The organism is Pseudonocardia sp. GCM10023141, from assembly GCF_042653605.1.
The window spans coordinates 56,686-111,087 of the sequence record NZ_JBHSIR010000049.1; the positions used below are offsets into that span (position 1 = coordinate 56,686).

A 54,402-nucleotide genomic window follows, 5' to 3' on the forward strand; every position below is an offset into this window, starting at 1 on the left:
CTGCTCGCGGGCCACCCGCGCCAGGTCCGACGGGATCCCGGTGTCGGCCTCGGGGTCGTACACGAAGGCGCAGTCCTCGGGACCGGCGATCAGGTCCACCGAGGTGATGGCGGAGAACAGGGCCATCTCCGAGGCGCGGGCGACGTACAGCAGTGCCATGTCGGTGCCGCTGCGGGCAACAACGAACCGCGTCCGCCGGTAAGCCTCCCGGCCCAGGAAGTGCTCCTTGAGCGAGACCTCGTCGAGCCCGACCTCGGGCGGCAACGCCGCCACCGACACGCCCCGGTAGCGGTTGGGAACGAGGTTGGGACCTCTCATCCCGGACCCTGTCATCCCAGGCCTTCGCTCTCCCGCCGGTCGACGGCCGCCGTGTCCGAGCGCAGGCCCAGCCGCAGCGTCTCCACCGACAGGACGTCGGCGAGCGCCACGTTGCCCAGGTTGACCGCGGGCCCGAAGCGGCGGATGAACCACGCCTGCTGCGACGACTGCGGGGCCTCGAAGACGACCTTGTCGACGCCCACCGCGGCCACCACGGCCTCGACGACGTCGGGGCGGACGCGACCGGACGCGTCGAACGTGCCGACGGTGCCGCTCTGGCGGCCCTCGGTGACGACCAGGCTCGCCCCGGCCTCCAGGTCGGCCTTGCACTCGGCGGGCCACTGCCGGGCGGCGAACTGCTCCCCGGGAGCCTTGGCCCCGGTCTCGGCCAGCACGACGAAGTCGGCGGCCGCGCGCTCGATCAGCTCCCGCTTCTCGCGGCGGTCCATCGCGACGGTGCCGCGGGAGACCTCGACGTGGGAGAACCCGACGTCGCGCGCCCACGCCAGGCACTCGACGGCGCGGCCCTGCGCCCAGGCGATCTCCAGCAACGTGCCACCGAGGCAGGTGACGATGTCGTTGTTCGCGAGCAGCTCGAGCTTGGACGGCAGCGTCGAGTCGACGTACGCCGTGCCCCAGCCGACCTTCCAGATGTCGATGTGGGCCGCGGCGGAGTCGAGCAGATCGGCCGTGGCGAGTCGACCCGCACCGGGGTCGATCACGTGGGTCAACCCCGTCCGGCGCGGCTTGGACGGGCGGTCGGGAAGATCGAGGAACGCGGGCACGGTTCCACCTTGCTTGATGGCGTCTACTATCCGATACGTGGGCATCACCGGTCAGCGATCAGGAACGGACGAGCCGGATCACCGCGGCAGGCTCGGTTCGCTGTACCGGTTCCACGATCGTACGACCGACGATGTCGAGCGCGAGGCTGAACGCCCGCTGCGCCTTGTCCGGGTCGGACCAGGAGTGCGACTCGGCGAACATCTGCCAGCCGGCGGGGCCGACGACGTCGCAGTCGCTGTAGTCCAGCTCGTGCCAGGTCACGGCCATCTCGAGCAGGGCGAGCAGCTCGTCGGAGTCGACGTCGACGAGCAGCAGACGGTCATGATGTGCTGCGTGCGTGGCCGGAGCCGGGCAGTCGCGACAACAGAGGGTGCGGGCATGGGCGGCGGTCATCGCAACTCCCGACAGATCGGCGTGTGATGCATCGCACCGTCTCGCACCGCGGTTGCACAGCTGTTGCACCGACCGTACGGAGGAATGAACATGGGCAATGAGACCAGCGGCCATCCCCATCAGCGCAGCGTCCAGGCCCGCTGGGACGGCGGTCTGCGGGCCGTCGTCACCGCGGGCGAGTTCGAGATGATCGTCGACGAACCGGAGTCGGTGCCCGGCGGCACGGGCAAGGGACCCCAGCCCACCGAGGTGCTGCTGGCCTCGGTGGCCTCGTGCTTCACCATCGCGATGGCCTACAGCGCGAACAAGCGCGGCATCGAGCTGGGCGACCTCGACGTGGAGGCCACCGGCACCTACGACGGCCCGCGGTTCTCGAAGATCCGGGTCGAGGTGCGGGCGACCTCACCCGAAGGTGAGGAACTGGCCAAACTGATGAAGGTGGCCGAACGGGTCTGCTACGTGACCCGCACCCTCACGACGAACCCGGAAGTGGAGATCGTCGCGGTCTGAGCTGACGCACACCGTGCGGGGGTCACGCACATCGTTGACGGTGTGCGTGAACCCCTCACGGTGTGCGTGAGCCGGCTCGGCGGGCCTGGGCCGCCACCTCGCGCAGCGGGAGGTCCAGGGCTGCCGCTGCCGCGGCGACGTCGTCGTGCTCGGGTTTGACGCCGTGCGGGCCGTGCTTGAGGCGGATCTCGTGGCCGCCCACCGTCACGGTCGACGTCTCGCGGGGCAGCGCGTGGCGCTGCACCGGGGTGCGGCGGATCCCGAGCGTCCCGGTCTCGGCCAGCACGATCCGCTCGCAGGCCGCGGCGCCCGCGGCGTCGACCAGCACGTGCACGGTGTGGGCGGGGCGGCCCTTCTTCATGACGATCGGGGTGATCCAGGCGTCCGCGGCGCCCGCGGTCAACAGCAGGCCGAGCAGGTGGCCCAGCACCTCGCCGGTGACGTCATCGACGTTCGTCTCGAGCAGCAGCAGCTCCTGCAGCTGCCCGGACCGCTCCCCGAGCAGCGCCTGCAGCACGTTCGGCCGGTCCGGCACGTCACGACCGCCCGCGCCGTAGCCGGCGCCGGTGACCGTGACCGCCGGCAGCGGGCCGAAGCGCGCGTCCGCGGCGAGCAGCAGCGCGATGCCGGTGGGGGTGACGGTCTCCCCCGCGATGTCCGACGGCGCGACGGTCGCGCCGGCCCGCGCCAGCAGCGCCGCGGTCGCGGGCGCCGGGAGCGGCAGGACGCCGTGGCTCGTGCGGATCGTGCCCGACCCCATGGCCAGCGGGCCGCACACCACCTCGGTGACGCCCAGCAGGTGCAGCGCCGCGGCCACCCCGACGGTGTCGACGACCGTGTCGTGGCCGCCGATCTCGTGCAGGTGCACGCTCGCGACGGGGGCACCGTGCAGCGCTGCCTCCACCGTCGCGATCGCCGTGACGGCCCGCGCGGCCAGGGCGGCGACGGGAGCCGGGTGCGCCAGCGCGATCATCTCCAGCAGCTGCGACGCGTGGCGCTCGGTGGCGGTGTCGGTCACGGTCACCACCGCGCGCGTGGCGCGCAGGACGCCACGGGTGACCTGCTCGACGTCGAGGCCCCACCCGGTCAGCCCGGTGGCGGCGACGGCGGCGCGCACCCCGTCGAGCGGCGCGCCCAGGTCGAGCAGGGCCCCGAGCAGCATGTCGCCGGAGATCCCGGTGGCCGGGTTGAGCCAGAGCGTGCTCACGTGTGCGCCATCCGGAAGGCCGCCATCGCCGCGCTGAACCCGGAGTCGATGTTGACCACGACGATCCCGGTGGCGCACGAGCTCAACATCGCCAGCAGCGCCGTCACCCCCTCGAACGTGGCGCCGTAGCCCACCGACGTCGGCACCGCGATCACCGGGCAGCCCACCAGCCCGCCGACGACGCTGGGCAGCGCGCCCTCCATGCCCGCGATGCAGATCACGGCGTCGGCCGCGGCCAGCCGCTCCTGCTCGGCCAGCAGCCGGTGCACGCCCGCCACCCCGACGTCGCTGATGCGCGTGACGGTCAGCCCCACCGCGGTCGCGACGGCGGCGGCCTCCGCGGCCACCGCGCCGTCGGCCGTGCCGGCGGCGACCACGGCCAGCGCGAACCCGACCGCGGCGGCGCGACGCCACACCAGCAGCCGCGCCTCGGGATCGTGGACCCCGCCCGGCACCCTCGCGAGCACCGCGGCGGCGGCATCCGGCTCCACGCGCGTGACCAGCACCGGACCGGTGTTCTCGGCCAGCAGCGTGGCGACGATCCCGACGATCTGCTCGACCGACTTCCCCGGCCCGTACACGACCTCGGGCAGCCCGAGCCGGGCCTCCCGTGCGGTGTCCGGGCGGGCCCACCCGAGGTCGGTGAAACCCGGTTCGCTCACCTGCCGGCCACGCTCGGCACACCCAGCAGCACGTTCATCCGCCCGCTACGGAAGCCCTGCAGGTCGACCGCGCAGAACTCGAACCCCGCGCCCAGCACGGCGGCGTCCAGCTCGACCCGCAGGTCCAGTGCACGGTCCAGGTCGGCCGCGGGCAGCTCGATGCGGGCCACGGTGCCGCCGGCGTGCGCGCGGACCCGGCAGACCGGGAAGCCCAGCGCGTGCAGCGCGTCCTCGGCGGCCTCGATGCGCGCGAGCACCTCGCGCGTGACCGGATCGCCGTAGGCCACCCGCGACGACAGGCACGCCGCGGCAGGCTTGGCCGCGGTCGCGAGCCCCAGCGCTGCGCTGACCCGGCGCACCGCGTCCTTGCCCAACCCGGCGTCGACGAGCGGGGCGATGGCTCCCCGCGCCACCGCGGCGCGCTGGCCGGGACGGTGGTCACCGAGGTCGTCGACGTTGGTGCCGAGCGCGATCGCCGCGCCGGCCAGCTCCGCGAGCGGCACCAGGGCGTCGAGCAGCGCGGACTTGCAGTGGAAGCAGCGATCACCGCTGTTGGCGATGTACTCGGGCCGCTCCAGCTCGTCGGTGCAGACCTCGACGTGGCGGATGCCCGTGGACCGGGCGAACGCGGCGGCGGCGCGGCGCTCCGCGACCGGCAGGCTCGCCGACACGGCGGTGACGGCCACGGCGGCGCTGCCCAGCTCCTGCGCGGCGACGGCGGCGACCAGCGCGGAGTCGACACCGCCGGAGAACGCCACCAGCAGCCGCTGCTCCTGCCGGATCCGGGCCCGCAGCCGGTCGAGCTCGGTGGTGCCCTCCACGTGGCCCTCCTCCGTTCGACCCCGCTCCCAACCCTAGTTCACCGGGAGGAGCGGATGTCCGCGTAGATCTCCTGGTGCCGCTTCGCGCTCGCCTCCCAGGTGAACCGCGGCACCACAGCGGCACCGCCCGCCACCAGCCGTACCCGCAGGTCGGCGTCGGTGACGAGCCGGCGCATCGCCCCGGCCAGCGCCACGTCGTCGGCGACCGGCGGCAGCAGCGCGCTCTCCCCGTCCACCAGGTACTCGCCGAAGACGGGCAGGTCCGAGGCGATCACCGGCAGCCCGGCGCCCATCGCCTCCAGCACGACGAGCCCCCAGCCCTCCTTCACCGAAGGGAAGCAGAGCGCGTCGGCGGCGTGGTACCAGCCGGCCAGCTGATCCTCGGTGACGGTGCCGAGCAGGACGACGTCGTCCCCGAGCGTCAGACCCATCTGCGGCAGCGACGCGAGCGCAGCGTCGCGGTAGGCGGTGTAGTCCTGGTAGGAGTGCCCGCCGACCACGGCCAGCTTCGCGTCGATGCCGTCGCTGCGCAGGCGGGCCAGCGCGCGGAACGCGTGCACGCTGCCCTTGCGGGGCTCCACCCCGCCGACGGCGAGGAACACGAACGTGCCCGGCCCGGCGCCGATGCTGCGCCGCAGCTCCGCGACCACGCCCTCGGCGGGGGCGGGGAACCGGTCGACGTCGACGCCGTTGGGCACGATCTCGGTCTCGCGCCCGTACTCGTCGCGCAGGATCCCGCGCCACTGCTCGCTGACCACGAGCACCCGATCGGGCTCGACGATCGCCGCGCGCTGGCAGTTGACCAGCGCCTGCGTCGTGAAGTCGTCGACGTGGTGCACGGTGCGCACCACCTGCACCGGCGTGCCCGCGTCGCGCACCCGGGCCGCGGCGCGCGCGGCGATGCAGTCCTGGGTGTGCAGGATGTCGAACCGATCGGCCATGCCGGCGAGCCCGCCCGCGAGCGTGTCGATCGACTGGAAGACCTTCTCGTCGAGCGACATGCCCGCGCTGCTCGGTCCCGGCAGCACCGTGTGCGGCACGGCCGTGGGCCGGAACAGGCCGACGGCCGGGTCGCCCAGTGCCACCAGGTGCACGTCGGCACCCTGGCGGTGCAGCTCCTCCGCCAGGCTCAACGTGTGCACGAGCCCGCCGCGCGGCTTGGTGGAGTGCGAGATGAGGGCGACCCGTTCTGCCATCAGAGCGCCGTCGCCGCCAGCTCGGGCTTGCGGGTGGCGAGCGCGGCTGCGGCGAGCGACGCCCGGGCCGCGGTCTCGGTGACCAGGCAGCCGGCCTCGGTGAACACCCGCTTCTGCTTCTCGTAGCCCTGGGGGTCCTGCTCGGTGCCCAGCACGTAGATGATCACCTGCGGGCCGCCGCCCGCGATGATGTCGCGACAGATCGGAGCGAGCTCGGCGGCCGGGTCGGAGTGCGCGCCGTAGCCGAGCACGACGTCCATGATGATCGCTGCGACCGACGGGTCGGCACCCTGCTCGCGCAGCAGCTCGATGCGCGCCTCGGGGTCGATCATCGGGTGCGGGCGGCCCTTCGTGTACTCCTCCTCGCCCAGGTCCAGGCACGTGTGCGCGCCCTGCGGGGCCGGCAGCGCGAGGTCCTTGACGATGGGCGTGTTCGAGTACACCGGCCCGAGCACGTCGGCCAGGATCACCAGCGACTCGTAGCAGAGCGTGCCACCGGAGAACAGGCCGCGCACGAGCGTGCGCCCGGGCGGCAGCGCCGCGCTCAGCTCCTGCACGCGTGCGACGAGCCCGTCGCTGACGTCCGGGGCCTCGACGCCGACCGCGCGCACCGCGGCGACGGCACCAGCCTCGAGCGTGCGGGTGACGACCACGCCCTCGGGGGCGGAGAAGTCCTCCGGCACGCCGATCAGCGCGGCGATCAGGGTCTTGCCGGCAGCGGCCTCGACCACCGCGTGGGCCACCTCGACGGCAGGCGGCTTGGAGACGAGCAGGATCACGTCGGTGCCCTCGTCCGCGACGAGCGCCTTGACCGCAGCGAGCGCCATCCGCCCGCCGACCGCGGCCGACAGGTCGCGCCCGCCCAGCCCGATGACGTGCGAGACACCCACGCCCCAGCGGTCGACGAGGCTGGCCGCCTCCTGCGCGCCCGTGCCGGCGGCGGCGACGACCGCGATGCGGCCCTCCTTCACCACGTTGGCGAACCCGAGGCAGGTGTGGCCCAGCATCGCGGTGCCCGCGCCCGGCCCCATGACGAGGCGGCCCAGCCGGTTGGCGCGGTCCTTCAGCTCGATCTCGGCCTCGACGGACACGTTGTCGCTGAACAGCAGCACGTCCATGCCTGCCGAGAGCGCCTTGTGCGCCTCGAGCGCGGCGTAGTCGCCGGGCACCGAGATCACGGCGACGTTGGACTCGGGCTGGCGCGCCAGTGCCCCGCCCTGGGTGCGGGCCGGCTTCTCCGCGGCGGACTCGCCGCCGCCGGTGCCCCGCGCGTCGAACATCGCGCTGGTGCCGGCGTCGCGCGCCGTCGACACGGCGTCGTCGGACTCCGCGCGGATGGCGATGAACAGGTCGTTGGCGCCGGAGCCGTCGAACGCCGCGAGGTCGAAGCCCTGTGCCGCAAGGGATTCGAGGTTGGCCGGGGTGGCCATGGCCGCAGCCGCCCAGTCGACGCCCTCGGTGGCGAGCAGCGCTCGCGTGCCCGTGAGCTGGGTGATCGAGTCGACGTAGGTGTCGCGGTGGAGGGTGACATCGTGGATCACGTGAGGGCTCCCAGGGAATGGTCGGCCGGCGAGACGGCCGGCGGGTGCGCGGGGGCGGCGACGATGGTCGTGCCCGCTTCGGCGACACCACTGAGCGAGGCCACGGCGAGCGCGGCGTTGGTGATGACGGCCGTGCTGCCGCCTTCACGCAGGAACTGGATGGCGCCCCGCACCTTCGGGCCCATGCTCCCCTCGGGGAACTGGCCGTCGTCGGCGTGGGTCTGCGCCTCGTCGACGCTCATCGTGCCGATCGAGCGCGCCCGGTCGGTGCCGTAGTCGAGCATCACGCGCTCGATGTCGGTGACGAGCAGCAGCGCCTCGGCGCCGAGCGCACTGGCGAGCCGCTGCGCGGCGATGTCCTTGTCGATCACGGCGTCGACGCCGCGGTAGAGCGCGCCGTCGACGACCACGGGCACCCCGCCGCCACCGGCGGCGATCACGATCATCCCGAGGTCGACGAGCCCACGGACGGCTTCGATCTCGACGATCTGCGCGGGCTGCGGGGACGGCACGAGCCTGCGGTAGCCGCGGCCGGAGTCCTCGGCCACGGTCCAGCCGAGCTCGGTGGCGCGCTGCTGCGCCTCCTCGGGGCTCATGAACGGTCCGACGGGCTTGGTGGGCCGCGCGAACGCCGGGTCGGCTCCGTCGACGACCACGTGCGTGATCATCGAGACGACCCCGGGCAGTTCCGGCCCGCCGACCTCGTGCAGCGCCAGCGTCAGCAGGCTGCCCAGCTGGCCCTCGGTCATGGCATCGAGGATGAACATGGGCAGGCGCGGCACGCGGTGCGCGGCCTCGTCCTGCTGGATGGCCAGGTTGCCGACCTGCGGTCCGTTGCCGTGCACGATGACCACGCGCCAGCCCGCGGCACGCAACGCGCACACCGCGCCTGCCATGCCGAGCGCGTTCTCGAGCTGCTCCTCGTACGTGCCGGACTGGCCGTTGCGCGTGATCGCGTTCCCCCCGAGCGCGACGACGACCGTGCGGGGTGCTGTCTGCTCGCTCAACGCATGCCCAGTTCGATGTCCATGGGCAGGTGCGGGATGCCGACGTAGAGCTCGGGCTCGCCGATCTGCCGCCAGCCCAGCCGCCGGAAGAACGTGCGGTTGGCGGGCTGCACGTGGGCGATCATGCGGCTGCCACCGAGTACTGCCGCGGTCTGCACCGCGAAGCGCACCAGCGGGGCGCCGAGCATGCGGGCGCGGAACTCCGGCAGCACCGCGAGGCGGTCGCCCTGCCAGTCGCCGAGCGGATCGGCGGGGTCGAGCGGGAAGATCCGTACCGTGCCGGCGGGCTTGCCGTCGACGAGGCCGAGCACGTGCAACGTGGACGCGGCCTGGTCGTGGCTGTCGTGGTCGGAGTGCTCGAAGACGCGCTGCTCGCGGACGAAGACCGCGAGGCGGATGCCGTGGTGCAGTGCCAGGTCGGCGTCCCCGGAAGCGACGCGGCACTCGACGGAGTGGGTGTCGTTGCCGGTCACCAGCACTGGGGGGACCGTGGCCGTGCCGGGTTGGCTCAACTTCGACTCCGATGATCGTTTGTTGCGCGGGCACACCGGTGCGGGCCGACTCAGCAGAGCCGGCCCGCGCCCGTGGTGGTGGTGACGGGTCAGAGGGTCCAGGTCTGCATGACGAGCGCGCCCTCGCGGCGAGCCGTCAGCGTCGCGTCCAGCACGTCGAGCGGGTGCATGGGCTTGACGCCGTCGATCAGGTCGGACTCGCGCATGCCGTACAGGGCGGCCATCGCGAAGCGACAGGCGTAGACCTTGCCGCCCTCCTTCATGAACGTTCCGAGCTGGTTGTTGAAGTTCATGTGACCCGGGAAGGCCTCGGCACCCACCGTCGGGAAGCCACGGGTGGCCGACGCCATCAGCACGCCCGGCCCGTAGAGCACCAGGCTGGTGTCGAAGCCCTTGCGGTTGATCCGGGTGGCGGTGAGCATGTTGACGAAGCCGACCGAGCCCTCGAAGGGCACGGTGTGCATGAAGATGTAGGCCTTCTCGCCCTCGTTCGCCTGGACGTCATCGAACAGCTTCTCGTCGTAGTCGACGATGATGTCGCCAGTGTTCGGGCGCTCTCCGACAATCTGAGCCACAGCTTCTCTCCTTCAAGTGGATGACCATCGACGATCAGACCGTCGGCATCTCCGCAATTTCTACTATCGGATATGCTCGTCCATCATACTGAACGTCGAGAGTGTGTCAACGCACACCGGGAGCGGGTCGGTCAGCGGGCGGTTTTCGCCGTCGGCAGACCGGTGACCCGGAAGTCGGCGAGACGCAGCACCGTGGCGCGCTCGCCACCGGCCCGAACAGCGAGTTCACCGCTGTCGTCGAGCGTGCCGACGACCGCGGCGGTCAGCTCACGCTCGGCGAAGGCGGCCACGCAGGCGTCTTCCCGGCCCGGCGGAACGCACAGCAGGAACCCGAAGCTGGGGAAGCAGTTGAGCCAGCGCGTGAGCGGGACGCCCGGCGGGGCCGGCACCGCGTCCAGATCGACGGTGACGCCCAGCTCGTCGCACTCGAGCAGCATGGCGAGCGAGCCGAGCAGGCCGGCCATGCTGATGTCCTTGGCGGCCACCACGATCTCGTCGGCGGCGAGCTGCGCGAGCAGCCGGACGTCGCCTGCGCAGCGCTCGGCGCGCGAGCGGAAGGCCGGGAAGTAGGGGAAGTCGGGACGCATCTCGCCGTCCAGCGCCGCGGCCACGACCAGGGACTGGCCGGGCGCCGCGTTGGTGACCGAGAGCGGAACGGGTGCGTGCCCGACACCGAACGCCGACACCGCGGGCGCACCGTCGTGCACGGTGAGGTGGCCGCCGATGATCGGCACGTCGTAGAGCTGCGAGGCCTCGCGCATCCCGGCGAGCACGGCGCGCGCCACCTCGACCGAACCGACCACCGTGTCGACGATGCCGAGCGGGATCGCCCCCATCGCGGCCATGTCGTTGACGTTGGTGAGCACCGCGGCGAAGCCGGCGCCGTGCGGATCGGCGGCCACGAACGCCGGGAAGATCGCCTCGCCGCAGCCGACCACCTTCGTGCCGCCCGCGTCGACCACGGCGCCGTCGTCGCCGGGGCCACCGAGCCAGTCGGTGCCGCCGAGCACCTCCCCCACCAGCCCGATCTCGGCCTTGGACCGCAGGCCGGGGTTGGCCAGCACCGAGGCGACGATGTCGGCGAGGGACTCGGTGGCGGTGTGCGGGGACACGGTGGCGGTCATCCCGGAACCGTGAACCAGACGGCCCGGGCCGGCGTCGCGGTGTTGTTGCGCCACTCGTGCGGCCGATCTGTCGGATAGTGGAGGACGTCGCCCGCGGCGACCTCGTAGTGCTCACCGCTCACGTCCACGGTCAGCACACCTTCGAGCACGAGGAGCAGCTCCTCACCCGCGCGCAGCGACCGGACGCCGCCGCTCCCGCCGCCGGGCTCGACCACGGCCATGACGCCGCCGGCCCGCATCCGCTCGCTCGGGGTGGCCACGACCTCGGCCGCGGTGCCGCTCGCGGTGGGCGCCCAGTCACCCGGCGCGCCCTTGCGCGAGCCAGCCCTGACGTGGATCGCCACCGGCGCGGCCGGGGTGCCGTCGTCGACGAAGTGACCGATGGGACGGCCGAGAGCGCCTGCCAGCTTCAGCAGCGTGGTGATGGTGGGGACCATGTCGCCGCGCTCGACCTTGTGGATCGCCGCCGCGGACACGCCGGAGCGCGCAGCCAGCTGCTGCAGGGAAAGCCCCAGCGCGCTGCGCCCCTCGCGGACCTTCGGACCGATCGCATCGACGATCGGCTCCCACGGCTCGCTCGCGGGGGCTTCCATTGGCAGCATCATGACCACCTCACGTGCACCATCATAAACACTCTTCACCTATTGTGGACAGGTCTGCCGGTGAGCCGAACACCACAGGCAGCCTGTCACACAGGTTCTCCCTCCCGGGTTCCCCCGCAGAGGGGGTGTGGTGCTGGTCGAGGACAAGGAGCGTGGGCGCGATGACGGTGTCGCCATGACCGCTCTTCCCACGATCGCGACCGCTCTGACCATGCACGGCCGCGGCGTGCTCGCCGTGGACCAGCCGCTCGACGAGCTCGCGCTCGTGCTGCGGCGAGCCCGGGTCCCGGCGGGCGCGGACCGGTGCCGGGCGCTGCGACACCTGGCGCTGACCACGCCGGGGCTCGACCGGCTCGTCAACGGGGTGCTCGTGGATCCGGAGCTGCTGCGGGCCGCCGCCGCCCGGTTCGGGGCGCGCCCCCCGATCCCGGGACCGCCGCGGCTCGTCGGGGTCCGGTTGCGCGTGCGTGGAGCCGCCAGCACCGGTGAGCGCGCCGGCCGCGACGCCGAGCTGTCGCGACACGCCGCGGCGGGCGCCGCGTTCGCCGGCTGCCGGCTCGACGCCGCCGAGGGCCTGTCCACCACCGTGCTGCAGGTCCGCGCGCGGACCGTCGCCGAGCTCGCCGCCGCCTGCCAGCGCAACGGGCTCGTCCCGCTCGTCGACTGCGCCACGTTCGTGCCGGGCCGATCACCGCTGGTCGAGTCCGAGCAACGCCACACCGCCGTCCTCGCGGCGCTGGCCGCCGCCTTCGACCGGTGCGGGGTCGACCCGGCTGCCACCGTGCTGGGACTCGACCCAGTTGCCCCCGGCACCCGCTCCCACCAGGCCGACGACCCCGTCGACGGCGCGATGGCCACGCTGCGCAGCCTGCGCGCGTCCGGCATCGGCGCGGTGGCCGGCATCGTCTTCCGCCCGCCGGGTGGGCTGCGCAGCCTGGCCGCGCAGCTCGGGGCCCTGCAGCGGCTGTGCCCCGAGCAACGGATCGGCCTGCTGCTGGGCACCGGCGCGCTCACCGCCGCCGCGATGGCGTGGCGGGGTCGGCCCGAACGGGTCGGGGCCGCGCACCACGAGTTGCAGACGGGTCTGACCGGGGGCGTCGCCGTGCTGCGCGCCGGGCTTGCGGAGGCACGTTGACACCGATCCCCACAATGGGCTCCGAGCTCGATCATCGCGCTCCGGCACGGATCGCTGATCGACATATTGGAGGAGCCATGACGACGACACCGTCGGACGGGCCGCTGCGGGTGGTGCTCGTCGACGACCACGAGATGGTCGTCGCCGGGATCAAGGCCATGCTCGCGCCGTTCCTGGGCCGCATCCGGGTCGTCGGTGAGGCGATCGGGGCCGAACGGGCCGTCGAGGTGGTCGCCTCGCTCACCCCCGACATCGTGCTGTGCGACGTGCGAATGCACGGGGTCAGCGGCCTGGATCTGTGCCGCAAGCTGCGCGAGCGCGACCCGGAGTGCAAGGTCGTGCTGCTGAGCGTCTACGACGACGAGCAGTACCTGTTCCAGGCGCTGCGCGCGGGGGCGTCGGGGTACCTGCTCAAGCAGATCAAGAGCGACGAGCTGGTGCGCCAGCTCGAGCTCGCCCACACCGGGGCCACCGTCATCGACAGCACACTGGCGGGCCGCGCCGTCGACACCGCGGCGCGGATGCAGAGCGACGAGTTCTGGCCGGGCGCGCGCCACGGGCTCACCCACCGCGAGAGCGAGGTCCTCTCGCTCATCGTGGCCGGGCTCTCCAACCGGGGCGTCGCGACGCGGCTGGTCGTCAGCGACGAGACCGTCAAGAGCCACCTGCGCTCCATCTACCGGAAGCTGCAGGTCAACGACCGGAGCGGGGCCGTAGCCACCGCATTGCGCGAGGGGATCTTCCTGTGACCCGCGGGTTGGGTCCGTGACCACCAACGCCCGGCTGCGCGCGTTCGTCGCCATGGCCGACACCGGGTCCGTCCGCGCGGCGGCGCAGCAGCTCGTCGTCACGGAGTCGTCGATCTCGTCCGCCATCAGCGCCCTGGCCGCGGAGATCGGCGTCGCGCTGATGGACCGCGCCGGCCGCGGGGTGCAGCTGACACCCGCCGGCACCCGCTACGCCGACTACGCGCGCCGGATTCTCGGCCTGCACGAGGAGGCGGTGCTCTCCGCACGCGGGGAGGCCGATCCCGAGCACGGCACGATCCGGATCGGCGCTGTCACGACGGCGGGCGAGTACCTGGTGCCGACGCTGCTGGCGGCGTTCTGCGCCGAGCACCCCGGCGTCGCGATCGGGCTGGAGGTGCGCCCGCGCGGCACGGTGTGGCCGATGCTGACCCACCACGAGGTCGATCTCGTGGTCGCCGGCCGTCCGCCCGACGGGTTCGACGCGACGGTGCGGGCCGTCAGCCCCAACACGCTGGTGGTGGTGGGACGACCGGCCGCCGCGGCGGGCTTCGTCCCGCACACCGCCACCTGGCTGCTGCGCGAGCTGGAGTCGGGGATCCGGGCCACCTCGGTCGCGCTGCTCGACGCGATCGGTGCCTCGCCGCGACAGCTGACGCTCGGCTCGCACGGCGCCGTCGTCGCCGCAGCGGCGAGCGGGCTGGGCGTGACGCTGGTGTCGCGCCAGGCCGTGCGCCAGCAGCTCGAGACCGGCGCACTGGTGGAGCTCCCGGTGCCCGGCACCCCGCTGCAGCGGCCGTGGCACGCCGTCACCCACGTCGACACCACGGCGTCCACGGAGCTGCTCGTGTCCTACCTGCTGGCCCGCCCGCAGTTCGGTTGGGGTCGCAGCGAGTAACCCCCGACCCCGTCGAGAACGACGTTGTCATGATCCACAGGCCCTGTTGATCATCTTAACGTCGTTCTCGACGGGGTGGGGTTACGGAGAGTCAGACGCCGAGGGCCTGGCGGCGGCGATCCATGAGGCGCCAGATCATCGGCGTGAAGATCAGCTGCATGGCCAGGTCCATCTTCCCGCCGGGGCAGATGATGGTGTTGGGCCGCGACATCGACGAGTCGTGCAGCATCGACAGCAGGTACGGGAAGTCGATGCCCTTGGGGTCGGCGAACCGGATCACGAGGATCGACTCGTCGAGCGTCGGGATCGTCCGCGCGATGAACGGGTTGGACGTGTCCACGATCGGCACCCGCTGGAAGTTGACGTGGGTGCGCGAGAACTGCGGGCAGATGTGGTTCACGTAGTCGGGCATCCGCCGCAGGATCGTCTCGGTGACGGCCTCGGTGGAGTAGCCCCGCATCGACTTGTCCCGCTGGATCTTCTGGATCCACTCCAGGTTGATCACCGGGACCACGCCGATCAGCAGGTCGACGTGCCGTGCGACGTCGACGGTGCCGGTCGCGACCCCACCGTGCAGGCCCTCGTAGAACAGCGCGTCGGAGCCGCGGGGGAGCTCCTCCCACGGCGTGAACGTGCCGGGCGGCTGCCCGTAGGGCGCCGCCTCGACGTCGTCGTGGAGGTACTTGCGCACCTGCCCACCGCCGTCCTCGCCGTAGCGGCGGAACAGCTTCTCGAGGTCCTCGAAGAGGTTGGCCTCCGGCCCGAAGTGGCTCAGCGTGTGGTCGCCCTCGGCGAGCGCCACCTCCATCCGCTCCCGCATCTGGGCGCGGTCGTAGCGGTGGAAGCTGTCGCCCTCGACGAAGGCCGCCGCGATGTGCTCCCTGCGGAAGATCTGCTCGAAGGTGCGCATGACCGACGTGGTCCCCGCCCCCGAGGATCCGGTGATGGCAATGATCGGATGCCGTGCCGTCATCGGTGTGTCCCTTTCTCTAAGCCGTGGCGGTGCGGAACAGCCCACGGGTGCCGTAGAGCGGCGAGGCGAACGGGACGACGACGCCGTCGCGGTGGTAGCGCTCGATGCGCTCCACCTCGGCCGCGTTCCCGATGATCGTGGCGGCGGGGCGGTGCGCCACCCGTCCCCCGGCCTGCTCGACGAGGAACGCCACGGCGTCCTCCCCGACGTGGCGGCCGGCGACGGCGACCCCGCCGCGGGTGAGCACGCGGTGCGTCCGCGCGGCCGTCGAGCCCGACCAGCGCACGGTGGCGGTGGCGCCGGCCACGCGCTCGTCGACGTAGCGGCGCACCGCGGGCTCCCAGCTGCCGCGCCCGGCCGCGTCGATGGTGACCTCGCGGATCGCCTCGGGGATGCGCAGCCCGCGGTGGGTCAACACGAACTCGCCGCGCTGCGGGTCGAGCGTGAATCCGTGGACGCCGGCACCCAGCGACACGACGAGCACCGTCGCCGGGCCGTAGACGGCGTAACCGGCCCCGACGAGCTCCGTGCTCCGCAGGAGGGAGAACACGCTCCCGGCAGGACCCGTGCCGTCATCCGCGCCGGCACCGTCGAACGGCTCGAACAGCAACACGTGCCGGCCCTGTGCCCGGCGCTGCGGCCGCTCGGCGCTCAGCGCACGCGGTGCCCCGTCGATCGCGCCGTACGCGACGCGCTGGGCGATGGTGCGGCACTGCAGCGCGGCATCGATGACGAGCGTGCGCACGTCCTCGTCGCAGCGGTGGTCGGTGCAGCGCTCGTCGCTGAGGAACCGGGTCAACGTCAGGTGTTCGGCAGGCATACCGCTCTCCTCGCGAGGGTCGGACGGGGGTGCAGTTCAGGTGACGACATAGCCGCGCAGCCGCAGGAACCGCCTGCGGTGGCGGCGCCAGCGCCGGGCCGACCCGATCCGCTCCTTGGCGATCGTGTACTCGACGTAGTCGGCGTCATCCTGGTCCTGTTCGAAACGGTGCCGGGCAACCACCAGTTCGGCCGTGGTCATCTGCTTGTCCGCCGCCATCACGCCCTCACCGCCGTCGCCGCTGTCCGGGAGACCAGCATGCGATGCGCGGTTCCCGCCGCCATCCCCCGGCGAGGGGACCGGGCGGGGGCCCCACCGGTGCGCGGGTCAGCTCGTGCTGTCGCCCAGCGATTCGAGCAGTGTGCGCAGCGTCGTGACGAGGGCGCCCGCTCGCCGTCACCGAGCGCTGCGAGCAGCCGGTGCTCGGCGGCGAGGTGATCGGGCAGCACGCGGTCGATCAGGTCGCGGCCTGCGGGTGTGAGCGCGACCTCCACGACGCGGCCGTCGGACGCGCTGCGGTCGCGGGTGACGAGCGCGGCCTCCTGGAGCCGGTCGAGGCGCTGGGTGATCGCGCCGGAGGTGACCATTGCCGAGCGCATCAGCTGGGCGGGGGTGAGCCGATGCGGCGGTGCGCTGCGGCGCAGCGTGGCGAGCACGTCGAACGAGGCGGCGTCGAGGCCGTGGACGCTGAACGTGCGGCGCAGCTCGGCGTCGACGAGCTGGGCGAGGCGCTTGAGACGGCCGATGACCGCCATCGGCGAGACGTCCAGTTCGGGGCGCGCGGCGCCCCACTGCTGCAGGTCACCGCGCTGGCGCCGGCACTATGGGGCACCACGTACCTCGCCACCACCGAGCTGCTGCCGCCGGACCGGCCGCTGCTCGCCGCTACGGTGCGCGCGCTGCCGGCCGGGCTGGTCCTGCTGCTGGTGACCCGGCGCCTCCCCACCGGGGCGTGGTGGTGGCGCGCGTTCGTGCTCGGCGCGCTCAACATCGGCGCGTTCTTCGCGCTGCTGTTCGTCGCCGCCTACCGACTACCGGGCGGGGTGGCCGCCACCGTCGGCGCGCTGCAGCCGCTGCTCGTCGCCGTGCTGGCCGTCGGGCTACTGGGTGAGCGGCTGACGGTGCGCACGACGATCGCCGCGGCCGCGGGCGTCGCCGGGGTGAGTCTGCTCGTACTGCGGGCCGACGCGCGGCTCGATGGCCTCGGCATCGCCGCCGCGATCGGGGGTGCCGTGGTGATGGCGACCGGCGTGGTGCTCAGCAAGCGCTGGACGTCCACCGCCCCGGTGCTCGCCGTCACCGGGTGGCAGCTCGTCGCGGGCGGGGTGCTGCTGCTCCCCATCGCGCTGCTCGTCGAGGGCCCGCCGCCGGCGCACCTGACCGCCACGAACGTCACCGGCTACGCCTACCTCACGATCATCGGGTCCGCGCTGGCCTACACGCTGTGGTTCCGCGGCATCCAGCTGCTCTCCCCCACCCAGGTCACGTTCCTCGGCCTGCTCAGCCCGGTGGTCGCCACGACGCCCGGCCGGCTGCTGCTCGGCCAGGAGCTGAGCCCGTGGCAGGTCGTCGGCGGGCTCGTCGTGCTCGGCGCGCTGGTGGCGGTGCAGATCCGCAAGCGCCCCCGCCCCGCCCCCGTCGCCGGGCCGGACCAGTCCCGCCTCGTACGCGGCGACAACCGCCTGCACCCGGTCCCGGACGGCCAGCTTCGCGAGCACGTGGCTGACGTGCGTCTTCACCGTGCCCTCCGCCACGACGAGCCGGTCGGCGATCTCGCCGTTGGACCAGCCGCGGGCCATCGCGACCAGCACCTCCCGCTCGCGCTCGGTCAGCTCCCCGACGGCCCGCGCAGCCACCGGGTCGAACGCGGGCGCCAGGTGGTCGAGCAGCCGTCGGGTGGTGGACGCGGCCAGCACCGCATCACCGACGTGCACGGTGCGCACGGCGGCCAGCATGTCCGCGGCGGGTGCGTCCTTGAGCAGGAACCCGCTGGCGCCGGCCCGGATCGCGGCGAGCGCATGCTCGTCGAGGTCGAAGGTGGTGAGCATGATGACCCTGGGCGGCTCGGGAAGTGCCGTGACCAGGCGGGTGGCCTCGATGCCGTCGAGCACCGGCATCCGCACGTCCATCACCACCACGTCCGGACGCAGCCGCCGCGCCGCCGCCACCCCCGCGGCCCCGTCGCCCGCCTCGCCTACCACGGTCAGGTCCGGTTGCGAGTCGATCACCATGCGGAAGCCGGCCCGGACCATGACCTGGTCCTCCACCAGCAGCACCCGTACCGGATCCGTCACGACGGCATCGGGATGCGTGCGCGCAGCGCGCGGCCTCCACCCGGTCGGTGGTGCAGCGTGACGGTGCCGCCGTAGGTGCTCGCGCGCTCCTGCATGCCGAGCACGCCGTGCCCGCCTGCCCCGGTGCTCGCGGTGGTGGTCCCGTTGTCGAGCACGTCGATCTCCAACCGACGCGGCCCCCACCGCACCGTCACCTCCGCGCGGACCGCCGGTCCGGCGTGCTTGATCACGTTCGTCAGCCCTTCCTGGACGATGCGGTACACCACCAGTCCCAGTCCCGGCTCGACCACCGACGGCGGCGCCTGCAGCGTCAGCGCGACGTCGAGCCCACCGGCTCGCACCTGCTCCACCAGCAGCGCGACGTCGTCGATGCCGGGCTGCGGCGGCACCGGCGCGCCCGGTGCGGCCGGCCCGTCCCGGAGCACACCCAGGGCCCGCCGGGTCTCCCCCAGTGCGCGACGTGCGTAGTCGCCGATCGTCGCGAGCGCGGTGGTGGCGGCGTCGGGAGCGGCTGCCGCCGCGTACCGCCCGCCGTCGGCCTGCGCGATCAGCACGACGAGTGAGTGCGCCACGATGTCGTGCATCTCGCGCGCGATCCGCGTGCGCTCGGCCAGCACCGCGAGCCGGTCGCGCTGCTCCCGCTCGACCTCGAGCAGCCGGGCCCGCTCGGCCAGCGTCGCCACCTCGGCTCGCCGCGCGCGATGCAGGGCACCGAACGCCCATGCCGCCACGACCGTGCTGGCCAGGAACGCGGCCACCAGTACGTGGCTCGCCAGCGGGGCCGACACGATCGGCACCTTCACCCCGCCCAGCACCGCGCCGAGCCCGCCCGCGGCGAGCCCGAGCCGGCTCGCCCACAGCGGGCCGTAGCCCGCCACGGCGTAGATCGCCAGCGGTACGGCCAGGTCGGCCGGGATCGCGCCGTAGCCGTCGACGACCGTGAGCCACTGCAGGAACGCGACGCCCAGCACGACCGCCGCGCAGCCCACCGGACGGCGGCGCCGCCACGCCAGCGGGAGCAGCAGCGCGAGCGTCAGCAGCAGGTACGCGCCGTCGGTGCTGGTGATGAGCCCGAAGGCCGCCCAGCCCGCGGCGAGCACGACCGCGGCAACGGCGTCGACGAGGAACTCGTGCCCGCGCATCCAGGACACGATCCGCTCGCTGACCACGCCATCACCGTAGGTACGGGCGGGTGCGCCCACCTCCGTCTGCCGACGGAGCCGGCCGGCCGGAAGTACTACCGGCGCTGCCCCCGGCGGAACCCCACGATCACGACCAGGCCCACCACCAGGTGCAGGGCCGCCAGCCCCAGCTTCGCCCCGAGTGTCACCCCGTTGATCAACGGGTCGCCCGTGGACAGGACGCACACGCAGGCGGCGACGATCGTCCAGTACCGCAGCCCGCTCGCCGAGCGCCGCTCCAGCAGCGCGAGCAGCCCCCACCCGAGCAGCCCGACCACGGCCGTGGCCACCGCGACGGACACGGCGTCGACCTGCAGCAGCGCCGGCCCCTGCAGCGCCGCCAGTTCCAGCCCCGCCACCGGGACCAGCACGATCCACAGCACGAGCGCGGCCAGCACGGCGACGCCGATCGTGGCCGGCCGGATCCAGCGGCGGGTGGTCGTGGTGTCGAGGACGGTCATGGCGCGCCTCCCTTTCGTCGAAGGCCGCCAGGTTCGGTGACGACTCCCGGGCGCCGCATCCGCCGCGCGGCGCCCGGGCATCGACCTTGGTAGGGGCGCTCAGCGCGCGGTGAGGCAGTCCTCCTGCCAGCGACCCACCTGGGAGATCACGCCGACGGCGAACCACAGCGCCACGCCCGAGAGCGCCACCAGCACGGTGTTGACCACCGCCACCCCGAGTGCCGCCGAGGTGAACGCGGCGGCACCGTCGATCACCGCACCCGAGGCCCCGTAGGTGACGACAGGCCTCGGGATCGCGATGCTGCCGACGACGTACACGACGAAGAGCGCGACGAGCATGCCCCACCACGCCGTCACGCCGCTCACCGAGCGCGGCCCGACACCGGCCGGCAACGAGCGCGTCGCCGGGTCGCTGGCCAGCCAGATGTCCTCGATCACGATCTTGGGCAGCCAGATGTTCGCCACGGGCACGAACCACGACCCGACCGCCCAGCCGCGGGTCCGCCGGTGCGGCCGCGCGCTGATCAGCTCCGCGTTCCCGCGGGCCCGCGCCGTCCAGACCGGGAACGCGATGACGGCCGGGATCACCACGAGCAGCGTCAGTAGCAGGAAGACCGTCTGGCTGCGCAGCTCGCTCAGCTGCGACTGGCGCAGTGCGCCGATCCCGGACGCGACCAGCGTCCGGGCGCCGGCGTAGGTCGACCAGTCCCGCACGACGTCCACGGTGCGCAGCAGCACGACCGCGGCCATCGCGGCGATCGCGACCATCCCCCAGCCGCGCACGCTGCGCAGCCCGGCACCCGCGATCACCGGTGCCGCTCCCGCCGTGTCGACGCCGGCCCGTGCTGTCTCGTCGTTCATCGGTCCACCTCCCGCGCGCCCCGGTCGTGGCGCTCCGGTGTGGACGAGTCCGAACCGGACCACGGGGTTGGGGCTCGGTCGCGGAAGTGACCCAGATCACTCTCCGCCGAGCCGCGTCCCCTCTCAGCCGCGGGCGTCGTAGCCCGCGACGAGCTCGGTGTCGGCCGCCACCGGCCCCACCGCGGCGGCTCCGCCGGGCGAGCCGATCGCCTCCGCGCGGCCGGGCAGGGGCAGCGCGAAGAACCGCGCGTTGTCGTCGACGAAGGCGTCCTGGCCGTCCTCCACCGCGCGGTCCTGCGTGATGGCCTCGACCGGGCAGGCCGGTTCGCAGGCGCCACAGTCGATGCACTCCAGCGGGTTGATGTAGAGCTTGCGCGCGCCTTCGTAGATGCAGTCGACGGGACATTCGTCCATGCAGGACCTGTCCATGACGTCGATGCAAGCCTCGGCGATGACGTAGGGCACGGCGCCTCCTCGGATCCGGATGCGCGATACTCTACATTACACCTCCGTTGCGTCAAGGTGATGTAGAACGTTGTCCGTCACCTGCGGGTGCCGAACCGCAGCACACCCCGCCGGTGCCCAGCAGCACCGTCAGGTACGCCGGCTGCACGGCGGTGATGTTGACCGACTGCATGGCGGCGACGCCCTCGGCGGCGGGCAGCCGTTGCAGCGCCGGCATCACGAACGCCGAGAAGGCGTAGAAGGTGCCGGCCACCAGCGCGCTGCCCAGCAACCCCACCCGGGCCAGCACCGCCATCAGCGGGGACAGCCCCGGGGTCGTCACCTGCAGGGGAACTCGGGTATCGGTCATGTCCACCAGACAAGTGCACCCGCCCGCGTACGACCATCGCCGAGACGCGCAGCGTCATGCGCCATCGTCTCGGGCGCCGCGTGACGTCCGCCATGTCCGGCTAACGGCGCCGGGGGCGGGCGCCGACAAGGGTTCGTGACCGACACGCACCGGTGGCGGCCGTCCCCGCACGTCCGTCCGACCCCGTCCGCGAACCCGCCCACGCTGCGCGCGCTGGACCCGCCGACACTGCCCGCCCCATCCGCGCTGGTGGCACCCCCGACGCCGCAGCCGTTCCCGCCGGCCTTCCCGGCGCCGCAGCGCTCGGTGGGCCGGCGACGAGGGCCATGGCGGCGGTGGTTCCGCGGCTAGTCGTTACAGGGCCGCCCCGCTCACGGTCTCGGCCGTCGGCCACGTCTGACGGTGGTCGGCGCGGTCGAGGATGTGCTCCCCGTCGTCCACCGGCGGGTAGATCCACTGGGCGTTGATGGAGCGCTTGAGGTCCTTGGCCTCGTCGCGGGTCATCACCACCGACCGCTCGAACCCGCTGGTCAGCACGGCTCCCGCGGCGCCGAGGTCCAGGCACGTCACGTAGGGGTCCGGCACGAACGGCACGGCGGGCAGCCCGAGCAGGTCGGCGGCGACGTTGCGCCCCACGAACTTGCCCTGCGGCACGGCATGCTGGCAGCTCTGCGTGACGTGGTGGCCGTCCTCCGCCTGCGCCGCGGCCGTGTCGCCCGCGGCGTAGACGTCCGCGACGCCCTCGACGCGCAGGTGCTCGTCGACGTGCAGGCGGCCGAGCCGGTCGCGGCGGCCCGGCACCTGTGCGGTCAGCGGGCTCGCCAGCATGCCGGCCGTCCAGATGGTGGTGGCCGCGGCGATCGTGGTGCCGTCCGACAGCGTCACCCCGGTCGGGGTGACCGCCGTCAGGCTCACGCCGAGGCGCAGCTCGACACCGAGCTCGTCGAGCGCGGCGAGGATCTCCGGGCGCGGACCCGGACCCAGCTCCGGCCCGACGGCATCGGCTCGCTCCACGAGGACCACCCGCACCGGCGTGGTCGCTCCGGCGATGGCGCGCAGGCGCCCGACGAGCTCAGTGGCCACCTCGATGCCGGTGAACCCGGCGCCCACGACCACGGCGGTGAAGGTGTCCCCGCCTGTCGCACCCTCCGCGGCCCGGCGCGGGAGCCGGTCGAGGTGCCCGGCCAGCCCCGCGGCGCCCGTCATCGTGTCGACGTCGAAGAGGTGCTCCGCGCCCGGGAGCTCGGGACGTACCACCTGGCTGCCGGCCGCCAGCACCAGCCGGTCGTAGTGCAGCACCGACGGGAGCCCGTCGCGACCGATGGCCGTGACCTGCCGCGCGGCGGTGTCGATGCCCGTCACCGTCGCGGCGATGCGGCGCACCCCGATCGGGCCGAGGATCCGGTCGAGAGAGACGCGCATCTGCTCGGGCCCGGACTCGTAGAGCCGCGGGCGGATCACGATGTCGTCACCCGCCGCGACCAGCGTGACGCGCAGCTCGTCGGCACCCACGCCGGCCTCCCGCGCCGTCCGCTGCATCCCGGCCGCGGCCCACACACCCGCGAAACCCCCGCCAATAATCAGGACATCAGACATCCAGATTCACCTTTCCCTGCATCGTTGCCATGGACACCTCGAAAGACGGCTAGTCCCGGCCGAAGGAGCGGCGCAGCACCGGGCCCGCGCCGGGGGCATGCGCGTCGGCCTCGGCACGGACGTCGGCGATGGTCTGGCGGGCCAGCTCGCGGCGCCACGCGAGCTCGGCGCGCTGCATGGAGGACTGCACGGCGCAGGTCTCGCGGAACGCGCTCGCCGGCATGTCCGCACCCGCTCCCCGGCGCCGGATCTCCATGCACCGGAAGGCCTCGTCGGAACCCTCGATGGCGGCGACGACGTCCATCAGTGTGATCGACTCCGGCCGGCGGGCCAGCCGGAAGCCGCCCCGCGCCCCGGGCTCCGACAGCAGCAGCCCGGCCCGCACCAGCGCCTGGAGCTGCTTGTTCAGATACGCGGGCGGCAGGTCGTGACCCGCGGCCAGCTGCGCCGTGGACACCGGCTCGTCATCGTCGATCCAGGCGAGCGCGAGCAGGACGTGCAGCGCCCACTCGACACCCTTGCCCATCCGCATGAATCAGGACATTAGATAACCAGGATCCCCGGAGTCAATGTTCGAAGGTCGCGGCGGTGACCCCGCTCACACCCGCCCAACGCCCCGGCCCTGCCCATGATCTACATCGGGGCTGGGCAACATGCAGGGCGCGGGGGGAGCACACCGGATGGCAGCAGGCGTCGACCGCCGGACGATCATGGACGTCGCCCGTCGATCATGGGGGCGCACGGGTTCCCCGCCACCGGGGGTGTCGACCCAGCGCCGGCCGCGGTCAGCCACCGCCGTGCGCAGCGAGCGCTCGTCGGTGGCCGGCACCGCACGAGCGCTGGGCACCCGGACCCCACGGGACCGGCTCCGGCTGACGGGGCGGAGCCAGGACGTGGACGGGTACCGCGTCGAGTTCTACGGGCTGACATTGCGCGAGTGAGTGGGGCCGTTGCCGGCCGACCCACACTCAGCAGGCGAGCAGCAGTGCCGCCACCGCCTCCGGGGCCTCGTGCATGGCGTCGTGGCGGGTGGGGAGGTCGTGCACCCGCCACCGCGGATCGGCTCCCAGCCGGGCGCGGAGTTCGGCGAAGGGCGTCCGGTCCGCCCATCCGGAGCAGTAGACGAACTCCCGCCGGGGCACCTCGTCGACCGCGCCGGTGAGCCGGATCGCCTGCAGGAACGACGCGAGCGGATGGGGACGGCGGCGGGGATCGCCTCCCGCACCCGGCGGTCGGACGGCGAAGCCGGTGTCCGCGGCGCCGGTGGCGAACACGTCCCGGAAGTGGTCGTTGGTCGACGACCAGCACGACTCGCCATCGCGCGGGACGTAGGCGTCGAGATGCACCAGCCGGGCGATCCGGCCGCCTGCGCGGTCGGCGGCGGCGGCGATCACCATGCCGGCGTAGCTGTGGCCGACCAGCGTCGCGCCGGTGATGTGGTGGTGATCGAGGTGTCGCAGCACGTCGCCTGCGTGCGTGTCCAGGTTGGCGGCCGCGGCCGTGGCGTCGTCGTCCCCCGGCCGCAGGCCGGTCAGGGTCAGTGCGTGGACGGTGTGGCCGGCCCGCTCCAGCAGCGGAACCACCGCCTCGAACGCCCAGGCACCCTTCCAGGCGCCGGGCACCAGCACGAACGTCGTCATGCGTTCCTCCTCCTCGTGAGCCGATGCAGGCAGTGTCATCGGCTCACGCAGTGGCGTGCCACCGATAGGATGCCAACCGATGCCCGTTCGCCGCCAACCTCGCGCGGCCGCCGGTGTGACGTCACACCTGTGGCCCGCCGGTGGACGCCACCGGTGGCCCTCCGGCGAGGCGAGTGCCGTGCAGGCGCACGCGCGGGGACACCTGGTGTACGCGGCAGGCGGCGTGTTGGCCGTGCACACCGAGCGCGGCACGTCGATCGTTCCCGCCAACCGGGTCGCCTGGACCCCGGCCGGGTTCACCCACCACCACCGCGCCTACGGCGAGACCGACATGCGGATCGTCTTCCTCGCGCCCTCCCTCGCCCGGCTCGTCCCGGACCGTCCCGCCGTGTTCCTGGCCTCCGGCCTGGCCCGCGAGGTCCTGCTCACCCTGACCGGTGCCCACAACTACGACGGCACCGCACCCGGCTACAGCCGCCCCGCACGCACCCGCCTGCTGCGGGTGCTCGTCGACGAGCTCCGCGAGGCGCCGGAGCAGCCGCTGCACCTGCCCGAACCACGCGACGACCGGCTGCAGGCCGTCGCCCGCAGGCTGTACGCCGCGCCCGCGGACAACGCCACGCTGGCCGAGCTCGGGAGCACGATCGGCGCCAGCTCCCGCACGCTGAGCCGGCTCTTCCACGACGAGCTCGGGATGACCTTCTACGAGTGGCGCACCCAGCTGCGCGTCCACCACGCGCTCGTGCTCCTCGCCGAGGGCCACGACACCATCCGCACCGCCGCCGCCTGCGGATGGGCCAACCCCAGCAGCTTCATCGCGGCGTTCACCCAGATCATCGGTACGACCCCGGGTCGCTACCGGACGCAGCTGCCCGCGCCTTCCCCGCCACTCAGGTCGTGAACCGGGCCGCCTCCGCGATCACCGCGGTCAGCCGCTCGACGGCCCCCTCGAACAGCGCCTTGCCGTGCTCGGCCGTCGCACCGGTCGGGTCGCCGATGTGGCCGTCCGGGCCGAAGTCGTCCGACAGCCAGCCGAACGACACGGGCTTGCCGAAGCCGATCAGGTCGTGCGCGCGCAGTGCCTCGGGCACGCGGCGCACCGCCAGGTCCATGTGCACCAGTTCCGGGCGCAGGTGCAGCATCAGCGACGTCTCGCCGTGCCCGCCGTGGATGCCCATGCCGTGCTCGTCCGCGCCCGATCCGGTGCCGCCCTGGTCCACCGGCACCGACAGGTGGGCGAAGAAGGTGCGCAGGCCGAACTGCCTGCGGATCTCGCGGCACGCCACCTGCCCCAGTGCGGAGTTGCCGCCGTGGCCGTTGACGAACAGCAGCCGCGTGATCCCGGAGGTCTGCAGCGAGCGGCCGATGTCGACGAGCGTGCGCATGAGGGTGTCCCACGACAGCCAGATCGTGCCGGGGAAGCTGTGGTGCTCGTCGGACTTCGTGAACGCCAGCCCCGGTAACAGCACGGCCGACGCGGTGCCGGTCCGGTCGACGGCCGCCACGGCGGCGGTGGCCGCCTCCGTGGCGGTCACGAAGTCGGTGGAGACGGGCAGGTGCGGGCCGTGCTGCTCGATCGCCCCGAGCGGGAGCACGGCCACCGTGCCGGGCGGCAGCGCGGCGATCTGCGGCCAGGTCAGGTCCTCGAACCTCATGTCAGCGCACCCCGATGTCGACGCGGCTGTCGACCGGCGGCGTGGCCGTCAGCTTGCCCGGGTTGAGCAGGCCCTTCGGGTCGGTGCGCCGCGCCGTCGCGATGGCCAGCTCCACCGACCGGTCGACGTACCACTGGTGCGGTGAGTGCACGCCCATGCCGAGCGCCTCCATCCTCGGGATGCCGTCGAGCATCGCCTGCTCGCCCCGGTACTCGGCCACGACCATGGCACCGGGGCCGTGCGCGAAGACCTCCAGGTGCAGGTGCACCGGGCCCTCGTAGCAGGCGCGGACGGCGTCGGGGTCGTCCCAGATCGCCACGCCGCCGGTCTCCATGTGGAACCAGCTGCGGTCGGGATGGGCTCGCTGCAGGAACCAGATCGGGTGGTTGTAGGACATGCCCGAGAGCCGGTCGCTCTCCGCGTAGTCGCCCAGCTCGGCCACGACGTCGCCGCCCGCGGTGCGCACGCGCTCGCTCACCTGGTCCACAGTGGAGGAATCGGCGATCACGCGCAGGCTGAAGCGCTCCGGGTCCAGTGCCACCGGGGCGTTGAGCGTCGAGACGAGCGCGGGCTCGTCGCCGGAGCAGAGCCGGGGCAGCGGACGCACGTCCAGCAGGGACCGGTGGGCGGCCGCGAGCTCGGCGTAGGAGTCGAACGCTGCGTAGATCGACGTCCACTCCCGCGCGGGGTCGGTGCGCACCTCCAACTCCACGATCACGCCGGTGACACCGTAGGTGTGGATGTAGGGCGTCAGGTCCTCGCCGGTCACCGTGAACAGCTCGCCGCTGCCGTCCATCGGCGCGATCGTGGCCGCGACGACGAGCCCGTCGCTGGTGGTGCCGTGCTCGATCGAGCCGGTGCCCGCGCTGCCGCCGCCCACGAAGCCACCCAGCGTGGACGACTTCGTGGAGGGGTAAATCCAGAGGTCGCGCCCCGCCGCCCGCAGCACCCGGTCGATCGCCGTCATGCGGGCGCCGGCGCCGGTGGTGACGGTGTCGGCACCCACCCGCACGCCGGTGAGCGCCCGCAGGTCGAGCAGCAGCCCGCCGTCGAACGGCGTGGCCTGGCCGTAGTTGCCCGTGCCCGCGCCGCGCGGCGTCACCGGCACGTCGTGCTCGAACGCGACCTTCAGCACCGTCGCCACGTCCTCCCCCGTCGCCGGGCGCACCACGGCGTCGGCGAGGTAGCGCCCCGGCGGCACCTTCTCCTGCAGCACCGGCGACATGCGCGACCAGTCCGACGACACGGTGGTCAGCAGGCCCTTCTCGGTGGAGACCGCACCCGCCCCGAGCCGGGTGATCTCCGCGGCCGCCCGGGCCGTGCGCTGCGGGATGCCCGTCACGAGAGCTTCACCGACTTGTCGATGAAGTCGTTGGTGAACAGGCTCGTGGCTGCGGGAGCCGGTCCGGTCAGCGTGCCGGCCGCCTGCAGGATCGGCACGAAGCGAGCCACGGTGTCCTGCATCCGGGCCGGGTCGAACTGGCCGAACACACCCGAGGCCGGGTCGTTCTCCACGAACCCGCCGCTGAGCTGGGTCTTCGCCGAGAAGTCCGCGTCACCCGCGGTGTAGGACCACCCGGTCTGGTAGCTGTCCACCAGCTTGACGATCAGTGCGTTCGTCGGGCCCGGCGTCTTGAGGTAGTCGACCTGCGCGCGCTGCATGACCGGCACCAGCTTCTGCAGGCACGACCGGAGCCCGTCGAGCTTGTCGGCGCGCACCGCCAGCGGCTCCGGGTAGATCGAGTAGCCGTAGTTCGAGAACGTCTCCGACGCGATCGGCTTGTGCCACTGCGCGATCTCGTTCTCGTAGATGTACGGCTCGGCCGTGGCGAAGCCCTGCTGCATGATCTTCGGGTCGGACACGAACCGGGCCGGGGTGCCGTCGTAGCTCGTGTCGGACTGGGCCTTGGTGATGATCCCCTGCGACGCCAGCAGCGCCGGCAGCACCTCACCCGAGGTGACCACCGGGGCCCCGGTGGCGGCCACCTGCTTGAGCGTGGTCATCCCCGGGTAGGTCGCGGGGTCCCACATGAGGATCTGCGGGCTCACGGTGAGCTGCGACGTCACCGCGACCGTCACCTGCTGCGCGGCCGCCGACACGATGGCCTGGTCGGTGTTGACGGCGCCGAGCGTGATCGACGGGTCCACGTACATCAGCGCGGGCACCGGCTTGAACCCCGTGTTCGGCCCGCCGGCGCGCACCTCCACCTTCACCCCGGTATCGACGCCCTGGGCCACCAGCGGCCCGGTCACCGACTTCTTGTCGGAGTCGATCGTGTACCCCGGCCCGACCACCGAGTACATCGCGCCGTGCTCGGCCTCGGGCTGCCAGTCCTGCTGCAGCACCACGGTGGCCGGGCAGCCGGCCGCCTTGAGGTCGAGCGGCCCGCCCGCAGGCGCGGCCGGGGCTCCGGGAGCGGCCGGGGCGGTGGACCCGCCCGAACCGCACGCCGTGAGGACGAGTGCGGCCGCGAGCGTCGTCGCGACCAGGACGGACCTGCGGTTCATCGTTCTCCTCGGGGGTTCGAGCCGTACCAGCGGCCGACGACCGCGCGGTCGAGCGCGGCGAACGCGGTGAAGAACACGACGCCGAACAGCGCCGTGAGCGTGACGGCGGTGAGCAGCGGTTCCATGGAGAGCCGCTGCGTGTAGACGCGCAGGAGGCCGCCGATGCCGGGGGCGCCCTGTTGGAAGAAGTAGTCGCCGACGATCGCGCCGATCACCGAGAGCCCCGCGGCCGTGCGCAGCCCGGTGAAGATCGACGGGACGGCCGCGGGGAACTCGAGCTTGAACAGCCGCTGCGCGCGCGTGGCGCGGTTGAGCGTCATCAGGTCGTGCGCATCGGCACCCGCCGACTGCAGGCCGAAGAAGGTGTTGGAGATCATCGGGAAGACCGCGATGATCACGCAGACCGCGATCCGGGCCGGGAACCCGTAGCCCATCCAGATGCCGATGAGCGGCACCAGCGCGAGGATCGGGATCGTCTGCAGGATCACCGCGTACGGGTAGAGGATCTTCTCCGCCCAGCCGAACTGGGACATCACCACGGCCCAGCCGATGCCCAGCACCACGGCGATCACGAGCCCGATGATCGCGACGAGGATGCTGCGGCCCAGTCCCTCGAGCATCGGGCCCATGATCGAGGCGTTCGACACCGCCGTGCCGTAGGCCTGGTGCGGCGGCGGCAGCAGGAACCGCTGGTCGGGCGGCAGCACCAGGTAGCTGATGGCGTACCAGACCGCGGCGATGCCGGCGAGCGCCGCGACGACGGGCAGCCCGCGGGCCAGCGCGCCGGCCCTCACGCGCGCTCCCCTGCGAGGTGCTCGCCCAGCGCAGCCGAGACCCGCCCGGTGAGCGCCGCGAACTCGCCGGTGTGACGCAGCTCGGGTGGGCGCGGGTAGTCCCACGGCACCGGGAGATCGGCGACGATCCGGCCGGGCCGCCCGCTCATCACGAGCACGCGGGTGGACAGGTACACCGCCTCCGAGACGGAGTGGGTGATGAACAGCCCGGCGAACCCGCTGCTGCGGAACAGCCGCTGCAGCTCGGTCTGCATCTGCAGCCGGGTGATCTCGTCGAGTGCCCCGAACGGCTCGTCGAACAGCGCCAGCTCCGGATCGGCCACCAGCGCCCTGGCCAGCGAGACACGCATCCGCATGCCCCCCGAGAGCTGGCGCGGGTGCTGCTTCTCGAAGCCGGTGAGCCCGACGAGGTCGAGCACCTCCTGCGCGCGGGCCCGACGCTGCTCGCGCGGCACCCCACGCAGCTCCCCCACCAGCTCGACGTTGCGCGCCGCGCTGCGCCATTCCAGCAGCGTCGCGTCCTGGAAGACGTAGCTGGTGGCCGCCGCGGTGACCGCGACAGTGCCGCCGGTGGCCGCCTCCAGCCCGGACGCGAGTCGCAGCAGGGTCGACTTGCCGCAGCCCGACGGCCCGACGACCGAGACGAACTCGCCCGCGGCGATCGTCATGCTGACGTCGGCGAGCGCGACGGTGCCGGTCGGGAACTGCATCGTGACGTGGTCCAGCTGCAGGGTCGTGCTGGTCGATACGGGGGTCGAGGCGGGGGTCACGGGCACGGTCACACCTGCCGTTCCGGGATGTCGAGGGTGCGCCGGACGCGCGTGTCGGCGACCACGCGGCCGCCGGTCAGCACGATCCGGGCGTCTTCGGCGCCGGCGAGCACGTCGCCGAGGTCGCCGTCGGGCACGAGCATCAGGTCCGCCACGTCGCCCACATCGGTACCGGCCGCCGGCAGGCCGAGCACGGTGCGAGCCCCGGTGGTGATCGCGGCCAGTGCCTCCTCCCCGCGCAGGTGACCGGCCGTCATCAGCAGCGACGTGGTCTCGAACGGGTCGGCGCGACCGGCCGGGTTGAACGGGTCGCGCAGGTTGTCGGCGCCCGCGGCGAGCGGGATGCCGGCGTCGAGGATGCGGCGCACCGCGGCGAGCCCGCGCGGCACGAGGTGGGTGGTGTCGCGGCCCTGCAGGTACAGGTTGGTGATCGGCAGCGTGACGATGCCGATCCCGGCGCGCGCCACGAGCGCCAGCACGGGGTCGAGCCGCTCGGGCGGCAGCGCCCCCAGCCGCACGCAGTGGCTCGCGGTGATCCGCTGGGGCAGCCGGCGGCGCAACACCTGCTCGGCGAGGTCGGTGAGGTCGAGCGCATCGTCGGCCAGTGTCACGTCGGTCTGCTCGTCGGCGTGCAGGTCGACCGGCAGGCCGTGGCGCTGCGCGGCGTCGAGGGCCCTGGTGACCTCGTGGTGCGGGTCGGGTGCGAGGTGCGGGCACCCGCCGATGACGTCGGCGCCGCGACGGATCGCCTCCGCGATCTGCGCGTCGGGGACATCGGAGCCGGCGAGCACGCAGACCTGCAGCGTGACCCGCCCGCGCAGCCGCTCGCGCAGCGCCACGAGCGCGTCGATGCCGCGCATCGGGTCGCCCGTCTGCGGGATGTCGACGTGGGTGCGGATCGTGGTGATGCCGCGGGCGGTGTAGCGGCGGACCGCCATGAGCGCGCGGGCGGCGATGTCGGCCGCGTCGACGGCGGTGACGATCTCGCGCCACGACGTGATCGCGGACATCAGGTCGTTGCCGGTGCCGGGGTCCATGCGCGCGGCGGTGAGGGCCTTGTCGAGGTGTGCGTGGGGCTCGCAGGCAGCCGGCAGCACCCGCCAGCCGGTGGCATCGAGATCGACACCAGCGGTGTCGGGGACGCCGTCGACGACGTGCCCATCGGCGATGCCGATGTCGGCGAGGGTGCCGCCGATCAGCCGAACGCCCCGCAGGGCCCGCACGGTGACGCCGGTGAGCACCTCGGTGCCGTCCGGCGCCCCGATGGATTGATTCACGCGTCCTACCTGGGAAATATTGATGGAGGTAACATAGGCTCCGGCCGGGGCCCTGGGTTGCGTGCAGGTAACCGAATTCGCGCAGACGGGTTAATCATGCCGATCATGAGCGGGGCCGCAAGCCGGAAACCGACGCCGGAACGCGCCGCCGACGCCCGGCTCGGACGGGCGATCCGGACGCTTCGCCACGAACGCGGCATGACGCTGGCCCAGGTGGCCGGGGCCACCGAGCTGTCCCAGCCCTTCCTGTCCCAGCTGGAGCTCGGGCGCACCCGCCCGTCGATGCGCTCGCTCTTCCGGATCGCCACCGCGCTCGGCACCACGCAGCAGGCGCTGCTCGGGATGGCGGCAGGCGACCCGACCGCCGAGGCCACCCGCGGGCGCGACGCCGCCCTGCTCGCCGTCTCCTCCGGTGGCGCGCGGCTGCTGCTGCACGACCCGGCAGGCGCCGACGTCACGGAGTTCGTCGGGGTGCCGCAGGAGTTCGGCGAGTACTTCAGCCACGAGCGGCGCGAGCTGATCTACGTCGCGCACGGGGTGATCGAGGTGGAGCTGCGCGAGGAGGGCACCAGCCGGTTCACCACGCTGGAACCGCGCGACACCATCACCTACTCCGGGCTCGTCGAGCACCGGTTCCGGCAGGTCGGTGCGGCGCCGTGCGTCGTGCTGCTCGTCCATGTGGGGGCATCCGATGGCTGACCCGCTGCACGGCAACCCGCTCGACGTGCTCGCGCGCTGGGTCGCCGAGGCCACCGCCGCCGGGCTCCCGCTGCCGAGCACCACCACGCTGGCCACCGCCGACGGCGACGGCATGCCGCACGCGCGCACCGTGGACGTCACGGCGATCGACGCGACCGGGCTGCGGTTCCAGTCGTCCACGCCCACCGGCAAGTCCACCGACCTGGCCGCGAACCCGCGCGCGACAGCCGTGTTCCACTGGCCGGCGCTGGGCCGCCAGGCCGTCTTCTCCGGCGCCACCGTCGAGCTCGACGCCGCCACCTCGCGCACCGCGTTCCGCGCTCGGTCCCGGCAGCTGCAGCTCGTGGCGTGGGCGTACGAGGAGCTGCTGCCCCGGCTGTCGGCACCCGACTTCGCGGTGGCACCCGGCGCCGTGGAGCAGGCCTACGCGCGCGCCGCGGCCGACCCGGGCTCTGGGGAGCGGCCGCCGAGCTGGACCACGTTCCGGCTCGTGCCGACGCGGGCGGACCTCTGGCAGGTCGGCACCGAGACGACACCGCAGACCCGCACCCGCTTCGTGCTCGACGACACCGGCTGGCGCCACTTCCCCGTGCTGCCCTAACCCCGGCGCGTCAGGAGGGCGCGCAGCGCGCCCGCCACGTCACGCTCGGGGCGCGCCACCAGCTCGCCGTCGCGCACCACCACCCGCCCGGCCACCACGACGTGGCGGGGGCGGCGGCCCGGCGCCGCCCACAGCAGACCGGCCAGCGGGTCGGCGACACCCGCGTCGGCGACGCCGCTGACGTCCCAGCAGGCCAGGTCGGCGGCGCAGCCCGGGTCGAGCCGGCCCAGCTCGGGGCGGCCGAGTCCGTCGGCGGACCCGGCCGTCGCCCAGCGCAGCACCTCGCGGGCGGCCACCGGGCGCCCGACCAGCGGCGCGACCTGCAACGCGAGCCGCGCGTCGGCCAGCAGGTGGCCCGCGTCGTTGCTGCCGCCCCCGCTGGTGCCGAGCCCGACGGGGACACCGGCGTCGGCGAGTGCCGCCATCGGGGCGACACCCCAGCCCATCGGCAGGTCGCAGCCGGGAGCATGGGTCGCGGAGACCCCGGCGGCGGCCACCCGCGCGATCTCGGCATCGGTGACGCCGCACAGGTGCGCGAGCGTGACGTCGGGGGCGAGCCAGCCCCACTCGTCGAGCAGCTCCAGCGGCCGCCTGCCGTAGCGCTCTGCAGCGATCTCGACGTCGACCTGCTCATTGCTCTGCGTGCGCCGGCGCAGCCCGTGGCGGGCGGCCACCTCACCGAGCAGCGCGAACGTCTCCGGGGCGTCGCTGTGCACGCCGGCGGGCCCGACGGCGATCTGCACCATCCCGGTGGGGTCGCCGCCCAGCGCCGCGGCGATCGCATCGGCCGACGCGGCGGCGGTCTGCGGGTCGTCGCGGGCGCTGCCTCGGACGAACACGAGCCGTGCGCCAAGCTCGCCCGCCGCCGTGGCGACGGCGCGGACGATGCCGACCCCGTCACCGGTGGAGTCGGGCCAGGTCAGGTGGTGGTCGGCGACGGTGGTGACCCCGCAGAGCAGCGCCTCCGCGAGGCCCGCGGCGGCGGCGGCGTACGCCAGCTCGTCGTCGACACCGACGGCGGTGTAGGCCGCGGCCATCCGCGGCAGCCAGTCGCGCATCGGCACGCCCCGGGTGCCGGGCAGGGTGCGGAACGCCGTCTGGAGCAGGTGGTGGTGGGCGTTGACGAGGCCGGGCGTGACGACGCAGCCCGACGCGTCGAGCACCTCGCCCTCGACCGGGGCGGCCTGCACCCGACCGTCGGCGCCGCAGGACACGGTGCCGCCGGGCACCTCGGCCGAACCCGTCCACACCAGGTCGGCACCGCGCACGGTGAGCCCCGAGATCGTCACGGGTGCCGTTCTAGCAACCTGCTACGACAGGATGTGCACCGGGACGGCCTGCAGGGCCAGGTTCGCGAGCTGCTGGGCGTCGACGAGCTGCGTGTGCTCGATCTGCTCGTGCTCGACGGAGTCGCACTGCGGGCCGAGGTAGGCCGGGCAGGGGCTGGTGGGCGGGAGCGCGTCGCCCGGGTCTGCGGCGGTGACATCGGCGGCGGGGACCTCGGCGATGTCGGAGGTGTCGGCGACGTTCTGCAGGTCGGTTTCCAGTGCGGTGTCGGCGGGCGCCTGCGCGGTCGGGTGAACAGCGAGCAGCGCGGCGAGAACCAGCGGGGGTGCTACAGGGAGCTGCATACCGGCTGGCGTACCCCGGCCGGGCCCGGTTCACACATCGTGGCCCGAACTCGCTGCGGAGAGCGCCCCACGCAGGCGGAACGCCCACACCACCACGATGACGCCGAACACCACCGCGAACCATCCGACGAACAGCAGGATCGTGATCAGTCCGGCGCCGGGCTGCACGATGAGCAGGATCCCGAACAGCACGCTCAGCACGGCCCCGGCGAGCGCCCAGCCCCACGTCGAGGAGCCCTGGCGGCGCATCGCGAACGCCTGCATCACCCCGGCCAGCCCGCTGACGATGCTCCAGAACGCGATGACGAAGAGGACGGCCAGCGCGGTGACGCCCGGCAGCACGAGCGCGATGATGCCGGCGATCACCGAGACGGCGCCCTGCGCGACCTGCCAGCCCCAGTGCGACTCCACCGTGCGGTGCCGCACCCCGAGCACGATGGCCATGACGCCGTCGATGATCGCGTAGACGCCGAACAGGATCACCAGCGCCAGCAGCGCGGTACCCGGCGAGAACAGCGCGATCAGTCCGAAGAGGATCGCCAGCACCCCACGGACGAGCACGAGCCACCACACGGTCCGCACCGCGGCACCCAGCTCCGACGACGTCATGTCCGCTCCCTCCGGGGATGGTTGAAGATCGCACCGTACTCAGCACCGGGCGCACGCCTAGCCCCCGAACGGGCGGCGACGGATCGGGCGAAGGATCAGCCCCCGCGCTGGCGGCGGCCCAGCCGGATCCCGAGCCAGAGCCAGCCCGCGAGCATCGCGGTCAACCCCGCCACGAACAGCACGGTGTCGAGGAGCGAGAACGACAGCAGCAGGCAGACCGTGCCCGCGGCGACGAGCGCCACCGCGGGTGCGGCGCGGCGGCGACGGGATCGCGGCACCGCTGAGCGCTCCTCCGCGGCCAGGCGGTGGGTGATCTCGTCGAAGCTCGCCTGCTCGTCAGGGCTCAACATGGCGGCCTCCCCCGATCGGGGACAAGCATCGCACGACATCGCTCGACATCGCGCGATCCGCGGAAGGTCACCACCGCCGATGGGGTCGGCCGGGTGACCGTGCCCGCCCGGGAGATCCACGACAGCGGCGACCGCCCGGACCGGCCGTCGGTCGACCCGCTCGAGCGCCTGCCGCTGCGGCGCAGCGCCAAGTGGCGCCCCCACCCCGCCGACGTCCTCCCGATGACGATCGCCGAGACCGACGTCGCCCTCGCCGAACCCATCCGGGCGGTGCTGGCCGATGCGCTCGAACGCGCACCACCCCGACGAGCTCGCCGCCGTCGTCGAGCTCGCCACGCGCTACGGCGTCGCGATCGTCAGCGACGAGATCCACGCCCCGCTCACGCTGCCCGGTGCCACGTTCACGCCGCTGCTGACGGTGCCGGGCGCCGCCGAGATCGCCGTCGCCGTGCACTCCACGAGCAAGGCCTGGAACCTGGCCGGCCTCAGGTGCGCCGCGCTGGTGGCCGGGGCGCCGTCGATGCATGCCGTGCTCGACGGGCTGCCGCCCGACACCCGCGGGCGTGTCGGGCACCTCGGTGCGCTGGCCACGGTCGCCGCCTACACCGGCGGCGGCGGCTGGCTCGACGCGCTGCTCGTCGAGCTTCGACGCGCGCTCCTAGCTCGGGGCGACCCTGCGCGAGCGGCTGCTCGCGATCGGCTGGCACCCGCCGGAGGCCACGTACCGGCCTGGTTGGACTGCCGCGCCGTCGACACCCTCGGTGACGTGCAGGAGCGGTTCCTGCGCGACGGCCGGGTGGCGGTCGAGCCCGGCACCCGGTTCGGTGCCGACACCGGCGGCTGGGTCCGGCTCACCTTCGGCACCAGCTCGGAGATCCTCGACGAGGCACTGCGCCGGATGGCGGCCGCACTCGGGTCCTAGGCCGCACCCGGGTACTAGCTCTGTGGGCCGGGCGACGTTCGTCGGGTCCTGGCGGTCCGATTCCCGACGGGTGGTGGATGCCATCCCGCGACGCGCGGGCCATGATCGTTCCCATGACCTACGCCTTCGACCCGGAACTCGCGGCCGCCCTCTCGATGCTGCCCAACCTCGACACCGACGACGTGGTGCTCGCCCGGGCGCAGATGTCGGAGATGATCCGGTCGTTCGGGGAGCCCGACACCACCGGCGTGGACGTCCGCGACGAGCGCGTCCCCGGCCCCGACGGCGCCCCGGACGTCCTGCTGCGCGTCTACACCCCGCACGTGCGGCAGGCCCCGGCGGCGCTCTACGACATCCACGGTGGCGGCTTCATCGTCGGTGACATCGAGACCGACCACGCCTCCAACCTGGAGTTCGCCCGCGAGCTCGGGGTCGTCGTCGTCTCCGTCGACTACCGGCTGGCACCCGAGAACCCCTATCCCGCAGGGTTGGAGGACTGCTACGCCGGCCTCGTCTGGACCGCGAAGAACGCCGACGCGCTCGGCATCGACCCCGAACGCGTTGCCATCTACGGCGCCAGCGCCGGCGGTGGGCTGGCCGCCGCGCTGGCCCTGCTCGCCCGGGACCGCGGCGGCCCCGCGATCGCGTTCCAGTACCTCGGCATCCCCGAGCTCGACGACCGCCTCGAGACGCCGAGCATGCGGGCCTTCGTCGACACCCCGATCTGGAACCGGCCCAAGGCCGAGCACAGCTGGGACGCCTACCTGGGCGGGACGGGCCGCCGCGGCGGCGCCGACGTGCCGGTCCACGCTGCCCCGGCCCGGGCCACCGACCTGTCCGGACTGCCGCCCGCCTACGTCTCGGCGATGCAGTTCGACCCGCTTCGCGACGAGGACATCGCCTACGCCCAGGCCCTGCTGGCCACCGGGATCCCCGTGGAGCTGCACGTGTTCCCCGGCACCTTCCACGGCTCCGGGCTGATGGCGCACGCCGCCGTGACGCAGCGCGAGAACGCCGAGGCGCTGGCGGTGCTGCGCCGGGCCCTCGGGATCGCGTAACACCGCCGCCACGCCGACTTCGCATACGGTGGTGGGTCGTCGCACGGGTTGCACGGTGTGCGAGCACGGGTAACGGTGTGCGAAGTCGGGTGAAGTGGTGCGAGGTCGGGAAGGTGCTGCGGAGTCCTAGTCGAGCGTGAAGGGGTCGTAGCGGATCCGGTCCAGGGGTGTGCCGGCCACGAGCAGCCTGCCGACCGTGGCGCGCACCATCGCGGGCGATCCGCAGACGATCACGTCGTGGTCGCGCCACGCGCCGTAGCGGGAGACGACGTCGGCCAGCGTGCCGATCTCGGCTCCCGTCTCCAGCGTCCGGTGGTCGTCGAGGATGCCGTGCTCGTCGATCTTCTCGATCACCGGCACCACGTCGAGCCAGGCGTTGCGGCGCCCCAGCGTGCGCAGGTGCGGGAGGTCGTAGAGATCGGCGGTGGTGCGCCCCCCGGTGAACAGGGTGGTGGGGCGGGTGGCGCCCTGCTCCACCAGTCGCTCGACGATCGCCCGTACCGGGGCGACCCCCGTGCCGCCCGCGATCAGCAGCAGGCCGTCGCCGGACGCCGATTCGATGCTGAGCCGCCCCATCGGCGGCCCGATCCGCCACGTCTCGCCGGGGGTGGTGTGGGCCACCACCGCGCGGCTGACCCAGCCGCCCTCGACCGCGCGGACGTGGAACTCGAGCACGCCGTCCGGACGCGGCGGCCCCGCGGGTGAGAGGTACCGCCACAGCCGCGGCCGGTGCGGCGTCTCGACGCTGAGGTACTGCCCGGCGCGGTACGGGATCGGGGTGTCGGTCTGCACCCGGACGATCGCGAGGTCCCACCCGATCCGCCGGTGCTCGAGCACCACCCCGGTCCACGACGCCGGTCCGCGCTCCGCGGCCGCGGCGGTGCGCATGCGGTCGGCAGCGATCCGGTAGGCGTGGCGCCAGGCACCCTCGATCTGCGGTGTCCACGCCGCGCCCGAGAACCGCGCGACCGCATCCACCAGCGCGCCGCCGAGCACGTCGTAGTGGGCGTCGGCGACGTCGAACTTGCGGTGGTCGCGCCCGAGCTGGTCGAGGAACGGCTCGAGCTCGTCGGGCCGGTCGACCAGCTGCACCACGTGCACGAGCGCGCGCAGCAGCCGGCCGCGCTGCACCTGCATGTTCACCGGGAACAGCGAGCGGGTTTCCGGCATCCGCCCGAACAGCAGCCCGTAGAACAGCCGCGTCAGCTCCTCGGTCTGCGGCTCGACCAGCGCCCAGCTGCGCCGGACGAGATCGACGGTCGCCGACGGCGGGGTGCCGGGCCGGGCGGGCCCAGACGCATCGAGTCCGGATGCATCGAGCCGGGGTGCATCGGGTGTGGGACCGGTGGCGATCGGCGACGGCAGTCGGTCGATGCTCATCGCGCGCTCGTCTCGGCGGTGGCGACGATGTGGGCCACGCACAGGTCCGGTTCGACGAAGGGCTCCAGCCCCGCCGCGGTGGCCGAACCACCCAACTCTTCGAGTGCTCCGCGGATCAGCCCCAGGTGCAGGGAGCAGACGACCTCGGGATGGGCCGTGGCGACGGCGCGGAAGGGGCAGGCGTGGAGCCGGATCTGCAGGCCGGCCTCCACGGGGGCGACCTCGGGCTCGAATCCGAGCTCGGCGAACGTGTCGGCCACCTCCGCGACGGCGGCCTCCATGGACAGTACCGGGGCCGGAGCTGGGGCCGCGTGGGGCACGAGGGGCGCGAGGGGCTGCGTGGTGGCCGCGGCACGGCCCGCCCGCTCGGCGCGCTCGGCACGCTCGCTGGCGGTGTCGCCCCAGCTCTGGGCGAGCATCATCGCGAGCAGCTCGTACCCGGTGCCGGGGTCGGCCGCCGCGGCCGGGCTGTAGACCAGCCGCGGTCGTCCCCGCCCGCCGGTGGCCTCCGGGCGGCTGCGCACCAGGCCCGCACTGCCCAGTATCTCGAGGTGGAACCGCACGGTGGTGACGTGGAGCCCGCACTCCGCCGCCAGCTCGTGGGCGCTGCGCGGACCGTCGGCGGCACGCAGCGCGTCGACGAGCCGCACGCGGCTGGCCACGGCCAGTGCCTCGTGCGTGCGACGGCGCCGGGTCGCTTCACTGATCATCACGACATCACACCCTAATAAAGAGGATCTCGGTAGTGTAATTTTCGGCGCCGGCACGCCGACCCGGGGGAACGCAGAGCGTCCGGACGGCCCTACCCGAATAAACCGGATGCCGATAGCGTAAATCACCGGGTGCGTCACGAGGACGCGAAGGAGCACTGCGTGCACCGGGATCAGAACGCGTACGGCCGGAGCCGGCACGGAATCGGAGACGGAGACGGTCGAGGAGACGGCCAGCATCGGCGGCAGACGCTGCGGGCCTGGGAACGGTTCGTCTCCGGCGACGACGACGTGCAGGGGGTGTCCCCCGCGATCCTGCTGTCCTGGTACCGCTGCCGCGACGTCCACCGGCTCGATCCCGGGCTGCACCGCCCGCTGGCCGCGCCCCTCGCCGCCGCGGCGGGCAGCAGCGGCGTCCGGCAGGGCCGGGCCGGCGTCTACGCCCAGCTCGGGGGGATCGCCGCGGCCATCGCGCGGCGCAGCGAGCACTGCCTCACCACCGTCACCGACGGCGACGGCCGGATCCTCGCGTCCTGGGGTCCGCGCTGCCTGGTGCAGCAGGCGGCCGGCAGCCACCTCCCGTCGTCGGTCACGTGGTCGGAGTCCGCAGCGGGTACCAACGGCATGGGCACGGCCATCACGGGTCATCAACCGGTGGTCGTGCGCGGTCCGGAGCACTGGTGCCGGTCGTTGCACGAGTGGACGTGCGTCGGGATGGCCGTCTACGACGCGGTCACCGACGACGCGGTCGCCGCGGTGAACATCGCCACCTGCGGGCAGCACGACATCGCGGGGCTGGCCACGGGACTCGCCGCCGAGGTGCGCGCCGTGCAGTCCGGGCTCCACGACCAGGCCAGGGAGCACGGCCTGGAGGTTGCCAGGGCGTTCCTCGCGGTCGACCGGCGCACCACCCACAAGCTGCTGGCCGTCGACGTCGCCGGCAACGTCATCGCGGCCAACGACGAGACCCGCTCGGTGCTGACCGACCTGCCGAAGGGCTTCCTGCTCGAGCCGGGCAACCGGTGGAACCCCGGCGCGCCACAGCTGCGGCGCATGGTCGCCCGGTCGGGCGAGAGACTGCGCGCCGATCCCGCGTGGGTCGGCTCGGCCGACGTCGGCACCGCACTGCTCGGGCATCCCGAGATGTTCCGCTTCAGCGCCGTCACCTCGGCCGACGGCGTCATCGGCTGGGTGCTCTCGAGCGATCAGCACCACGACGACGACACCGTTGCCCTGCCCGCCGCCACGTCCCCGCCCGTTTCCCCGAAGCTCGGCCGCGTCCCTGCGGTCCAGGGCGACCAGGTGCTGCTGCTGGATCCGGCGGAGATCCGCTACGCCGAGGCCGCCCGGCACGTCGTCTGGTTCGTCACCGACCTCGGGAGGGTCCGCGCCGCCACCCCCGGAATGGACAACATCGACGCCGAGCTCGCCCCGTTCGGCTTCCTGCGCGTGCACCGCAGCTACCTGGTGAACGTCGATCGGATCCGCAGGATCGGGCACCCGAGCAGGGGGACCCTCACGCTGAGCACCGATCCCCACCTCGACGAGGAGATCCCGGTGGCGCGCCGCAACGTCGCACGGGTCAAGGTCGTTCTGGGCATCTGACCCGATCCGCGGCCCGCCGTTCGTGCGGGCATCGACACCGCTCGTGCGCCGCCGCCGTCATCCATGCCGGACGCCTTCCGGCCGGGCGGACGCTCCTCGATAGTGACGCCGGTGGACGGATCGCCACGGCGGTCCGATCGCGACGCCGTCAACAGGAGGAGCTCGGATGGCCATCGACTTCACCCTCAGCCCGGAGCAGAAGAAAGTCCAGCTGGATGCGCGGGACTTCGCCGAGAACGTGCTGGCACCGATCGTTCGGGACGCCGATCGGGAGCCCGATCCGCTGAAGGCGTTCCAGATGACGAAGCCGGCCTACGTGGAGTCCTACAAGCGTGGGATCGCCTTCTGCATGCTCCCGAAGGAGTACGGCGGTGGCGGCCTCACGAACGTCGAGCTGATCCTCGCCGCCGAGGAGATCTGCGCCGTCGACCCCGGCTTCGCGTGCACCGTGCTCGTCAACGGGCTGGGGCTGCTGCCGGTCTGGTACTGGGGCACCGAGGACCAGAAGAAGAAGATCTTCACGGCGGCCACCTCCGACCCGACGGGCGAGTGGATCGCCGGCTACGGCGCGAGCGAGCCCGCCGGCACCCCCGGTGGCACCGCGAACTTCGACACCCCGCTGCCCGCACCCGCCGGCATCGGTCTGCAGGCCATCCTCGAGGGTGACCACTACGTGCTCAACGGGCGCAAGTACTGGCCCTGCAACGTCGGCGGCTGGGACGGCCAGGGCGCCAACACCAGCCTCTACGTGGTGCGCACCGACCCGGACCTCGGTGGCACCGAGGGCCTGGCCGCGATCATGGTCGACCGCGGGACACCGGGTGTCACCTTCAACACGATCGACTCGTTCGGCCACCGGCTCACCCCGAACTCCGAGGTGATCTTCGACAACGCCATCGTGCCCAAGGAGAACATCGTCGAGGGCACCAAGGGCAACGGCGACCTGCTGATCAACCGCAACTTCGCATGGTCGGGCCCCGTGGCCGGGATCGCGGCGGTCGGCGTGGCCCGCGCCGCCTACGAGGCCGCGCTGGCCTGGGCGAAGACCTACACCGCAGGCGGCCCGTTCCCGATCATCCACCACCAGAACGTCGGCTACGTGCTCGGCGACGTCGCCGCGAAGATCGAGGCCGCCCGCTACTTCTGCTGGAAGGCAGCGCACTACATCGACGAGCACAACTACCACGGCGAGCTCATCGGCGCGATGAACAAGACCTACTGCACCGAGTCGCTGTTCGACGCCGTCTACAAGTGCCTGCAGGTGGTCGGCGTCAACAGCGCCGACAAGAAGCACAGCTTCGAGAAGTACCTGCGCGAGGCCGCGATCCTGCCGATCTACGACGGCGGCAACTTCGGCATGCAGCGCCGCCGCGTCCACGGCATCATCGCGAGCCCCGACTTCGACCCGCGGGCCCTGATGGACAACAACTACGTCGAGTTCACCAAGGAGATGGAGACGATCGACACCATCGCGAGTCCGACACGCGTCGGCTCGCACTGATCCCACGATGACCGTCGAGGGGCCCGCTGCGGTGGGCCCCTCGACGCCGTCACCGATCGATCACCAGCCACCCGCCGTGGTGGTCCGCCACCCGATAGCGGTGGCCGGTGCTCGCGCCGAGGCGGTGCAGCGCCGCCGCGTCGAACGTCCGGACGTGACCCCACGCCACGTCCGGCACGTCCTCGTAGGGCACGGCGACCACCACGCGGCGCCGCGCCAACCGCAGCATCTCCGCCAGCACCAGCACGTCCACACCCGCAGGCAGGTGCTCCAGCAGGTGCACCGCGAGCACGGTGTCGGCGCACCGGTCGGCGAGCGGCGCGGCCGTCGCGTCACCGGCGACGGCGTGCACCGGCAGTCCCAGCAGCGGCGCCATCGCCGCGAGCAGGCGCACCGTGCCCGGCGCGATGTCCACGGCCGTCACCCGGTGCCCGGCCGCGGCGAGCTGCAGCGCCAGGAAGCCGAAGCAGCAGCCCAGCTCGACCACATCCGGCCCGACGGCCAGCTCGGTGGCCCGCTGCTGCACCGGCGCCATGCCGGCGTTGGTGCCGCCGGGATCCCCACCGGCGGCGAGCGCGGTCAGGGTGTTGCGGTAGAACGACTCCCACGCCACCACCGGTCGCCACGCCGTCGAGAGCACCACCGAGACGAACGCCTGCTCGAAGGCGTTGGGGCGCAACAGGCCCGGCGCCACGAGATCGCGGGCGATCCAGCCGGCCAGGTCGTTGCTCAGCCGATCCGGCGGCACGCGGTGGCGCACCCGGCCGTCGGCGCCCAGCGTCAGTGTCGTGAGGCTCATCGCGTCAGCGGCTCCGCGGCCATCTCCAGCGCGGCGCTCTCCAGGCCGGTGAGGTCGCGCACCACCCGCACGCGGCTGCAGTACTCGGCGTACTCGGGCAGGTCACAGGCCCCGAGACCCCACGAGTAGCGCGGCTCCGGCGTCAGCCAGATCGTCTCGCGGGCGCGGCGGGTGATCTCGGCGAACGCCTCGACGTTGGGCGGGTTGCCGTTGCCCCGACCGTCGCCGAGCACGATGACCGTGGACCGCCGGTTCACCGCGGAGCCGAAGTCCTCGCCGAAGCGGCCGAACGCGGCGCCGTAGTCCGAGCTCGCGTCGACGTCGAGCACGTCACCGCCGAACACGAGCCCGAGTGCCTGCTCCACGGGGTGGTCCTCGAACAGGTCGGTGATCTCGACGAGGTCCGCGACGAACGCGAACGTCCGGACCTGGCCGAACAGGCTCTGCAGGCCGTGCACCATGTGCAGGGTGAAGCGGGCCGTCGCCCGCACCGACAGCGACACGTCGGCCAGCACCACCAGGCGCGGCTTGTCCTCGGCGCGGCGCACCGTGACCGGCGCGAACGGGATCCCGTCGAAGCGCATGTTGCGCCGCATCGTGCGACCCGAGTCGATGCGCCCGCGGCTGGCGACCTTGCGCTTGTGCGTCAGCCCGCCGTGCAACGAGCGCGCCAGCCGCCGCAGCGACTCCTCCAGCTCCATCCGCTCGTGCTCGCCGACCCGGTCGACCTCGGCGACCGCACGCTCCGGCGACTCGACGGACCGGTGCTCCAGTGCCAGCAGCGCCTCCAGGTGGGCCTTGAGCGCCTCGGGCAGCCCCGCCAGCACGCCGGTGAGGCGGCGGCGCAGTGCCGCGGCGTCGTCCTCGGTGCCGTCCTGGGGTTCCCCCTGCTCGTCGACAGCCTGGTCGAGCCAGCCGAACAGCGCCTCCTGCTGCGCGACGGACAGGTCGGCGTCGACGCTGATGCCCTGCTGCTGCGACAGCTGCCCGGGCGCGCCGGCGCCGTGGAGCCGGTCGGCCTGGATCTGGACCCGGTTGCCCTCCCCCGCCATGCCGGTGTTGTCCTTCGAGATCACGATCTCGTCGGTCAGCGCGGCCAGGTCGATCTTGTTGGCCTCCTGGTGCAGGTTGTAGGCCTGCGCGAGGTCGTCGGGGTCGAAGTACTGGCGGATGTCCACGGGCTTGCCGTGGTCGTGGCCCTCCTGCGGGGTGTCGCTGGGCGCCTCCGACAGCGTGAAGTCCTCCAGCAGACCCTCGTCGGACAGGTCGTCATGGCCGTGGCCATGACCGTGCCCGCCGTCGGACGGGCCCACCTTCACCAGCGCGAAGAACTGGTCGAAGATCTCGTCGAAGACCTCGTCGTCACGCCGGTCCTTGATCAGCGCGACGCGCAGGGCCGCGCGCAGCTGCTCGCGGTCGCCGAGCATGCCCGGTTGGGCGGCGCAGGCCATCGCGTCGAGCGCCTCCGGGATCGACACCCGCACCCCGCGCAGCCGCAGGAAGCGCACGAACCGGTGCAGCGAGGCCTCCACTACAGCGCTCGCTTGCGGCCCAGCCCGGCACCGAAGCTGCGCGCCCCGCGATCGGCGGTGACCTTCGGCTTCGGCGTCACCGGCACGGGCGGCTGCGCGGAGTCGCGGGTGCGGTAGTAGGCCTCGTCGTGGCGGCCCTCGGCGTCCTTCGCGGCGCGGACGGCGCGGCCGTCGACCTCGTCGGGTTCGTCGTGCTGGTGCTCGCCGTGGCCATGTCCGTGCCCATGGCCGTGACCGGCGACGTGACCCGGCTCGGGCACCGTCGCGTTCGGGTCGACGAGCCGGGGCATGGCGCCGATCGCCTTGCGCACGTCCTTGTCGTACTTGACCACCACCGATGCGGTGTCCGAGAGCACGGTCGCGGTCAGCTCCGTGACACCGAGGACCGCGAGCGTGCGGGCCCAGTCGATCGTCTCGGAGATCGAGGGCGCCTTGCGCAGCTCGAGCTCGCGCAGCCCGCGGACGATCTCGACGAGCTGCGCGGCGAGCGCGTCGGGCAGCCCGGTGTTCTTGCTCCGCACGATGGCGAGCTCGCGCTCGGCGGAGGGGTAGTCGAGGAACAGGTGCAGGCAGCGGCGCTTGAGGGCTGCCGAGAGGTCACGGGTGTTGTTGCTGGTCAGGACGACGTAGGGCGGGGTCTTGGTGGTGAACGTGCCCACCTCGGGCACCGACACCTGGAACTCGGCCAGCGTCTCGAGCAACACGGCCTCGAGCGCCTCGTCGGCGCGGTCGACCTCGTCGATGAGCAGGACGGTCGGGTCGGCGGAGCGGATCGACTCCAGCAGCGGGCGGGAGGCGAGGAAGCGCTCGGAGAAGAACACGCTCTCCTGGGCGCCGATGCGGTCGACGGCCGACTCGAGGTCGGGGGCGTCGGCCACGACCTGGCCGATCTTCTCGCGCAGGATCTGGGTGTAGAGCAGCTGCTTGCCGTAGTCCCACTCGTAGAGCGCCTTCGTCTCGTCCTGGCCCTCGTAGCACTGCAGGCGCAGCAGCCGCCGCCCGCTGATCAGCGCGAGTGCCTTCGCCAGCTCGGTCTTGCCCACCCCGGCCGGGCCCTCGATGAGCAGCGGCTTGTCCAACCTGGTCACCAGGAAGACGGTGGTGGCGAGCCGGGTGTCGGCGATGTAGCCGTGCGCGGCGAGCGCCTCGACCACCTCGTCGACGGAAGCGAACTGAGCGCCATCGGTCTGCGACATGCTGCTCCGAATCTCGTGGGTGATCGGCCCGGGCGGGGCCGCAGCCCCGCCCGGGCCGGATGTGGCCGCTCAGCCGAGCAGGTCGTCCAGGTCGCCGTTCATGCAGTGATCGACAACGGGGCGCACCGTCTCGAAGGTGCACTCCTTGGCATTGCCCGGGGTGCAGGCGTCACCGAGGACGTGGTTGGTGATGCGGTCGACGTCGGCGGCGTCACCCGTGATGACCTTCGCGTTCTCGTAGTACGCGGTCGGACCCGTGCCGAGGCGGTTCTTCGAGTAGCTGTCGGTCGTCACGTCGACGAAGCGCTCCGGGATGCCCACGTCGCGCAGCAGCCGGATCGCAGCAGCCAGCGCGGCCTCCGCGGCCTGCACCTTCGTCATGCCGTGGGTGTCGATGCCCATCGCCTCGGCGATGTCGGCGAAGCGCTTGTAGGCCACCGGCATGTTGAACGCCCAGACCCGCGGCAGCGCGATGGCGTTGTTGAGGCCGTGGTGGGTGTCGTAGAACGCCGAGATGGCGTGCGAGATCGAGTGGATGATCCCGAGACCACCGGAGTTGAACGCCTGCGCGGCGATGTACTGTGCGTACATCATGCCCTCGCGGCCGGGCAGGTCCTGCCCGTTCCACACGGCTTCCCGCAGGTTCTCGGCGGTCAGCTTGATCGCGTACAGGGCGTTGCCCAGCGACGGGGCGAAGTTCAGCCGCGAGACGTAGGGCTCCGACGCGTGCGCGAGCACGTCGAACCCGCACTGCGCGGTGTAGTCGATGGGGCAGCTGAAGTAGAGCACCGGGTCGTCGATCGCCAGCGTCGTGACCGACGCGTCGTCGAACGCCACGTACTTGTGCGGGTTGTCCGGGTCGGTCGTGGTGTCGGTGATGACGTAGGCCCACGACGTCTCCGAGCCGGTGCCCGCCGTCGTCGAGACCGCGATGTGCGGCGGGTTCTTCGGGTTCTCCGACTTGTTGAAGCCCTCGAACTCGTTGACGTTGCGGCCGTCGTGGGCCACCGAGATCCGCGCGCCCTTGCAGGCGTCGTGCGAGGAACCCCCGCCGATGGAGACGAAGCTGTCGCACTGGTTCTGCTGGTAGAGCGCCACGGCGTCCATGACGTTGTAGTCCTTGGGGTTGGACTCCACCTTGTCGTAGAGCACCACCTCCAGGCCGTGGTACTTCATCGACTCGGTGATCTTCTGCACGACGTCGGAGCCGCGCAGGCCCGACGTCATCACCAGCGTCTTCTTGAAGCCCAGCTTGAGGGCCTCCGGCCCGATCATCTCGTGCGCACCGGGGCCGAGCATGGCCCTCGGGAACGGGTGGAACTCCTTGATCGGGAATGGCTTCAGCAGTTCGTCGACCTGCATGGGAGCCCCTTCTGGCAGCGGTGGATGGCGGATGCGACGTTAGGGCGGACCGACCCAGAAATGGGCGTTGACCTGCGGAAACCCTTCGGCTGTCGGGGCCGGACTGCCCGGTCGTACAGGGTCGGTCCCAGACGGTTGGCTGCTCAGCTCTGGAGTGGGCGGCCGGTCGGCAGCGCCCGGCCCCCGAGCTCCTGGCCCATGCCGTCGTAGAACAGGTAGGCGCCGATCGCGCAGAACACGAACACCGCGATGCCGCCGAGGCTCAGCGCCGCCGTCGAGCCGACGAGCACGCCGATCAGCACCAGCGCCACCGCGACGTCCACGAACACGAACAGCGCGGTGAAGGCCAGTGGCAGCCGCAGCGTCGCGAGCGTGAGCACCACGAACACGATCAACCATGAGATCAGGAACGTCGCCTGGGTCGCCTGCACCTGGCTCGCCGCCAGCGTCGCGTCGGTGGCCGAGAGCCCGAGCAGGCCGTTGACCAGACCGAACACCAGCAGCCCGAAGCTGGTCCAGAAGCCGCCGAAGATCCCGAAGATGCCGGCGACGGCGCTCTGCCCGATCCGCGCCGCCCAGATCGCCGAGACCCACAACCCGGCCCCGTTGACGAACACCACGGCGGTGATCAGGCCGCCCGGCAGGTCCCGCGGGAGGAACCCGACGAGCCACAGCCCGAGCGAGATCCCCCCGACCAGGAACGTCGGCAGGGCGATGAGCGCCGGGTTGCCCGCGGGCGCGGCGGCGACGTCCTGGTCAACGGTGTCTCTGCTGTCCACACTCATGATCGGCTCCTCTTCGGGGCATCGGCGGTCGCGTGCACCGCAGAGTGTGTGCTGGTCAGACCGCTACCGGACCTGCCCGAACGCACAGAACCGGCCCCTACCGAAGGCCCCCACCCCGGGCGTCCGAGCCCGGGGTGGTGCGCGTTTCACCCCAACTCGCGGGCACATCCGTCGCAACTCGCGGGCACATCCGTCGCAACTCGCGCGGGTGCGTTGATCCCCCGCACCGCGAGTTGCGATGGAACGCCCCGCGAGTTGGGGTCGATGGACCCGCGAGTTGGGACGGAACGCCCCGCGAGTTGGGACGAAGTGCACCGCGAGTGGGGATGACGTGGCCGCGTCAGGCCGCGCCGTTCAGAGCAGGCCCTGCTTCGTGGCCGCGTACACCGCCTCGGCGCGGCGCGACACCATCAGCTTGCGCATGAGGTTGCCGACGTGGAACTTCACCGTGGTCTCGGAGATGAACAGCTCCGCCCCGATCGCGCGGTTCGACAGGCCCCTGGCCAGCAGCCGCAGCACGCCGAGCTCGCGCTCGGTGAGGCGCAGGCGATCGGGTACGCCGCCCGCGAGCGAGCGCACCATCGCCGACGCGCTGCGGGCGTCGAAGGCGCTCTCCCCGCGCGACACGGCGCGGATGGCGCGCACCAGCTCCGTGGTGTCCACGTCCTTGACGACGTAGCCGCGCGCGCCGGCCTGCACCGCCTCGACGACGAGCCGGTCCTCCGCGAACGTGGTGAGCACGAGCACCCCGATGCCCGGGTGCGCCGCGCAGAGCCTGCGACAGACGTCGAGGCCGTCGGTCTGGGTGCCCGCGGTGAGCTTGAGGTCGAGCAGCACGACGTTCGGACGGGTCGCCCCGACGGCGGCCACGGCGGTCTCGGGGGTGCCGGCCTCGCCGACGACGCGCAGGTCGTCCTCGCGCTCCAGCACGGCCCGCAGGCCCTGCCGCATGATCGAGTGGTCGTCCACCAGCACGATGCGGGTGGGCATCGGTCGGGGACGCGCGGCCGCCGGGCTGCTCATGAGCGGCCCTGCCCGGGAGCCGGGACGTCGACCTGTACCTGGAGCCCGCCGAGGCGGGCGCGCCGGAAGGTCAGCGACCCGCCCAGCTCCTTCGCCCGGGTCTGCATGTTGATCAGCCCCCTGTGTTCGCCGGACGGTGCCCCCATCGCCGCGGCCCGGAGGCTGCGGCGCACCTCCTCGGGATTTCCGAGGCCGTCGTCGGAGATCGTGAGCCGGACGGCATCGCTGCGGTAGGCGAGCCGCACCACGGCCCGGCTCGCCTCCGCGTGCACCGCCGTGTTGAACAGCGCCTCGCCGGTGATCCGGAACAGCGACTGCTCGCACTCCGCGGGCAGCGCCACCGGGTCACCGCCGATCCGCACCTCGACGCGCAGCTCGTCGGGCATGTGCACCCCCGAGAGGCGCCGCAGCATGGACGGCAGGTCGGAGTCACCGCCGCCGTCACCGTCGTGGAGCGCGTAGATGGCCGAACGCAGCTGCTCGACGGCGCGGCGGGTGAGGTCCTTCGCCGTGGCGAGCTGGGTGCGGAGCCGGTCGTCGGTCATCTCGCCGCGCACCAGCTCGATGTGCATGCCGGCCGAGAGCGCGTACTGCGTGACGCTGTCGTGCAGCTCGCGCGCGATCCGGTGCCGCTCGACGTCGAGCACCTCGCGCTGGCGCGCCGCCCCGAGCTTGGCCTGCGCGGCGAGGAGCTCGTCGTTGCGCGCTCGCAGGTCCTCGGCCTGGCGGGCCGTGCGGGCGTAGAGCCGCTCGGCATGGTCGAGCAACGCGCAGTTCTGCAGCGCCGCGGCCGTCTGCCCCGCCAGGATGCGCAGTACCGAGTGGTCGGTGTCGTCGATCTCGCGCTCGGCGGGTGTCCAGGCGACGAAACCACCGACGGTGCGGCCGTCGAGGCTGATCGGCACGTGCAGGTGGGTGCGCAGCAGTTCGGAGTCGTGGTCGGCGGAGACCGTGGACGTGCGGAACTGGTCCAGGTGGCGCTGTACCCGCAGCGGGCACGCGCCGTGTCCCCACTCGGCCCCGTCGGGGCCGCGCACGAGCTGACGCGGTTGGACGTCCGGGAGCTCCCCCTCGACCAGCGCGAACACCACCCACTCCGCCGACAGGTGATCGGCGGCGGCCTCGACGACGGCACGCACCAGCGCCTCGGAGCCCTCCACGGTGCGCACCAGCGCCGACGAGATCCGGTCGAGCGCCTGGATCACCCGGCGCAGCCGCTCCGCGGACGTCCGGTACTCCGGGTAGTAGTGCGGTTTGCCCGAACGCAGCCCGGTGAGCGCCTCGAGGTCGGGCCGCACCCGCGTCGACGTGCGCCGCGCCGGCCGCGGGGGCGTGGTCATCCGCCCCTCACAGGGCAGCCCGGAACAGCGCCTCGACATCGCCGACGGACGTGGGCCGCGGGTTGGTCGTCAGGCACGCGTCGCCGAGCGTCAGCTCGGCGAGCCGCGGGATGTCCTCGATGCGAACCCCGAGCGCGCCGAGGTTGCGCGGCACGCCGACCTCGTCGCCCAGGGTGCGGACGGCCTCCGCCACGAGCTCGACGTCCTCCAGCGCGGGCGCGCCGGGCACGTGCACGCCCATGGCCTCGGCGATGGGCACGAACCGCTCCGGCAGCGCGGCCCCGTTGAACCGGATGACGTGGGGCAGCAACACCCCGTTGACCACGCCGTGCGGCAGGTCGAGCATCCCGCCGACCTGGTGGCTCATCGCGTGGGTGGCCCCGAGTATCGCGTTGGTGAACGCCAGCCCGGCCTCCAACGCCGCCACCGCCATCGACGAGCGGGCCGCGGTGTCGGCAGGCCGTTCCATCGTGCGCACCAGGTGGCGCTTGACGAGCGAGATCGCCTGCAGCGCATGGGGGTCGGTGAGCGGGCCGTGCGCCAGCGAGACGAACGCCTCGATGCCGTGGGTGAGCGCGTCGAGCCCGGTGGCGGCGTTGAGCCAGTCCGGCATCGTGACGAGCAGCCGGGGGTCGATCACCGACACGTCCGGGACGAGCGCGCGCCCCATGATCGTGATCTTGGAGTGGCGCTCGGTGTCGGTGACGATGCAGAACTGGGAGACGTCGGCACCGGTACCCGACGTCGACGGCATCATGATCAGCGGCGGGATCGGGTGGGTGATCCGGTCGATGCCCTCGTAGTCGAGGATGCGCCCGCCGTTCGCGGCGAGCAGCGCCACCCCCTTCGCGGCGTCGATCACCGAGCCGCCACCGATGCCGAGCACCACGTCGCACCCCTGCTCGAGGTAGCGGACGTGGGCCGCCTCGATCTCGTGGTCCTTCGGATTGGGCGTGACGTCGGTCCACACCTGCGGGGCGAGTCCCGCCGCCCGCAGGTCGGTGAGCAGCTCGGCGGGCCAGCCGGCCGCCATCAGGCCGGGGTCGGTGACGACGAACGGCCGCCTGGCCCCGAGCCGGACTGCGGCGTGCGCGGCCTCCGCGATCGAGTGCGGACCGAACACGATCTCCGGGGCGTGGAACTTCGACAACCGCAGCGGCGGCGCCTCGGGCTTCGGCTTGTCATCGACGAGGACCACGCTGCCCTCCAGCACTGCTGCGTCATCAGGTGTCACCGGCCCGGCGACGGGCGCGGCGGCGGTCTTGCAGGCTATCGGGCCCGGGGTCGTGGTGCAGGGTTTCGGAACGGCCGGGACGGAGCCTAGCCGCGATCGGGACCGGTCGGACCCTGCTCGGGGTACAGGCACCACCCTGTCCGTTCAGGCAGGGCCGGGCCTGTCCTACACGAACGCCAGCACCGCAGGCAGGACGAGCACCACGCAGATCGCGCCGTTGACCACCCGGTGCTCGACGACGATGGCCACGAACTCACGGATCGTCGCGCTGGGCCAGAAGTACCAGGCCGTCGGCGAGCCGATCACCTGGCCGTTGACCCGGGCCCGGCGCGCGGTCAGTGCGGCGCGCAGGACATGGAAGTTGTTCGTGACGACCAGGCAGCGGTAGCCGGGACGGCGAGCGGCCATGAGCTCCCGGCTGAAGGTCATGTTCTCGAACGTCGTGCGGGAGCGGTCCTCCAGCAGGATCAGCTCCGAGGGCACGCCGCGGTCGATCAGGTAGTCGGCCATGGCGCGGGACTCGGAGACGTCCTCGTCGCAGCCCCGGCCGCCCGAGGTGATCAGCAGCGGTGCCGCCCCGCGCGCGTGCTGCCGGTCGAGGACCACCCGGGCCCGGTCGAGCCGGCTCGCCAGCAGCGGCGGCACCCTGGCACCGATCAGCCCGGAACCCAGCACCACGACGAAGTCGACGGCGCGCCGGTTGCGGATCCGCCCGTAGACCACGGCGTAGAGCAGGAAGCAGACGAACAGGAACGAGAAGTAGCCCAGCACGCCGGTCACCGACGTCTGCACGGCCCGCACCGGCGGCGACTCGACCGGCGCGAGGACGGCGCTGAGCACCACGAAGCCCACGATGCCCGCGCCCAGCAGCAGCGACAGCAGGTTGGGCAGGCGGGCACCCTCGCGCCGGATCATGGTGACGCCGTTGCCGATGAGGAACGCCGCGAGCGCGAGGATGGTCAGCGGGATCAGCACGATGATGATCACCACCGTGATGCGCGTGGCCAGCAGCGACACCGTGGCCAGCGTGGCCAGCGCGCCCAGCCCGAGGAACGCCAGCGCCATGAACAGGTACACGCCGTTGCGCAGCCGCCGCCGCTCCCGCGTGAAGCTGATCAGGAACAGCAACACCCAGATCGCCGCGATCACATAGGCGACGACGGCGAACCCCACGCGGCGCAGTATGGCGGCCGCGGGCCGGCGGCGCCGAGCGCCGCACCGGGCGCGTCCGGGGCACGGTCGCGACCCGGCCGGAGCCGGGCACGTTTGGCACCGGGGGGTCGTCGGGTACTCCGATTGCCTGCATGGGACCAGCCCGGCGAAGGAGCATTGTGGACACGAGCAAGAAGTTGCAGGCCAGCAAGGTGATCAAGGCGCCCGCGGAGAAGATCTTCGCGCTGATCTCCGACCCGAGCCGTCACGCCGACATCGACGGTGCCGACATGCTGCGCGGCGTGGAGGGCACCAGCGCACCCATCGGCGGCATCGGCCAGACGTTCGTCATGAACATGCACGCCGACGACCTCGGCGACTACCGCATGGTCAACCACGTCACCGCCTACGTGCCCGGCTCGCGCGTCGGCTGGGGCCCGAGCCTCGACCCGACCTGCGAGCTCGCGGAGAAGCTCGGCGAGATGGACGCCAGCGGCCACACCTACACCTACGACCTGAACGAGGTCGAGGGTGGCACCGAGGTCACCCAGACCTACGAGTGGATGAGCGTCAAGGACCCGAAGTTCGCCGAGATGTTCCCGCGGGTCTCGCAGGAGCAGCTGGCCGGCTCGCTCGACCGCATCGAGGCCGCCCTCACCTGACGGGCCTGCTCACCTGACGGGATCCCCGGCGCCGGCGGGGCGACGCTCCAGCCGGCGCCCGAGGATCTCACGGATGTAGACCTCGACGAACACCCGCAGGTACGGGTCGCGGCCCAGCTCCCCGAACAGCGCGACCGATACCGGGTCGACGGCGTCGGTGAGGTGCACGATCCGCCACAGGTTCAGCGGGTCGTCCTCGGTACCCGCCACCGCGTGCTCGACGTGGAACAGCGGCTGCCCGGTGCCCGCCACGAAGGTGCGACCGTCGGGGGCCTCGAACCGGCCCACCCCGATGAAGATCACGCTCTGCCGGTGGTGGTCGACGCGCACGTGCTCGACCACGGTGCCGTAGACGGCGGGCTCCAGCCACAGCCGCTGATCACTGACGCGGGTGAAGGACTCGACCGCGCCGATCCGGACGCCGGGGAACCGCTCCGCACTGCCCGGCCGGACCACCGTCGGGATGAACCGATCCGGAGCGGAGGCCTTGCGCACCTCCATGTCCCACAGCATGGTGCGGGTGAGCCTGATGTCACCGTCGCCCTCGTAGCGCTCGCGCAGCACCCGGTTGACG

At 72.7% G+C, this 54,402-nt stretch carries 60 protein-coding genes and 2 pseudogenes (2 of these 62 cut by a window edge); 14 read left to right on the forward strand and 48 right to left on the reverse strand.

Going from position 1 to position 54,402, the window contains the following annotated elements; translation table 11 throughout:
- The 3 genes in view from ACFPFQ_RS27870 to ACFPFQ_RS27880 are tightly spaced (at most 58 nt apart) and all read right to left on the reverse strand, a layout consistent with a single transcriptional unit that may run on beyond the window.
- Window positions 1-318, reverse strand: the 5' portion of a protein-coding gene (locus tag ACFPFQ_RS27870) for a DUF7714 family protein (RefSeq protein WP_379623998.1). 576 nt of this gene lie to the left of the window's left edge; 318 of the gene's 894 nt are visible here — the first part of the coding sequence; the start codon lies at window positions 316-318; its stop codon lies off the left edge, out of view.
- Between the two features lie 11 nt (window positions 319-329).
- Window positions 330-1,103, reverse strand: coding sequence for a phosphosulfolactate synthase (locus ACFPFQ_RS27875; RefSeq protein WP_379624000.1), 774 nt, complete (start codon window positions 1,101-1,103; stop codon window positions 330-332).
- 58 nt (window positions 1,104-1,161) lie between these two features.
- Entirely contained in the window at window positions 1,162-1,497 is a 336-nt protein-coding gene (locus tag ACFPFQ_RS27880; RefSeq protein ID WP_379624002.1) for a hypothetical protein, read from the reverse strand.
- Window positions 1,498-1,587: 90 nt separating this feature from the next.
- On the opposite strand from ACFPFQ_RS27880, the gene ACFPFQ_RS27885 reads away from it, so the two are divergent.
- A complete protein-coding gene (locus tag ACFPFQ_RS27885) occupies window positions 1,588-2,007 on the forward strand; it encodes an OsmC family protein (protein ID WP_379624004.1) in 420 nt (139 codons plus the stop codon).
- A gap of 55 nt (window positions 2,008-2,062) precedes the next feature.
- On the opposite strand, the gene larC is transcribed toward ACFPFQ_RS27885, so the two are convergent.
- The 10 genes from larC to ACFPFQ_RS27935 all read right to left on the reverse strand — a co-directional run bounded on the left by larC (window position 2,063) and on the right by ACFPFQ_RS27935 (window position 11,245).
- Window positions 2,063-3,214, reverse strand: a complete 1,152-nt coding sequence (larC, locus tag ACFPFQ_RS27890) for a nickel pincer cofactor biosynthesis protein LarC (RefSeq protein ID WP_379624006.1) — start codon at window positions 3,212-3,214, stop codon at window positions 2,063-2,065.
- On the reverse strand, window positions 3,211-3,876 hold the full coding sequence (larB, locus tag ACFPFQ_RS27895) for a nickel pincer cofactor biosynthesis protein LarB (protein ID WP_379624008.1): 666 nt from the start codon (window positions 3,874-3,876) through the stop codon (window positions 3,211-3,213). The genes larC and larB overlap by 4 nt, the downstream gene beginning before the upstream one ends.
- Entirely contained in the window at window positions 3,873-4,697 is an 825-nt protein-coding gene (larE, locus tag ACFPFQ_RS27900; protein WP_379624011.1) for an ATP-dependent sacrificial sulfur transferase LarE, read from the reverse strand. Before larE ends, larB begins: the two co-directional genes overlap by 4 nt.
- A gap of 38 nt (window positions 4,698-4,735) precedes the next feature.
- Window positions 4,736-5,893, reverse strand: a complete 1,158-nt coding sequence (locus ACFPFQ_RS27905) for an MSMEG_0565 family glycosyltransferase (protein WP_379624013.1) — start codon at window positions 5,891-5,893, stop codon at window positions 4,736-4,738.
- Window positions 5,893-7,434, reverse strand: a complete 1,542-nt coding sequence (locus ACFPFQ_RS27910) for a protein FdrA (RefSeq protein WP_379624015.1) — start codon at window positions 7,432-7,434, stop codon at window positions 5,893-5,895. The genes ACFPFQ_RS27905 and ACFPFQ_RS27910 overlap by 1 nt, the downstream gene beginning before the upstream one ends.
- Window positions 7,431-8,441, reverse strand: coding sequence for a carbamate kinase (locus ACFPFQ_RS27915; protein WP_379624017.1), 1,011 nt, complete (start codon window positions 8,439-8,441; stop codon window positions 7,431-7,433). The genes ACFPFQ_RS27910 and ACFPFQ_RS27915 overlap by 4 nt, the downstream gene beginning before the upstream one ends.
- Window positions 8,438-8,914 (reverse strand): MSMEG_0567/Sll0786 family nitrogen starvation N-acetyltransferase, encoded by a 477-nt coding sequence (locus tag ACFPFQ_RS27920; RefSeq protein ID WP_379624019.1) that lies wholly within the window; start codon window positions 8,912-8,914, stop codon window positions 8,438-8,440. The genes ACFPFQ_RS27915 and ACFPFQ_RS27920 overlap by 4 nt, the downstream gene beginning before the upstream one ends.
- 128 nt (window positions 8,915-9,042) lie before the next feature.
- Window positions 9,043-9,528: an MSMEG_0572/Sll0783 family nitrogen starvation response protein gene (locus tag ACFPFQ_RS27925; protein WP_379624021.1), complete on the reverse strand. Its 486-nt coding sequence runs from the start codon at window positions 9,526-9,528 to the stop codon at window positions 9,043-9,045.
- Between the two features lie 131 nt (window positions 9,529-9,659).
- Complete coding sequence (locus ACFPFQ_RS27930) at window positions 9,660-10,652, reverse strand: AIR synthase related protein (protein WP_379624022.1); 993 nt, start codon at window positions 10,650-10,652, stop codon at window positions 9,660-9,662.
- Window positions 10,649-11,245: a helix-turn-helix domain-containing protein gene (locus tag ACFPFQ_RS27935; RefSeq protein ID WP_379624024.1), complete on the reverse strand. Its 597-nt coding sequence runs from the start codon at window positions 11,243-11,245 to the stop codon at window positions 10,649-10,651. The genes ACFPFQ_RS27930 and ACFPFQ_RS27935 overlap by 4 nt, the downstream gene beginning before the upstream one ends.
- A gap of 184 nt (window positions 11,246-11,429) precedes the next feature.
- Between ACFPFQ_RS27935 and ACFPFQ_RS27940 the strand changes: the two genes are divergently transcribed.
- The 3 genes from ACFPFQ_RS27940 to ACFPFQ_RS27950 all read left to right on the forward strand — a co-directional run bounded on the left by ACFPFQ_RS27940 (window position 11,430) and on the right by ACFPFQ_RS27950 (window position 14,033).
- Window positions 11,430-12,389, forward strand: coding sequence for a class I fructose-bisphosphate aldolase (locus ACFPFQ_RS27940; protein WP_379624026.1), 960 nt, complete (start codon window positions 11,430-11,432; stop codon window positions 12,387-12,389).
- 77 nt (window positions 12,390-12,466) lie between these two features.
- Complete coding sequence (locus ACFPFQ_RS27945; protein ID WP_379624028.1) at window positions 12,467-13,138, forward strand: response regulator; 672 nt, start codon at window positions 12,467-12,469, stop codon at window positions 13,136-13,138.
- A 16-nt stretch (window positions 13,139-13,154) separates the two neighbouring features.
- Window positions 13,155-14,033, forward strand: a complete 879-nt coding sequence (locus tag ACFPFQ_RS27950; protein ID WP_379624030.1) for a LysR family transcriptional regulator — start codon at window positions 13,155-13,157, stop codon at window positions 14,031-14,033.
- A 91-nt stretch (window positions 14,034-14,124) separates the two neighbouring features.
- Here ACFPFQ_RS27950 and ACFPFQ_RS27955 read toward each other — a convergent pair whose 3' ends face one another.
- Genes ACFPFQ_RS27955 through ACFPFQ_RS27970 form a run of 4 tightly spaced genes read right to left on the reverse strand, consistent with a single transcriptional unit; the run spans window position 14,125 to window position 16,581 of the window.
- Window positions 14,125-15,006, reverse strand: coding sequence for a phosphoribulokinase (locus tag ACFPFQ_RS27955; RefSeq protein WP_379624032.1), 882 nt, complete (start codon window positions 15,004-15,006; stop codon window positions 14,125-14,127).
- A gap of 16 nt (window positions 15,007-15,022) precedes the next feature.
- Window positions 15,023-15,826, reverse strand: a complete 804-nt coding sequence (locus ACFPFQ_RS27960; protein ID WP_379624034.1) for a hypothetical protein — start codon at window positions 15,824-15,826, stop codon at window positions 15,023-15,025.
- 36 nt (window positions 15,827-15,862) lie between these two features.
- Window positions 15,863-16,027: a hypothetical protein gene (locus ACFPFQ_RS27965; protein WP_379624036.1), complete on the reverse strand. Its 165-nt coding sequence runs from the start codon at window positions 16,025-16,027 to the stop codon at window positions 15,863-15,865.
- A 17-nt stretch (window positions 16,028-16,044) separates the two neighbouring features.
- A complete protein-coding gene (locus ACFPFQ_RS27970; RefSeq protein ID WP_379624038.1) occupies window positions 16,045-16,581 on the reverse strand; it encodes a MarR family winged helix-turn-helix transcriptional regulator in 537 nt (178 codons plus the stop codon).
- Between the two features lie 36 nt (window positions 16,582-16,617).
- On the opposite strand from ACFPFQ_RS27970, the pseudogene ACFPFQ_RS27975 reads away from it, so the two are divergent.
- Window positions 16,618-17,469, forward strand: a pseudogene (locus ACFPFQ_RS27975) (EamA family transporter); the annotation flags it as partial.
- Here ACFPFQ_RS27975 and ACFPFQ_RS27980 read toward each other — a convergent pair.
- From ACFPFQ_RS27980 to ACFPFQ_RS28015, 8 genes and pseudogenes are all read right to left on the reverse strand, one after another.
- Window positions 17,464-18,078: pseudogene (locus ACFPFQ_RS27980) on the reverse strand (response regulator); the annotation flags it as partial. The pseudogenes ACFPFQ_RS27975 and ACFPFQ_RS27980 sit on opposite strands and share 6 nt — an antisense overlap.
- Before the next feature lie 38 nt (window positions 18,079-18,116).
- A complete protein-coding gene (locus tag ACFPFQ_RS27985) occupies window positions 18,117-19,289 on the reverse strand; it encodes a sensor histidine kinase (protein WP_379624040.1) in 1,173 nt (390 codons plus the stop codon).
- Window positions 19,290-19,357: 68 nt separating this feature from the next.
- Window positions 19,358-19,762, reverse strand: coding sequence for a DUF6069 family protein (locus ACFPFQ_RS27990; protein WP_379624042.1), 405 nt, complete (start codon window positions 19,760-19,762; stop codon window positions 19,358-19,360).
- A 99-nt stretch (window positions 19,763-19,861) separates the two neighbouring features.
- The gene (locus ACFPFQ_RS27995) at window positions 19,862-20,623 is read right to left on the reverse strand and encodes a DUF4328 domain-containing protein (RefSeq protein WP_379624044.1); all 762 of its coding nucleotides are present in this window, start codon (window positions 20,621-20,623) and stop codon (window positions 19,862-19,864) included.
- 123 nt (window positions 20,624-20,746) lie between these two features.
- Entirely contained in the window at window positions 20,747-21,088 is a 342-nt protein-coding gene (gene fdxA / locus ACFPFQ_RS28000) for a ferredoxin (protein WP_379624046.1), read from the reverse strand.
- A gap of 52 nt (window positions 21,089-21,140) precedes the next feature.
- A complete protein-coding gene (locus tag ACFPFQ_RS28005) occupies window positions 21,141-21,437 on the reverse strand; it encodes a hypothetical protein (RefSeq protein ID WP_379624048.1) in 297 nt (98 codons plus the stop codon).
- Window positions 21,438-21,791: 354 nt separating this feature from the next.
- The gene (locus ACFPFQ_RS28010; RefSeq protein ID WP_379624050.1) at window positions 21,792-23,033 is read right to left on the reverse strand and encodes an NAD(P)/FAD-dependent oxidoreductase; all 1,242 of its coding nucleotides are present in this window, start codon (window positions 23,031-23,033) and stop codon (window positions 21,792-21,794) included.
- Window positions 23,034-23,082: 49 nt separating this feature from the next.
- On the reverse strand, window positions 23,083-23,565 hold the full coding sequence (locus ACFPFQ_RS28015; protein ID WP_379624052.1) for an RrF2 family transcriptional regulator: 483 nt from the start codon (window positions 23,563-23,565) through the stop codon (window positions 23,083-23,085).
- Window positions 23,566-23,713: 148 nt separating this feature from the next.
- On the opposite strand from ACFPFQ_RS28015, the gene ACFPFQ_RS28020 reads away from it, so the two are divergent.
- Complete coding sequence (locus ACFPFQ_RS28020; RefSeq protein WP_379624054.1) at window positions 23,714-23,974, forward strand: hypothetical protein; 261 nt, start codon at window positions 23,714-23,716, stop codon at window positions 23,972-23,974.
- Window positions 23,975-24,001: 27 nt separating this feature from the next.
- Here ACFPFQ_RS28020 and ACFPFQ_RS28025 read toward each other — a convergent pair whose 3' ends face one another.
- Window positions 24,002-24,673 carry an alpha/beta fold hydrolase gene (locus ACFPFQ_RS28025; RefSeq protein ID WP_379624056.1) on the reverse strand — a complete coding sequence of 224 codons (672 nt, stop codon included), beginning with the start codon at window positions 24,671-24,673 and terminating at the stop codon, window positions 24,002-24,004.
- Between the two features lie 79 nt (window positions 24,674-24,752).
- Between ACFPFQ_RS28025 and ACFPFQ_RS28030 the strand changes: the two genes are divergently transcribed.
- Entirely contained in the window at window positions 24,753-25,574 is an 822-nt protein-coding gene (locus ACFPFQ_RS28030) for a helix-turn-helix transcriptional regulator (RefSeq protein WP_379624058.1), read from the forward strand.
- Here ACFPFQ_RS28030 and ACFPFQ_RS28035 read toward each other — a convergent pair.
- The 6 genes from ACFPFQ_RS28035 to ACFPFQ_RS28060 are packed head-to-tail and all read right to left on the reverse strand — an operon-like array spanning window position 25,564 to window position 31,677.
- A complete protein-coding gene (locus ACFPFQ_RS28035) occupies window positions 25,564-26,328 on the reverse strand; it encodes a creatininase family protein (RefSeq protein WP_379624060.1) in 765 nt (254 codons plus the stop codon). The two genes, ACFPFQ_RS28030 and ACFPFQ_RS28035, sit on opposite strands and share 11 nt — an antisense overlap.
- Before the next feature lies 1 nt (window position 26,329).
- On the reverse strand, window positions 26,330-27,670 hold the full coding sequence (locus tag ACFPFQ_RS28040) for an FAD-binding oxidoreductase (RefSeq protein ID WP_379624062.1): 1,341 nt from the start codon (window positions 27,668-27,670) through the stop codon (window positions 26,330-26,332).
- Entirely contained in the window at window positions 27,667-28,836 is a 1,170-nt protein-coding gene (locus ACFPFQ_RS28045) for an ABC transporter substrate-binding protein (RefSeq protein WP_379624064.1), read from the reverse strand. Before ACFPFQ_RS28045 ends, ACFPFQ_RS28040 begins: the two co-directional genes overlap by 4 nt.
- Window positions 28,833-29,630 (reverse strand): ABC transporter permease, encoded by a 798-nt coding sequence (locus tag ACFPFQ_RS28050; RefSeq protein ID WP_379624066.1) that lies wholly within the window; start codon window positions 29,628-29,630, stop codon window positions 28,833-28,835. The genes ACFPFQ_RS28045 and ACFPFQ_RS28050 overlap by 4 nt, the downstream gene beginning before the upstream one ends.
- Window positions 29,627-30,406: an ABC transporter ATP-binding protein gene (locus ACFPFQ_RS28055; RefSeq protein ID WP_379624068.1), complete on the reverse strand. Its 780-nt coding sequence runs from the start codon at window positions 30,404-30,406 to the stop codon at window positions 29,627-29,629. The genes ACFPFQ_RS28050 and ACFPFQ_RS28055 overlap by 4 nt, the downstream gene beginning before the upstream one ends.
- 2 nt (window positions 30,407-30,408) lie before the next feature.
- Window positions 30,409-31,677 (reverse strand): amidohydrolase family protein, encoded by a 1,269-nt coding sequence (locus ACFPFQ_RS28060; protein ID WP_379624070.1) that lies wholly within the window; start codon window positions 31,675-31,677, stop codon window positions 30,409-30,411.
- Window positions 31,678-31,782: 105 nt separating this feature from the next.
- On the opposite strand from ACFPFQ_RS28060, the gene ACFPFQ_RS28065 reads away from it, so the two are divergent.
- Window positions 31,783-32,376 carry a helix-turn-helix domain-containing protein gene (locus ACFPFQ_RS28065; protein WP_379624072.1) on the forward strand — a complete coding sequence of 198 codons (594 nt, stop codon included), beginning with the start codon at window positions 31,783-31,785 and terminating at the stop codon, window positions 32,374-32,376.
- A complete protein-coding gene (locus ACFPFQ_RS28070; RefSeq protein ID WP_379624074.1) occupies window positions 32,369-32,977 on the forward strand; it encodes a pyridoxine/pyridoxamine 5'-phosphate oxidase in 609 nt (202 codons plus the stop codon). Before ACFPFQ_RS28065 ends, ACFPFQ_RS28070 begins: the two co-directional genes overlap by 8 nt.
- Here the strand turns inward: ACFPFQ_RS28070 and ACFPFQ_RS28075 are convergent.
- The 4 genes from ACFPFQ_RS28075 to ACFPFQ_RS28090 all read right to left on the reverse strand — a co-directional run bounded on the left by ACFPFQ_RS28075 (window position 32,974) and on the right by ACFPFQ_RS28090 (window position 35,567).
- Window positions 32,974-34,266 carry an amidohydrolase family protein gene (locus ACFPFQ_RS28075; RefSeq protein ID WP_379624076.1) on the reverse strand — a complete coding sequence of 431 codons (1,293 nt, stop codon included), beginning with the start codon at window positions 34,264-34,266 and terminating at the stop codon, window positions 32,974-32,976. The two genes, ACFPFQ_RS28070 and ACFPFQ_RS28075, sit on opposite strands and share 4 nt — an antisense overlap.
- A 21-nt stretch (window positions 34,267-34,287) precedes the next feature.
- Window positions 34,288-34,608: a hypothetical protein gene (locus ACFPFQ_RS28080; RefSeq protein ID WP_379624078.1), complete on the reverse strand. Its 321-nt coding sequence runs from the start codon at window positions 34,606-34,608 to the stop codon at window positions 34,288-34,290.
- Window positions 34,609-34,638: 30 nt separating this feature from the next.
- Window positions 34,639-35,217: an HdeD family acid-resistance protein gene (locus ACFPFQ_RS28085; protein ID WP_379624080.1), complete on the reverse strand. Its 579-nt coding sequence runs from the start codon at window positions 35,215-35,217 to the stop codon at window positions 34,639-34,641.
- A gap of 95 nt (window positions 35,218-35,312) precedes the next feature.
- Window positions 35,313-35,567, reverse strand: coding sequence for a DUF3040 domain-containing protein (locus tag ACFPFQ_RS28090; protein ID WP_379624082.1), 255 nt, complete (start codon window positions 35,565-35,567; stop codon window positions 35,313-35,315).
- 280 nt (window positions 35,568-35,847) lie between these two features.
- On the opposite strand from ACFPFQ_RS28090, the gene ACFPFQ_RS28095 reads away from it, so the two are divergent.
- The gene (locus ACFPFQ_RS28095) at window positions 35,848-36,489 is read left to right on the forward strand and encodes an aminotransferase class I/II-fold pyridoxal phosphate-dependent enzyme (protein WP_379624084.1); all 642 of its coding nucleotides are present in this window, start codon (window positions 35,848-35,850) and stop codon (window positions 36,487-36,489) included.
- A gap of 113 nt (window positions 36,490-36,602) precedes the next feature.
- Entirely contained in the window at window positions 36,603-37,547 is a 945-nt protein-coding gene (locus ACFPFQ_RS28100; protein ID WP_379624086.1) for an alpha/beta hydrolase, read from the forward strand.
- Between the two features lie 126 nt (window positions 37,548-37,673).
- On the opposite strand, the gene ACFPFQ_RS28105 is transcribed toward ACFPFQ_RS28100, so the two are convergent.
- Together ACFPFQ_RS28105 and ACFPFQ_RS28110 are read right to left on the reverse strand one after the other, a co-directional pair.
- Window positions 37,674-38,927, reverse strand: a complete 1,254-nt coding sequence (locus ACFPFQ_RS28105; RefSeq protein ID WP_379624088.1) for a globin domain-containing protein — start codon at window positions 38,925-38,927, stop codon at window positions 37,674-37,676.
- On the reverse strand, window positions 38,924-39,637 hold the full coding sequence (locus ACFPFQ_RS28110) for a helix-turn-helix transcriptional regulator (RefSeq protein ID WP_379624090.1): 714 nt from the start codon (window positions 39,635-39,637) through the stop codon (window positions 38,924-38,926). The genes ACFPFQ_RS28105 and ACFPFQ_RS28110 overlap by 4 nt, the downstream gene beginning before the upstream one ends.
- Before the next feature lie 162 nt (window positions 39,638-39,799).
- On the opposite strand from ACFPFQ_RS28110, the gene ACFPFQ_RS28115 reads away from it, so the two are divergent.
- Both ACFPFQ_RS28115 and ACFPFQ_RS28120 read left to right on the forward strand, forming a co-directional pair.
- Window positions 39,800-41,242 (forward strand): LytTR family transcriptional regulator DNA-binding domain-containing protein, encoded by a 1,443-nt coding sequence (locus ACFPFQ_RS28115; protein ID WP_379624092.1) that lies wholly within the window; start codon window positions 39,800-39,802, stop codon window positions 41,240-41,242.
- 166 nt (window positions 41,243-41,408) lie between these two features.
- Window positions 41,409-42,743 carry an acyl-CoA dehydrogenase family protein gene (locus tag ACFPFQ_RS28120; RefSeq protein ID WP_379624094.1) on the forward strand — a complete coding sequence of 445 codons (1,335 nt, stop codon included), beginning with the start codon at window positions 41,409-41,411 and terminating at the stop codon, window positions 42,741-42,743.
- A 49-nt stretch (window positions 42,744-42,792) separates the two neighbouring features.
- Here the strand turns inward: ACFPFQ_RS28120 and mftM are convergent, their stop codons facing one another.
- The 9 genes from mftM to ACFPFQ_RS28165 form a co-directional block, all read right to left on the reverse strand.
- Window positions 42,793-43,542, reverse strand: coding sequence for a mycofactocin oligosaccharide methyltransferase MftM (mftM, locus tag ACFPFQ_RS28125; RefSeq protein ID WP_379624096.1), 750 nt, complete (start codon window positions 43,540-43,542; stop codon window positions 42,793-42,795).
- Window positions 43,539-45,074 carry a VWA domain-containing protein gene (locus tag ACFPFQ_RS28130; RefSeq protein ID WP_379624098.1) on the reverse strand — a complete coding sequence of 512 codons (1,536 nt, stop codon included), beginning with the start codon at window positions 45,072-45,074 and terminating at the stop codon, window positions 43,539-43,541. Before ACFPFQ_RS28130 ends, mftM begins: the two co-directional genes overlap by 4 nt.
- Entirely contained in the window at window positions 45,074-46,270 is a 1,197-nt protein-coding gene (locus ACFPFQ_RS28135) for an AAA family ATPase (RefSeq protein ID WP_379624100.1), read from the reverse strand. Before ACFPFQ_RS28135 ends, ACFPFQ_RS28130 begins: the two co-directional genes overlap by 1 nt.
- 69 nt (window positions 46,271-46,339) lie before the next feature.
- Window positions 46,340-47,632 (reverse strand): NDMA-dependent methanol dehydrogenase, encoded by a 1,293-nt coding sequence (gene mdo, locus ACFPFQ_RS28140; protein WP_379624102.1) that lies wholly within the window; start codon window positions 47,630-47,632, stop codon window positions 46,340-46,342.
- Window positions 47,633-47,775: 143 nt separating this feature from the next.
- Window positions 47,776-48,417 (reverse strand): GPR1/FUN34/YaaH family transporter, encoded by a 642-nt coding sequence (locus ACFPFQ_RS28145; RefSeq protein ID WP_379624104.1) that lies wholly within the window; start codon window positions 48,415-48,417, stop codon window positions 47,776-47,778.
- A 354-nt stretch (window positions 48,418-48,771) separates the two neighbouring features.
- On the reverse strand, window positions 48,772-49,440 hold the full coding sequence (locus ACFPFQ_RS28150) for a MadR family response regulator transcription factor (RefSeq protein WP_379624106.1): 669 nt from the start codon (window positions 49,438-49,440) through the stop codon (window positions 48,772-48,774).
- Window positions 49,437-50,780, reverse strand: a complete 1,344-nt coding sequence (locus tag ACFPFQ_RS28155; protein WP_379624108.1) for a MadS family sensor histidine kinase — start codon at window positions 50,778-50,780, stop codon at window positions 49,437-49,439. Before ACFPFQ_RS28155 ends, ACFPFQ_RS28150 begins: the two co-directional genes overlap by 4 nt.
- A 7-nt stretch (window positions 50,781-50,787) precedes the next feature.
- Window positions 50,788-51,978 (reverse strand): iron-containing alcohol dehydrogenase, encoded by a 1,191-nt coding sequence (locus tag ACFPFQ_RS28160; RefSeq protein ID WP_379624110.1) that lies wholly within the window; start codon window positions 51,976-51,978, stop codon window positions 50,788-50,790.
- A gap of 201 nt (window positions 51,979-52,179) precedes the next feature.
- A complete protein-coding gene (locus ACFPFQ_RS28165; RefSeq protein ID WP_379624112.1) occupies window positions 52,180-53,187 on the reverse strand; it encodes a YdcF family protein in 1,008 nt (335 codons plus the stop codon).
- Window positions 53,188-53,345: 158 nt separating this feature from the next.
- On the opposite strand from ACFPFQ_RS28165, the gene ACFPFQ_RS28170 reads away from it, so the two are divergent.
- Window positions 53,346-53,828, forward strand: coding sequence for an SRPBCC family protein (locus tag ACFPFQ_RS28170; RefSeq protein WP_379624114.1), 483 nt, complete (start codon window positions 53,346-53,348; stop codon window positions 53,826-53,828).
- 9 nt (window positions 53,829-53,837) lie between these two features.
- Here ACFPFQ_RS28170 and ACFPFQ_RS28175 read toward each other — a convergent pair whose 3' ends face one another.
- Window positions 53,838-54,402 carry the 3' portion of a hypothetical protein gene (locus tag ACFPFQ_RS28175; protein ID WP_379624116.1) on the reverse strand. The gene runs 95 nt beyond the window's last position, so only the last 565 of its 660 coding nucleotides appear in the window; its start codon lies off the right edge, out of view; its stop codon occupies window positions 53,838-53,840.

Excerpts from the sequence above, each read along its gene's own strand:
- ACFPFQ_RS28065 (WP_379624072.1), top strand. The coding sequence starts at position 31,783 with ATGAGCGGGGCCGCAAGCCGGAAACCGACGCCGGAACGCGCCGCCGAC.
- ACFPFQ_RS28010 (WP_379624050.1), bottom strand. The coding sequence starts at position 23,033 with ATGTCTGATGTCCTGATTATTGGCGGGGGTTTCGCGGGTGTGTGGGCC.
- ACFPFQ_RS28035 (WP_379624060.1), bottom strand. The coding sequence starts at position 26,328 with ATGAGGTTCGAGGACCTGACCTGGCCGCAGATCGCCGCGCTGCCGCCC.
- ACFPFQ_RS28120 (WP_379624094.1), top strand. The coding sequence starts at position 41,409 with ATGGCCATCGACTTCACCCTCAGCCCGGAGCAGAAGAAAGTCCAGCTG.
- ACFPFQ_RS27905 (WP_379624013.1), bottom strand. The coding sequence starts at position 5,893 with ATGGCAGAACGGGTCGCCCTCATCTCGCACTCCACCAAGCCGCGCGGC.
- ACFPFQ_RS28110 (WP_379624090.1), bottom strand. The coding sequence starts at position 39,637 with ATGATCAGTGAAGCGACCCGGCGCCGTCGCACGCACGAGGCACTGGCC.
- ACFPFQ_RS27960 (WP_379624034.1), bottom strand. The coding sequence starts at position 15,826 with ATGCCTGCCGAACACCTGACGTTGACCCGGTTCCTCAGCGACGAGCGC.
- ACFPFQ_RS27930 (WP_379624022.1), bottom strand. The coding sequence starts at position 10,652 with ATGACCGCCACCGTGTCCCCGCACACCGCCACCGAGTCCCTCGCCGAC.
- ACFPFQ_RS28150 (WP_379624106.1), bottom strand. The coding sequence starts at position 49,440 with ATGAGCAGCCCGGCGGCCGCGCGTCCCCGACCGATGCCCACCCGCATC.
- ACFPFQ_RS27970 (WP_379624038.1), bottom strand. The coding sequence starts at position 16,581 with ATGGCGGTCATCGGCCGTCTCAAGCGCCTCGCCCAGCTCGTCGACGCC.
- ACFPFQ_RS28005 (WP_379624048.1), bottom strand. The coding sequence starts at position 21,437 with ATGACCGATACCCGAGTTCCCCTGCAGGTGACGACCCCGGGGCTGTCC.
- ACFPFQ_RS28145 (WP_379624104.1), bottom strand. The coding sequence starts at position 48,417 with ATGAGTGTGGACAGCAGAGACACCGTTGACCAGGACGTCGCCGCCGCG.
- ACFPFQ_RS27885 (WP_379624004.1), top strand. The coding sequence starts at position 1,588 with ATGGGCAATGAGACCAGCGGCCATCCCCATCAGCGCAGCGTCCAGGCC.
- ACFPFQ_RS27955 (WP_379624032.1), bottom strand. The coding sequence starts at position 15,006 with ATGACGGCACGGCATCCGATCATTGCCATCACCGGATCCTCGGGGGCG.
- ACFPFQ_RS28100 (WP_379624086.1), top strand. The coding sequence starts at position 36,603 with ATGACCTACGCCTTCGACCCGGAACTCGCGGCCGCCCTCTCGATGCTG.
- ACFPFQ_RS28070 (WP_379624074.1), top strand. The coding sequence starts at position 32,369 with ATGGCTGACCCGCTGCACGGCAACCCGCTCGACGTGCTCGCGCGCTGG.
- ACFPFQ_RS28020 (WP_379624054.1), top strand. The coding sequence starts at position 23,714 with ATGGCAGCAGGCGTCGACCGCCGGACGATCATGGACGTCGCCCGTCGA.
- mdo (WP_379624102.1), bottom strand. The coding sequence starts at position 47,632 with ATGCAGGTCGACGAACTGCTGAAGCCATTCCCGATCAAGGAGTTCCAC.
- ACFPFQ_RS28105 (WP_379624088.1), bottom strand. The coding sequence starts at position 38,927 with ATGAGCATCGACCGACTGCCGTCGCCGATCGCCACCGGTCCCACACCC.
- mftM (WP_379624096.1), bottom strand. The coding sequence starts at position 43,542 with ATGAGCCTCACGACACTGACGCTGGGCGCCGACGGCCGGGTGCGCCAC.
- ACFPFQ_RS28095 (WP_379624084.1), top strand. The coding sequence starts at position 35,848 with ATGCGCTCGAACGCGCACCACCCCGACGAGCTCGCCGCCGTCGTCGAG.
- ACFPFQ_RS27965 (WP_379624036.1), bottom strand. The coding sequence starts at position 16,027 with ATGACCACGGCCGAACTGGTGGTTGCCCGGCACCGTTTCGAACAGGAC.
- ACFPFQ_RS27945 (WP_379624028.1), top strand. The coding sequence starts at position 12,467 with ATGACGACGACACCGTCGGACGGGCCGCTGCGGGTGGTGCTCGTCGAC.
- ACFPFQ_RS27940 (WP_379624026.1), top strand. The coding sequence starts at position 11,430 with ATGACCGCTCTTCCCACGATCGCGACCGCTCTGACCATGCACGGCCGC.
- ACFPFQ_RS28135 (WP_379624100.1), bottom strand. The coding sequence starts at position 46,270 with ATGTCGCAGACCGATGGCGCTCAGTTCGCTTCCGTCGACGAGGTGGTC.
- ACFPFQ_RS28015 (WP_379624052.1), bottom strand. The coding sequence starts at position 23,565 with ATGCGGATGGGCAAGGGTGTCGAGTGGGCGCTGCACGTCCTGCTCGCG.
- ACFPFQ_RS27995 (WP_379624044.1), bottom strand. The coding sequence starts at position 20,623 with ATGAACGACGAGACAGCACGGGCCGGCGTCGACACGGCGGGAGCGGCA.
- ACFPFQ_RS28045 (WP_379624064.1), bottom strand. The coding sequence starts at position 28,836 with ATGAACCGCAGGTCCGTCCTGGTCGCGACGACGCTCGCGGCCGCACTC.
- ACFPFQ_RS28090 (WP_379624082.1), bottom strand. The coding sequence starts at position 35,567 with ATGTTGAGCCCTGACGAGCAGGCGAGCTTCGACGAGATCACCCACCGC.
- ACFPFQ_RS28085 (WP_379624080.1), bottom strand. The coding sequence starts at position 35,217 with ATGACGTCGTCGGAGCTGGGTGCCGCGGTGCGGACCGTGTGGTGGCTC.
- ACFPFQ_RS28030 (WP_379624058.1), top strand. The coding sequence starts at position 24,753 with ATGCCCGTTCGCCGCCAACCTCGCGCGGCCGCCGGTGTGACGTCACAC.
- ACFPFQ_RS28155 (WP_379624108.1), bottom strand. The coding sequence starts at position 50,780 with ATGACCACGCCCCCGCGGCCGGCGCGGCGCACGTCGACGCGGGTGCGG.
- ACFPFQ_RS27990 (WP_379624042.1), bottom strand. The coding sequence starts at position 19,762 with ATGACCGTCCTCGACACCACGACCACCCGCCGCTGGATCCGGCCGGCC.
- ACFPFQ_RS28080 (WP_379624078.1), bottom strand. The coding sequence starts at position 34,608 with ATGCAGCTCCCTGTAGCACCCCCGCTGGTTCTCGCCGCGCTGCTCGCT.
- ACFPFQ_RS27935 (WP_379624024.1), bottom strand. The coding sequence starts at position 11,245 with ATGGAAGCCCCCGCGAGCGAGCCGTGGGAGCCGATCGTCGATGCGATC.
- ACFPFQ_RS27880 (WP_379624002.1), bottom strand. The coding sequence starts at position 1,497 with ATGACCGCCGCCCATGCCCGCACCCTCTGTTGTCGCGACTGCCCGGCT.
- ACFPFQ_RS28025 (WP_379624056.1), bottom strand. The coding sequence starts at position 24,673 with ATGACGACGTTCGTGCTGGTGCCCGGCGCCTGGAAGGGTGCCTGGGCG.